Genomic DNA, 51,303 nt, shown 5'->3' with positions numbered 1-51,303 from the left:
GTTTTTGTCCTCTCTTATACATCGTTATATACGATATATTAACAAAACGGATACTAATAAAGCAAATAACACAGACATATTAACCCTTGTTTATTTGGTCATAATAAGAGCTCTAATAATCTCATTCAAGTAGTACCAAAAATTCTTTTTTATCTCAGAGTCCTTTTTCTTATTTTCCTTCACGTAATATCCTCCTTAGTATATCGTTACGTACGATATATTGATGATTAATAGGCATAAAAACAAGAGAAATATATATACTAACGCTTATTTTATTAAAGCACGATATCCCCCCTTATTATATCGTCATATGCGATATAATAACAAAAGAAATCAAAGTACACAAGCCTTATATCACATAAAACATTTATCTGTATATGATATACAAAGGTAGTTAACATAATCACTCTTCTAGGCACAAAGATAAGTAACACCTTACTATAAGGCGTTACTTATGGTAAGTGACAATAAAATCGTTTAAAAAATAATAAAGTTGTTAAAAAATGCGGGTTATTCTATTCAACAATCGGGCCATATAATGAAATAAAGATTATTGAACTGACTGGCAGGGTAATAAAATGCTTTTGGAGAAATATGGTTTAGTAAAGTATTACTAAAAAGGAAGGATGATTCCACATGATAGGAATAGAGAGTAAAAAACAGGAAATTTTAAAAGCTTACCAGTTCAGACATGCTTGCAAGGAATTTGATACCAACAAAAAGATTTCGGATGAAGATTTTCGCTTTATTTTAGAGACAGGTAGATTGTCTCCAAGTTCAGTTGGTTTGGAGCCGTGGAAGTTTGTTGTTATCCAGGATGCAGCGCTTCGCGAAAAATTAAAACCTGTATCCGGCGGTGCCCAGGGACAACTTCCTACTGCCAGCCATTTTGTAGTTATATTGGCCAGAGGAAAAGAAGGCTTAAGACATGATTCCGTTCACGTAATCAAAATGATGAAAGACATTCATCATATGCCTGAAGAAGTTGTACAAAATCTTTCCGGTTTCTACAAATCCTTCGTCGAGACAGAACTCGAAGATAACGACCGTCTCATTTTTGAATGGGCAAGCAAACAAACATATATAGCACTAGGAAACATGATGACAGCTGCGGCTCAGATCGGTATTGATTCCTGTCCAATAGAAGGTTTTGATAAAAAGCAGGTAACCACTATTTTGCAAAATGAGGGTATCATTGAAGGCAACGATTTCGGTGTAGCCTGTATGGTCGCTTTCGGATATCGGAAAGAGAATCCCAAACGTCCAAAAACAAGACAAAATCTTAATGAAATTGTTGAGTGGCGATAAAACTGTATATGATGCTTCTCAACATCAGGGGACATGTCCAGAAGGCATGTCTCTTTTAATGTCATTTTAAAATAAGTTGAAAAATATTCAAAAAAATGAAAAATGGAACGGAGAGCGAAAATATCCTACGCATTTTAAAGATACACATCTTAATCGTGTTTAATAAATTGTTCCATATTATATATATGCCTTAAAGGCTATAAGAGCAGGCTTAAGCCTGCTCTTTCTTTTATTCATGAAACAAAATGTTTCAAATTTTAAACATAAACGTTTCATAAGCTATGAAATATTAGAGAACACCATGTTCATTTTTTTGAACCTAATGTTCTCTAAATATGAATGCAATTAGAATGCCTTCCGACCTTTGGTATTCGAAACCTATTTTTGGGGTTAGAAACGAATTTCAAATTTGAATCTACTCCCTTTTTTTCAGACTGCATATCGTATCCTCTTATTAGGTAGGGGATCACTAAATTTAAACTATTAGTCTCTTTTAATTTAAAGAAAGGGCTAGGTGTTATCTTGAAGGATAAGTTTTTATCCTTTCAGATAGCCTTTCCCAAACTATGCAACCAGCCTTAAAGGATTTGTTAATATTTAATTGATATTTACCCTTAAATCGATACATAATATCTCCTAATGGCCCTTTTACTTTTGCAAAAACAATGCGTTTATGAGGTCTTATTCTAGTGCCAATTCGTCCATCGACAATTCCTTTTAAATATCTCTGGTTTTCAATCTCATCTAGATTTCTTTCCAAAATGATAATTCCATCTTCAGAAATGGAATTATCCCAAGTGCCATTAGGGAATAACTTTGGAAACCATAACTCCGTATCTTTCTCATAGACATGGGATGCAGCTCCTTTTTGCCAGACTTTATAACGATGCCCAAAGCAGTTACATGCGTCAGCAATTGTACGAAAAGCAACATTGTCATGTAACGAAATAAAACCTCTTTCAATGTATGTTTGGGGGCTTAGCTCTTTTTCTATATCCCAAGGTACAAACTTATCTTTCTCTTTTAATAATCTTTCTTTAATTTCCTGTACAATACCTTCTATTTGCTGATGAATACTAATTAACCCTTTTGTGACATCTATTCTTTTAACTTCGTGGTCAGTTACTCTGACTATATCTTCTTCTCTTGCTTTATCTGATTCGATATTTGTTTTGTGATGCCCCTCATCAATTTCTATATGTATACCTAACTGTGGAAAGTACATGTCGGTCAAAGCATATTTACCATCAGGTCGAATCACATATTGTTGTGTAATAAATTTAATATCTAAATTATCAAGACGATTCCAAATACGTGTAATAACATAATTTTCGTCGTTTTTTTTGTTTGTTTTCGCCAACTGTGCTTTTATAAATCGATATTTATCCATCTTTTTTATCCTTATAATTTAATATTCCCTCTATAATGGAGAAAATCTTCTATACAAATATTTTTTATTTGGTTCTGATGATTGATCCTTAGATTCATTCTGACCGTCTTTTATTTATCTTCCATTTGAAAAAGCATAGGGTTTACTGTCCTACTGTATTCGGTAAAGAATTCATTCTTGAATTGTTCCCAACTTTCCCCAATACTTTCATAATACTTCTTCATAGTGTTATGTACACTAGTATCGGCCCCCATAACACGAAATGTTAAAGGGTTAGAAGGGTACATGTAAACACATCCCCCTGAACGAAGTTCAAGAGGCATTTCTAAAGAGAAAGTTATGTCTAGATATTTGTCAATCACAATAAACTTCTTATTCGCTTTTTTTCCACTCTTTTTAAGTAAAGTCGTATAAGATAAAGCACGTTCATTTTCAAAGACAATGTTATTAGAATGGCAACTAATATTTTTGTAAAAAGTGTTACTCATTGGTGATTATTCCTCCATATGTATAGTTAAGTTGATACTAGTCTATTTTAACTGAAAATAATACCTTATATATATTTGAAAAATTTTACATACCTTACACACTAAAGTCGGTTCTTCTATAAAAAATAAAATTAGCTTGCAACTAACTTCTAAATCGAATACATACTGATACTATTATTCTAAAAGGCAGGGTAATAAGTGTAATAGATAGAAACCCCCAAGGTTTACAAACTATAATATCTTAAATTTACTTTCCACCTTATAATTCGGTGATTTTAGACTTAATAAATAAGAGTATTAAAGACTTTAGAATTAAACATAAAATCCTCATTTTGGTAATTTATAGCCATTTAAATTCAAATTTTAAAAGATACAACTCAAGGGTGTTAATAGTTGGTAAAATAAAACATATAGGGTAACATTTTTTGTAATATAAGGATGTTTATAGGGGGATTTCGAGTGATAATATGTATATTTATTAACCAAATGGAGGTCCAATTTTGAGGATTTTACAAGGCACCACCACTCATTTTTCAGATCTATTAAAAAATGGTATTACAATTGTTCATTTCTTTTTACCTAATACACCGCATAGAAGAATTATGAAACAATTCTTTCATCAAGCGAGTAAAGAGTTTGAGCAAGAAGTAACTTTAATAGAAGTAGATGGAGAAAAAAATAAAGAAGATATTCTTCAGTTCAGTGTTGTTATTGCTCCTACTATTCTAGTATTCAAAGATGGAGAGGAAAGAGAACGATTAGTAGGTATTCACATGCCTTTTGAACTAATTAATTCGATTAATAAATACTGTTTATAATTTGATATTAAAAAAATTCCTTCTGAATACATTTAGAAAAAACCACTTCCTATAATTCTAATTATAGGAAATAAAGCCTTTGGAATCACTAATTCCAAAGGCTTTTAAATGTATATATATTTAAAATTGTTCTTAAATGTTATTACAAATCAATCAAAATATACAGATTCTTTAGGATTATACAAATGTTTAAAAGCCATCTCAATTTGTGTTTGTGTATTTCGAGCTATTGATAATGGCGGCAGTTTATTTTCAGCAAAGAATTCCACAGCACTCGTTTCTACACCCTTCATCGGTTGCCCCCCAATGATTTCACATTGAATGAACATTTTATAAATATGAAAAGGTGAAGGAGGATGTGGATGACATTTCATATCCATTACAGCTAACAATTTGACAGCTTTCACATCAAATCCTGATTCTTCTTTTACCTCTTTAACTGCTACTTCACTTGGAGTTAACCCAATGTCAGCCCAGCCACCAGGTAACGACCAACTACCATCTGAATTCTCTTTGACCATTAATATTCTGTTATCCTTAAAGATCACAGCCCTAATATCTACTTTAGGTGTTGCGTAACCAGTTTCATTTGCAAATAAATCTTTTATGACTGTCATTTCCATACCTGTTTGTTGTGATAACATTTCAACGCTTATGTCTCTTATTAGTTCAAATCTCTCTACATCATAAATATCTTTTGAATAAGCTAATCCTGCCTGTGCAATAGATTGAAGTTGCTTCGCCCAATCAAGCCACTTATGTTCTATGATTATCACCGCCATCTTAGTAATAACCTAATATTACCACAAAGAAAGAATTAAGTGACTTTGTTGTCATTTAATATGTTTATGCCATACAAAGTTAGTTAACATAATTTTGATAATATCAACTTAGTTATATAGATAATAATTAATGTATTTTCATTAAAAAGTGTAATATAACACATCTAGTATAGAAAAAGTTCATATTTGTCGTCACTAAGAGTAAAGTATAAAACTTTAATTTTTATAACAGAGTTTATTCATTTACTCCTTTATGTAAAATACGGTTATTTTACATCTTTAATAAAGATTACATTATTAAAGATGCATTTATATTAAATACTTATAAACTTTATGTTAAATCATTATAAATATAAAAATTTCTTAAAAGATAAATAGAAGATAGAGTGGTATATGATAAAAGGTGAAAATTTCTATTTGTTGCCACTTTATTTGAATAATGAAACTAATCAATTTAATGAGATACTTTATTATTTACTTAACGTAATGTGATTTATATGCAGTGACGTTTATGAGAGGTTATATCTACTATCTCATCAATTCATCTTATTTTTTATTACGCATATCTTTTTTTATTTGTTTCATAATAAAGAGGAATGAATGAAGAAAGGAAGCGAAATCAATATGCAAAACTTGACGGAGCTAGAAGTAGAGAATTTGCGTCATCTTATCGGAGCACATGGGACACTGATTAATAAATTAGAACAATACGCACAAGAATGCAATGATCCACAGCTTACAGCAATGCTACAAAAAGATGTACGTGACGCTAGAAATACAAAACAACAGCTCATTTCATTTTTAGGATAGGAGACAGATAAAGATGAATGAAAAGGATATCGTAAATGATTATTTAGCAGGTCTCAATGCAAGTTTAACAGGTTATGCCAATATTATTAGCCAAACAAATAACCAACAATTATATGAGACACTTATTCAAATACGTAATCAGGACGAGACACGCCAACGTAGTGTGTATGAGTATGCAAAACAAAAAAATTATTACCAACCAGCTGCTCCAGCAAATTCTACTATTGTACAACAACTTAAAAATCAATTACAACAAGGATAGAAGAAACTACCTAAGCATTAGGTAGTTTCTTCACTTTTAATCTGTATATGTCATTTCTAGTTACCATAATTCAGAATAGGAACACATAAAAAAAGAGAAGAGTACTTAAAGTATCTCTTCTCTTTTTATTTATTATCTATAAAGGTTAAGATTTGTTGCCTTTTTAATTGAGCCAATCCTTGAAAAGTTTCATTTATTACACGATTTGTTAACTGATTATATAAATGATATTCTAAACTTTGTTAAGAATATCATTTAGTATATCCTCAATAGAGGAAAAACTACTCTTTCGTATCCCTTTCATATAAATATAAAACATAATCAGTCATAACACCAGGATGGCCCAATTGCCGCAACATAGCTGTGATATTGCCACGATGATATGTTCCATGATTGACAACATGTTGTACTAAGTCAGATAAACGAGTTTCGAGTCGTCCAGCAAATGAAGTTTCAAGCACAAAGGCCGTTTCCATATCTTCTTGACGATCGAGAAACGCTTTGTACCGGTCAGATAAATCGAAAAACATCGTTTCTACTTCCTCGATTCTTTTCGTTTCCATCTGTTCTCTCAATTGATCAGCCGACGCATATACTTCATCAAATTTTTCACCAGAAATAAAATCTAACCATATGTTATCAGAGACATAAATGTGCGCCATCACCTTTGATATAGAAGGAAAAACGCTCTGAATTTCTTTTTCGTAAATGTCCTCAGAAAGTTCTTTTAATCGGTCGAAAATTTTTTGGTTTGCCCATACATGGTAGTCGTACAATTTTAATGAGTGATGTGACATTTGCAATTCCCCCTATTTCACTATTCATTATCGACATTACACAAGGTATCAGTAGTCAACTTAACTATACTTCTATAAAAATATCCTCCAGACCTTTTGCCTAAAGGAGTTTCTTGTTTACGTAATGGATTTTCTAGGTAGCAAAACAAAAGCTCACAAGTCTTAAGATTCTTGTGAGCCTTTGTTTAATTGTTGAATATTAGTTTCCAATCCCAACACTCATTAAAATACGTGATTCGTTTGTTGAAAATCCATTTCTTTTAAAGAATAACTCAGGTTTAGCATTACCTCTTTCAGTTGAAAGATATGCTTCGTTAACATTTCTAGACTCAAGAATATGTTTTAAGTAATCTAACAAGTTTGTACCAATCCCACTATGTTGAATATTATTTAGAACACAAATTTCATTTATGTAAAAGTTCCTAATATCTGCCCATTGTTCTTCATTTCCCACTAAAAAGCCCAATAACCCACCATTATTAGAATCGAAATAGCCTATGCCTATGTAACCAGGTGTTAGACTAATGTCTAAAAGACGTTTATAAGATGTTTCATAGCTCCAGGGCTCATTCCATGGCACATCATTGAATACACTGGTAAATATATTTGCTGCCTCTTCTAGATCTTTCTCTGATAACAATTGAACTTTACCTACCATTCATAATTTCTCCTTAAAGTTTTTATTTTAATTTTACAGTAATTTGGATATTATTTCTTAATTTTCAAGATGAATATGATATACAAAGTTAGTTAACATAATCACAATTATCGGCAGTAAAAAAGGCCATAGAAGATTATAAATCTCTATGGCTTTAGTATTGTAACTAAACAATGTGCTGCTTATTATAATTTTCTCGCAACAACCTTATTAACTGCATGACAGTGTCTAATATTATTTTCATGTTCATCTTCAAACTGATAAGATTGATACATTTCTACGGACCAATCAGAATAAATTTCTTTTAATTCACCTTCATTAAAAATTCCTTTAACATAACTCTTTAAATCCTCTGGTATTTCAACTTCATTAGTAAAAACCGCAATAATGTTGTATCCATTCTTTCGTGTTCCTAATTTCATACGTTCAATTACATTAGACCAGTGGTTACGTTCCATAAAATGAAATAGCCCATGTGAAATAACTAAATCGTATGTATCAATAAATTTATAGTTAACTACATTCTCTACAGATGCAGTTAAGTTAGTTAGGTTCAACTTTCCCTTAGCCCTATTGATTTTAGCTATACCTGCCTCTGATATATCTACTGCATCAACTTCGTGTCCTAAATTCGCTAGAAAGATAGCATGCCGTCCATCTCCACAGCCTAGATCTAGAACTTTCGAATTTTCTTTTAACCTTTTACTAACATCAACTACTTCAATACTTGGCTTGCCGAATGTTTCAACCTCATCGTTTAGATAAAATTTTTCCCAAAATGGTTCCATTAAATATCCTCCAAATACTTACTTTTATACCTTAAATTATATCATCTCTTATTAATTAGAATTGCTCATTTTATAAGTAATGGAGGTGTATATCATATACAAAGCTCCCTCTATAAATTGAGTAATATCAAGGGTTTATAGGGGGGAAATAAAATATAAAAAATTTTTTTATGTCCATTTCTAACCTTATATTTTCATTTTTATAAGAAACTGGTACTAAGGGGAATAGCTTCGCTATTCTTTTTCCATTATTTTAAAAAAAGATGGAGACATACATATAGTCGCACAATGGATCTCTATGTGCCTCATAGCGATGAAACCTCCCATGTCTCTCAGCGTCTTAGCGCCTACATTCCTTCGTTCAATCTGTCTATGAGATAGAGTTTGGTAATGCTAGTTTGCAAGGTCGAATGCCTGGAAAAATGCTTTATCCCAAATACTCCGTGCTTCATTTCTAATGGACAAAGGTTAAGCTCCTAGAGCTAAAGAAAGATGGGGAATATCTCGTATCATTCGCTCTTCATCAAATGGACATTGTTTCTGACCTACAGTATGTAGAACACGAACTAACTTCCCACAAAGTACAATCAGTGATTGTTTCTTACATAAAGGGTTTTCTTGTCTCGTTGTATAGTACTGATGCAGAGCCTTAAAGGCTCGATTATGTCGAACAAGGGGCATAACAGTCCGAAAGAGCAAAGCCCTCAATTTAGCCCTTCCTCGTTTGGTAATTCGTGTTTGTCCTTTATGCTTTCCTGAGCTGGATTCTCGCAAATTTAATCCCGCGTATTTTAAGATTTGGCGTGGATTTTCAAAGTTTTTAATATCACCTAACTCAGAATAAAGTTCAATAACAGTTACCATCCCAACACCAGGTACAGTCAGCATTTCAGCAATACCCGGCAGGGTCAGCACAAGGTCTTCCAATTGTTTTTCTAATGCATGTAGTTCTTCTTTAAGCATCTTATATCGTTTGATATTTGTGGCTATTTCTCGTTGTGCCATCTGTAGTCCAACCGTTAATCCTACTGAACGTCCAGCAGCCTCTTGAAGTCGCTGTATTCGTTTATGGCTTGGGCGTTGTACGCCTCCGTACGTGGACCATATTTCTGCCACCCTTTCGGGTGTTGTTTGATTAAGTTGAACTGGAAGAGGAATATGTTCTAGCGTGGCCAACGCCATCTTTCCACTCCAGTCTTTAAAACGGTTAAAACTCTGGAAAATACTTATCTAGCCAATTATGAATCCGTCCTTGTAGAGCCTGTAAATCACCTACAATTTGGTTTCTAATTGTAATTCCTGCCTTTACTTCTGCATCTTGATCCATTGGTAAGCGAGGATAAGAAAATCGACCATCTTTTATCAGTTGAGCGATAACTCTAGCATCCTTGATATCATTTTTCGTTGGAGAGTTATCGTCAAGTTCTTTACTTCGCTTAACGTGCAGAGGATTAACGACTCCGAAGGAGACAAGTCTCTCCTTTAGTGTATAGGCTAGATTTAACCAGTAATGACCGGTAGGTTCCATACCAACTAGAACATCGGCTTTCTCATGTTTGTGTTGCATCTCTTCCAACCAGGCAAAGAACGCATCAAATCCTTCTTTTGTATTCGTGAAGGTTAGAGCTTTTCCAAGGATCTTTCCACGATCATCTTGTGCCCGAGCAACATGCTTAAATTTAGCAATATCTACCCCGACAATCAGTGTATGGGGTGTAACTTGATTTAACTTTTCGTTTTGAGTACAATTCATAAGAGTCCTCCTTGAATGATGAATTGAAGTCATGGCCATGACCTTCTGCATCATATCAAGGGGACTTTTTTATTTCAAGACACCAAGTAATTTCAAACAGGAATGCTAGTTTATTCGGGTAGGCGGGCACTCTCACGAGCGCCCGCCCCCCTAAGAACCGTACGTGACAGATTTCCCGTCATACGGCTCAAGCCTTCTTTTTATCCAAACAACTTCTTTATTTAATACACGGTACATGTACTAATTTAGCAACTTTGCCTGTAGAAACTTCTAAGTGTTGTACAGTAACTTTTTCGCCATTTTGTAGAGTGTGTTTACATAATGTGCAACAGTAACCTTGTTTCCTTGCAAGTTTTATCCTATCTAGCGTATTTTCGCTATTGAAGACCTTACGGTCTCGCTTTTCCCAATATCCTTTTAGGTTCGGATCATCTGGACTGTTTTTATAGGCTACCATCACATGTCGTTCTATTTTAATCCAGGCCATCTTCAACAATTGAATATTAGTAAGTGGACAGGTGAGAGTCCATTTATCATTTCCACCGTGGTTGGGCTTCTTAAAATAACGCCTGGTAATCCATTTCCACGATTTTTTTGGATGTAATTGTTTAAGATGTTTGATTAATTTAGAGAAAACATAATAGTCCATATAACTAAACGTCTTTTTGGAAACGACATGTTTCCAATACTGTCCGTAACCTCTAATAATAGGGTTTAAGACACGTATAATTTCTTTTACTGGTCGTCCTCTCATTACTGTGAACGTATCTTTTATCTTGTTTTTAGCTTTTTTTTGATACTGTCTTTGCTAGGTTTGATCAATAACTTCTTTCCTTGTCCTGTGTTGTATTGACGCAGCGAGAAGCCAAGAAAATCGAACCCATTCTCGATATGTGTAACCCTAGTTTTATCCGTGCTGAGTGTAATTCCTCGTTTTTGTAAATAAGGAATTAGGTTTTGATACATACTTTCAGCTTGTTCCTTCGTTTCTGTTACGATGACGAAGTCATCTGCGTAGAGAACACGTCCTATCTTACACTTGGGGTCGATTTTATATCCTCCGTTTGGTTTGTATGTCTTTTTATAGATAATACCAATCTCTTTTTCCATACCGCATAAGGCGATATTGGCTAGGAGGGGGGACACAATGCCTCCTTGCGGAGTTCCTTCCTTTGTTGGACGGAGCATATCCTGCTCTATGTATCCCATCTTGAGCCACCTTTTGATAAGAGGGGTTCCTGGAAACGTAGATATTTGTTCTACTATCCAATCATGTTTGAGGTGGTCAAAACATCCTAAGAAATCCCCCTCAAAAACCCACTTTTTCTTACTGTTGGTGTTAAGCTTGTTAAAGAGATTACTTATAGCATCGTGTGTGCTTCGTTTAGGACGAAAACCATAGGCGGTAGACTCGAATCTGCCTTCCCATTGCGGTTCGAGTGCATTCTTCACGACATTTTGGTACACTCGATCTCGCATTGTCGGAATACCGAGAGGTCTTAGTTTTCCATTTTTCTTAGGAATAAACATTCGCTTCGCTGGCTTTGGGCGATGCTGAAAGACATTACATTTAACTAATTGTTGATAAAGTTTGATACGTTCGTTTGGATTTGAGGCCGTGTAGCCGTCTACTCCAGGTGTTCGCTTACCGTTATTTTGTTGTGTCACTCTGCGAATAGAAAGTAGTAGATTTGCTTTACTCCGAAGGAGTAAGCGTTGAAGCTTCCTTACTTTCCTTTGTTGATTCTGTTGTTCGGCACGATAAATTCTTTGTCGTAACTTCGTTACATATTTTTGTACAGTATTCCAATCAATAGAGTACCAACCTTTATGCGAGACGTGCGCCGACGCTCGTGGAGAGGTATTCATAACAGCACGCTCCTTGTCGTTAAAAGATAGCCACAAATTTATTTTCGTGTTGAAGACCCATGAGAAGTAGGCGCTCTTTCGGGCCTGTCATTGTCTATAAAGACGACAGTATCCGTCCAGTTATACAACGTTTCTGCTTTCCTGTCCCTTTTCAGGGTAACGGCTTTCGCTTTTTCTCATATCCCATACCCTCTGCCACATCGTTTGACTTTGCAGTCATCCTACTGCTTATGCAGATGACATAGGGCTTACCAAGTTCCACATTCTACAGATGCGATAGGGGGAGGTAGGTTCTTTACTCCGGGTAAGATGCGGGACGCATCAGAGTAGCCTTATGATTCTACTTTTCCTCTTACCAAGACCCAAGCCAATCTATGCATTATCTTGGGCTAAGAGTAACGAAGCTTACAAACCTTCACTTTCGTTTACCATACCTATCTTCTCCTAGCAGTATTCTGGACCATGCATTTGTCCTCTGTTTCCGCATTTCCTCATGCAACTGACAGACTCGTTACCAAGAATGCCGTTTTGGATGGAGATCATCTCCGCGTCTAGATGAGTAGCGTTAGCTACACTGTAAGAAAGCGACTTCTTGTCGCACCATAAACACTCTTTCCGGTACACACCACAAAAAAGAACCCTTCTGGGAGTAAGGGTTCCAAATGGGTAGTTTTTATAGAGTATGCAGCTTTTTATACATTGTTGATCTGACAGCATTTACTCGATACCCAAGTGGAAGGTAAATGCATAAAAAGCATACCTTTTATACATATGTCTTTTCGGAAAAATATAGTCTATATGGCAAAAATATGATATTATTTAATTGTCGGAAATTTCAAAACCCTTGGTTCGAATGGCTACCTCCATTTGTATTGGGGTAGCTATTTATTTTGCTTACCTTTTGACTGGACAAATTATAACCTAATACTATATTTTATATATGTACATGTATATATTTCACTTTTATCAACTATTAAATGCAACTATGATCAACCACACATGTAAGAAAAGCCCTCAATTAATTTTGAGGGCTTTTCTTACATGCGTGGTTATAAAGTGTAAATAATGAAACTTAAGTAAAAGAAAAAGTTAGATTTCTATCTAAGTAGAGTCGATTACAAAATTTATTTTTAACTTTGTATGTATATGAATCTACAAAACTGGTCAGACTAATAATGTATCCCCCCTATTCCAATAAATTTGAAAATCCTTTGCTACGCTGAGCAAAGGATTCTTTTTACGTCTAAACTTAATTTACATGTTAGAGAATTCTTTCTTTTCCTCATTGAGAAATGAAAAGAGAGGTAAAGTAAGAGCAAATAAAGCAGGAATGATAATTAAACTTCCAATTATCATATATAAGAGCCGGATTCCAGATAGATCAACTACCTGACCAGCAAATAAAACGCCTAGTGGCATAGTTACTCGTATCAAAAAAGTCGAACAGAGAAAATTTGTCCCATTAACTCTGTAGGAATGATTTTCTGATAAAGAGTAGTTTGATGAACATTAAAAAATGGGAAACATACACCTCCAAGAAATTCACATAGAATAGCCAAAGGTATAAATTCCACAAACCCCAACAGAAGAAAAGATAATCCACCCATCAATAGTCCTGAGAGCATTATATACCTTCGTTCTCCTCTACTTCCCCACATACCAACTAAGAAAGAACCCACTACGTATCCTAATGGAAAGCCTCCCATAAACAACCCATACGTAAGCTAAGTTCCTTTCAGCTCTTCTAAAACATAAGGAACATTAATAACCATGGTTACCTCAACACTAAATTGAACAAGAGAAGTAAAAAAACCTAGCCATATCAGTTGTTTTTGCTTAAAAAAATAGCGATAACCAATTAGCACTTGTTTTAACCAAGGAATCTTTTGTTCTTGCTGTTTTAACATAGGTTCTTTTAAATAAAACAAGCTAATGGTACTAAGTAGAAAAAGTATCCCTACGACTATATAAGTAGATGAAGTTCCTAAATAAGCTGCTAAAATTCCTCCTATTGTTGGTGCCAAAAAACGGTTCTGGTGCAAAAACCTATTCCTAGAAACACAGAGAAACAGTTTCCTTTAAGTTGCTAGCTTATGAAGCTAATCCAAACAGTCTATGGATGAATTCTTTTTGATTTTGGGCAGAAGCCACCCTTTGGTGAGTCTGTTTCTTTTTAATCATATGCATGGCTTCTATGCCACACAATATGTAAGTAGCCGTATGGAATGACTTCAATCCTAGCATAGAACGAACTCGCTTCTTAATAAAACGGTGATCTTGCTCAACTATATTATTGAGATATCTAACTTGCCTTACTTGCATACCTTCAGGCATCTGTTCCTCTTCTTTTAATTCTTGAATCGCTATAGGGTAGGCAGGATTCTTATCTACTGTTATAACACGAGGTTTAGAAACATAGGAAAAAGCCAAGGCTTTCTTAAAAAAGCGCTTGGCTGCTTGTTTATCTTTTGATTCACTTAGATAAAAATCAATGGTATTCCCTTCTGAATCGACTGCACGATACAGGTACATCCATTGACCTTTGACTTTCACATACGTCTCATCGACTCGCCAAGAATCGTTGGTTGACTTAAGATGACGGCGTACTCGCTCATCTAATTCAGGACCATATTGATGAACCCAACGCATGATGGTTGTATGAGCAATAGATAGTCCGCGTTCTTCCATCATTTCGACTAAATCACGAAAACTCAGGTTGTACCGTAGGTACCATCTCATGGTTAATAAAATAATGTCAGGTTGATAATGTTTCCACTTGAATAAATGTTGCTTTTCCATACTAATCACGTCCTTTTTTAAAGTACTAGTATCCGTATGTCTAAGTTTGGGAGATTACTTGCAGTTATTTTGAAATTTTTGCACCAGAACCGTTAAATCTAATACAGTAATTTAATCAAACTTTATTTTAAATTATCAAACTTTATTCCAAAGCTACAGTAATTCTAGTTGTTCAATTTTGCTAAAAAGGCAGCCAAATATTATTTTGGCTGCCTTTTTAAATGAGATGGTAAATTTCAAGACCTAGGTACATGACGGATGTAAATACCCACACAATACCAAACACATACATCGTACTATATTTTAAACAAGAGCATTAGAATGACTATACTTTTTTTCATCTATCTTCATTTGATTTACATCTTGTAAATTAAATATTTCTTCTACCTTACTAATTTCCTCTTCTACCTTTAAGCTGGAACCTTGTTCAATAATGTTACCTAAGACATAATCCATCATTTTTACTGAAGCACGTAATGATTGATTAGCGTATACTACAGCCTTTACTCCCATTTCCTCTATATCTTTTGTCTTTATATTCGGGTACGTTGTTGGAACAATAAATAAAGGTACTTGACCTGACCATTTTTTGGAAAACTCTTCTATTTGATCTGATGTCTTAGACTTGGAATGAATTAATATTGCATCTGCGCCAGCTTCGGCATAACAAGTAGCACGGTACAAAGCATCTTCCATACTTTCTCCAGCAATAAGTGATTCTACCCTTGCTATAACTAAGAAATCAGGGTCAATTTGAGTATCTTTTGCTGCCATAATCTTACTAGCAAACTCTTCTGCACTTACAAGACGCTGTTGATTACCTGACAAAAAACTATTCAACTTTGGAAAAACTTTATCTTCAATGCATACTCCTGCGATACCCGCATATTCATATTTTTTCACCATATGAATCACATTGTGTATATTTCCAAATCCTGAATCACAATCAGCTATAACCGGTATATTAGTAGCTTGATTCATAGATATAGCTGCGTTGAGAAATTCCTGCATTGATAAAATACTTGCATCAGGTACAGTTTCTACAGCGGAGATGCCTAATCCACTCGCCCAAATAGCATCAAAACCCTTTTTTTCGGCAATTTTTGCACTCAATGCATCATGGGCACCTGCAAGTTTAATAACTTTATTTCCTGTAAGTAACTCTTTAATCATTGTTGATTTTTTCATTATTTTCTTCTCTCCTCTAGCTCAATATTTATTAATTTATAAATTTCAGATATAAACGTTCCCATCTTTTGAATAATTTACTTCTTTTTTAATTCTAGGTAAGATTTCTTTTCCTATTTCAGATACCGTCTCTAAATGGGGATAAGATGAAAAAATGAACTCTGTAATTCCTACATTAATATATTTAATTAAACTTTCAGCTACCTGTTTGTATGATCCAACGAGAGCTGTTGAATTTCCGGATCTATAGCTAGTCATACCAGTCCAAAAACACGGGTCTTCAAATTCTCTTCCTCTTAAACTTTGAATTCTCTTTAATGAAATTGAATCACTATTATCCATATATTCTTTTAACATAGAGACTTTATCTTTGTTTACTTGACTAATTATTTTTTCTGCTTTTTCCCACGCAACTTTTTCGCTCGAAGCCGTTATAATATTTATTCTAATGCCGAACTTCACATGTCTGTTGTATATATTAGCCATTTCCTTTACCTTTTGAATCTGTGCCTTAACATCTTCAACAGGCTCTCCCCACATTAAATAAGTATCGAATAATTCTGAAGCAACGGTAACTGCAGGATCAGAAGTGCCACCTAAATACAGTTTTGGATAAGGCTTTTGTAAAGGGGCAGGAGTAAATTTTGCATTGTCTATTTTGTAAAATCTTCCGGTATAATTGAAAGGGTCGTCTTCCCACACCCCTCTTAGTATCTCTGTAAACTCTTTTGTTCGCTCATATCTTTTATCATGGTTAGTAAAGTCTCCATCCATAGCTAGCTCCTTAGGAGACCCACCGGATACAACGTTTAATGATACCCTTCCATTACTTAAAACATCTAATGTAGAAACCATCTTTGATGCAACTGTAGGCGAAATAAATCCAGGTCTTATAGCAATTAAAGGCCTTAAGTTTTCAGTATTGATTACAATATTGGTAGCTGTAATAAAGGCATCAGCGCAATTAGGACCCGTTGGTATTAAAATCCCATCAAATCCACCTTTTTCAGCAGCTTTGGCTATTTTTACAATATGTTCAGGGGTTCCCTTAATCTCAGGCCGAGATTGACCTATATATTTACTATCTCCATGAGTAGGAGCATAAAAATGAAATAATACTTCAGACATTTTAATTTCTCCTTTACGGCTTTATTATATTAGCGCAATTGATTGTTGTTTTAACCAGTGCTTCCACTCCCACCGATAGTACATCTTCATTGATATCGAAATGAGGGCTATGTAAAGGATACGGCGTTTTTGGTTTTGCTCCAATCCACCAAAGACAACCTTTAAATTTAGATAAATAATATCCGAAATCTTCTGAACTCATGACAGGGTCTAATACCTCTAAATGCTGTATTCTGTTCATATTAGCAAATGATTCTCTAAGAACATTCAAAGCATCTTTATCATTTATTAGTGGATCATAGCCAAACTCATAGTCTAACTGATGTTTCGTACCATAGGCACTGCTTATATTTTCTACAATCTTGATAACATTCTGATGTATTTCTTTTCGTATATCAGGAGAAAAAGTCCTTATTGTCCCTCCTAAATTAACCTCTTCTGCAATTACATTTCTTTTGGAGCCCCCATTAATGGTGCCAATAGTTAGAACCCCCTGCTCCATTGGATTAATCATACGACTAATAACTGCCTGAAATGCCATAATAGTTTGGGAAGCAACAACTATTGGATCTACTGTTTGATGAGGGTAAGCACCATGGCCACCTTTTCCACTAAATTTCAAATTAAATTTATCAATAGCTGCCATAGCTTTATCGTTTTGAATCCCTATGGTACCTACATCAAGAAATGGTTCTACATGTTGGGCAAAAATGATGTCTAAATCATCTACATGTCCTGTTTTAATTAGAGGTTTTGCTCCTCCAGGTCCTTCTTCAGCTGGTTGAAAAATCAACTTTATTTTAGCCTTAATTTTATCTTTATACTTTGATAAGATGTAAGCGGTTCCTAATAACATCGTTACATGTGCATCATGGCCACAGGCATGCATAACGTTAGAAATTTTACTCTTATACTCTACAGTTTTCTGGTCTTGGATGGGTAAAGCATCCATGTCCGCTCTTAATCCTATTACAGGCTTTTGTATTTCACTATTGATAATGCCTATTACACCTGTGCCAGCAACATTAGGAATAGTTTCTATATCAAATTTTTCTAAATATTCAGAAATCAATTCTGATGTTTTGAACTCATTAAAAGCAATCTCAGGTTTTTGATGTAACCTCCGTCTAGTTGAAATTAACCATTCATTTAATTCATTGATATCTTTGTCTATATCATTAAATATGATAAAAAACCACTCCTAAATCCTTAATTATATTTTATAGCTAATGTATCTTTTGCTAAATTAGCTTGCTGTATGGCTTTAGCTGGAGTTTCACCACTTGCAATTACATACCCAATAGGTGACTTATAATCTTTAATTTGTTTAAACACTTGATCCCCAATCTTTGCAGAGATAACTATTTCATTAATACATTCCGTTTCTCTAGCTTTGTCTACATTTAATATATCACTAACTGTTCCAGTTTCTTCAGGGAAAATTAAAGACATTGCTCCAGATATATTCTTTCTAGGTGAAATATTTACTTGTTGACCACAAAATAATTTAACTGCTTCTACGTAATAGTTAATACCTGTTGTAAGTTCAATTACTTCAGGTATGTGACCCCCACCATGTCTTGCAGCAATTTCTATCACTACTGGACCATTAGCAGTTAGTTTAACTTCACAGTGAGATACACCATTTTTAATGTCTACTGCTCTAATTGCTTCCTTAGCAGCAGCTTTTATTTGATCTTGTAACTCACCTGATAGCTGTGATGGAGTAGTATAAGCCATCTCTACAAAATAAGGACCATTGGTTGTTTGATAATCACAAATTGCTAGAATTTCTGTTTTTCCATTTATTGTAATAGAGTCTAGACTAAATTCATTACCTTCGATATATTCTTCCACTAAAACTATACATTTTAACTCTTGTTCCCTTGAATTCCGCTTTACAGCTTGGATATCTTCAAAAGCTCTAAATATTTCAGTCTGATTATTTACTTTTACAACATTAGAACTTCCTGTACCATCAATAGGTTTAATAATACACGGATAACCCCCTACATAATCAACAGCATCTTCTAATTCCATTTTATTTTTACATAATTTGAATAAAGGTATAGGAACTCCTTGTTTCTCTAAAGCTAATCTCATAGCATGCTTATTTCTACAATTTTCTGCAGTTTTTTTTGAAATTCCTAAAAGTCCTAATACCTCACAAATTTCTGCGGTGATAGGAACATACCATTCTAAAAGAGTTATTACACAATCTATTTGTTGTTTTTGTTCAGTATATTGTTTTAGTGTCTTTAATAAATCTTCAGTAGAATTTGTATCAATATGCAAAATTTCATCAATATATTTAGATGGTTTTACTTTAGTTCTTGTTACAAAAAGGATGTAATACCCTTCTTTATGTAACGATACAAAAGCGTTCTCTCTTCCGTGGCCAGCTTCTATAATTGCAATTACTTTTTTATTCAAAGATTTTCACCCTTATACTGAAATTTTGTTTTGATGCACTATTTCCTTTACAACAGAATGTACATCCTGAATTTTCGTAGAATCATATGAATCAATGTTCAAATATTTTTGCAGCCTTCTTTGACTAGCTAAATTATTTTTAAATGGTGAGTTAAATACATAAGTATCTTTATTAAAGCCCCATTCTTCTAATAACTTGTAGGCAGCTATTGTACTAATAGCATCACTAGATACCAAGAGAAGAGAAGAAGTAAATTCCATAATATCACTCATTTTGAATAAAGTGGGAATATTGGCCCAAATGATGTCCCCTCCTAATTCTGCAACTATAAAGTCTGGTTTTTTATTAGCTAAATTCTGAAGTAAAAGTCTAATTCCTGGTTGGTAATTTGATTCTGAGGTGTATGTAGAGGGTAAACCTGCATCTGGGAAATCCATTACGTATGTTGCTCCGGCATCTTTATGTGCCAAAACATCTTCTAAGCAACCTGTACCAGCCAGCTTAGTTCCAGCTACGGTATACCCTTGATTAGCCAAATACGATATTACCTTGGACGCAATTGTAGTCTTGCCGGCATCCGTTGCTGTACCAGCTACTAAGATAATTGGTGGTATTTTTTCTACCTGTGTAGGCGCATCCTTTAGTTTATCTAATGTATTAATTGTTTTATTTTCTTTCTTTAATAGACCTATGCATTTTAACTTCATAGCATCTCCCATGTATGTTGGAGAATCATAACATGTTCCTACTATTCCACCATTAGTAAGGAGGCTTATTATTGCTGTTTCATCGATTTTTATACCACCTTCGTCTATACCACCTACAATATTTTTACTTGATTCTCTATTTCCTAATACTCCGACAAACCTTTGTCCTTTAAATATTCTCATAGACCTGCCTTGCATATTCTCAACTTCGCAATAGGCACCAGCATCTTCTAAAGCTTCAACTAAAACTAAATCTCCCTCTTTTCCAATACCTTCAGCTACGTATATATCGATCAAGTCTTCTTCAGAAAGTCTTGTATCAGATGCCGTACATTTTATAGGCAAAAAATTCGAAATATTAAGCATATACTTCCTCCTTCAGGAACTTTTTGAATCTTGTTTTTATATCAACTGAGCTTATATCGATTCTAGGTGTGTTACCTTTTTGATTATTTATTTTAAATGCTCTAAGCTTAGTGCCACTTTTAAATAAATCTCCTAAGATAAAATCTAAGTCACTATAATCGCTTATCTCCATTGAATCTTTAATTCCGCAACCTTTGGCTACTTCAGACAGATTAGTGTTAGTGGCTGTAGCCGACAGCTGCCCTCCTGTAGAGCTATAACTTTCATTGTCCATGATTAAAATTTTTAAATTTTTTGGTAGTAGCTTTCCTACTGTAGAAAGAGCGCCTAAATTCATTAAACATGAACCATCCCCTTCCAATACAATCACATTTCTGTCAGTTGATAGAGCTACACCTAAACCGAAAGAAATTGGCATTCCCATGGAACCTAAAAAATAAAAATTTTCTTTTCTGTCATTAATTCCATACCATTCTCTAGATGTATAACCTAATGGGCTAATTACAATATCTCTATTGTCTACTAATTTTTTTGAGAGCTCACTTAATAAATCGAATCTATTCATCATTGCAAGTGCTCCTTTCTTGGCAATAGTACAAATACAGGACGTTCATTGAGGTGTACTTCTCTAAAAGCTTTATCAATTGTAGCCGTTAAATCATTATCTTGATTAATTTCATAATATTTACAACCAATTGATTTAATTAATGCTTTTGTAGCGTTACCCATAGGGATCTGAACTGGATTGTCCTCTAACTCATCGCCCCTCATTGACACTATTACAACAAATCCAATATTATAAGGTATTGTTAAAGATGCAAAAGCATTAATGCAATTACCAAGTCCAGAGTTTTGCATCATCAAAATAGCATTTTGATTGGACACTGTTAGTCCTGATGCTAGCCCAACTCCCTCTTCTTCTCTACTTAAATAAATTGTTTGAGTTATACTCTCGTCATAATATTTACTTAAAATTGTGCATGGCACTGTTAATACGTATTTTACTTCTTGTTTTTTAATTGAAGTAGCAAGCTGTAAATTTAAATCATCCATTTTTTCACTTCACCTTTTATATCTTTTATATTGATATCTAGAGCATTTAAATAGTTCTTACAATTGGACATAGCTTGTTCAGGGTTATTTCCCGTACACATAATATAGCCCAAGTAATCATGAGATGATTTTAGCTCCTTTATAATATCTCCTTTTTTAACATATAGTTCACTACGATGTACGTTTTCTTCATCTATAAGCCGGTCTGCCATTGATATAATTTCACCAGGGAAAGGTGTTAAAAATCTAACAGCTGCTCCCCCAAATTTTTTCTCATTTATTGTGTAAGTTTTATCTTTAATATACTCTAAGGTAGCTTTAACCACATCTATTCCATAAACTAACTTAACCAGATGTACAATACCTCCCCCGCCAGGACGATTGTGAGATTCTACAATCTTTGGTCCTTCCTGAGTAAATATTAATTCTGTATGGGAAGGACCAAATTTTAACTCAATAACATCTAAAAATTCTTTTACATAATCCTCTATTATTTTTTCTTTAAGACTAGTGACTTTAGCAGGTACAATATGAGCCAGTTCCACAAAATTTTGATCGACCACTTTATCCGTTATAGCTAAGATTTGATGCTCTCCATTGATAGTTAAAGCTTCGACACTGTATTCATTGCCACTTAAGTACTCTTCTATCAACATTGGTTTAAATGTTATGTCATTTTGTTTCAAGAAGCAGTTTAATTCTTCTTCATTTTGTAGCCTATAGATGTTCTCACTTGCACTTCCATCTATAGGCTTTAAGATCACTGGATAATTAAATTCTTTAATAAATTCTTTAATATCTTTTGTGCTTCTAACAATTTTGGCGTTAACGCTGCTAAAGTTTTTCTCAGCTAAATATGTTCTCATTTTAAATTTATCTTTAAGTAATTCTACAGTTTCCAATGAATTTAATGCTACGCCTAATTTTTCTGCTACATAGGCAGTGGGTATTAATGCATTTTCTGAAAATGTAAGGATACCTGTTATCGGAAAGTGTTTAGAAAAATTAACTAGTGTATCTGTTAGCAGTGCGAGATTCGTATAGTCTATACCAAATATGGTGTCAGAAAGTAAAATGTCTTTTTCTTTTATTTTTCTTTTCTCTTGAACTAATACAATCTCAAATCCCAAATCTTTTGCTCGCTCAAGTACACTAGTGTTGCTCCCAATAATAACCAGACGTTGCTTCAACTTAATCATTCCTAACTATTTAATAGATAATTTATTAGAGCTTTTTCCACGTGCATTCGATTTTCAGCTTGTTGATATATAATGGAACTTTCAGACTCAACGATATCTTCTGAAATTTCATAACCTGGATGAATTGGCATGTCATGCATTATCAAGGTTTTATGATCTTTCAGAACCTCTTTATTGATTTGGAATTTCATCATTTTTTCTATTCTTTTGTCTTTTTCAGCACTAAACTCCTTACTATTAAAATGTTCCATATCAACCCAAGTATCTGTGTAAATAAAGTCAGTATCCCCAATAATCTCTTCTATACTATCAAATGATTCTACTAGATTACTTTGTTTTACTTCCCCCATTAATTCCTCATCCCATGAATCATTGTTTATTATTGGAGTAACCAAATTAAGTTTAAATCCTAATTTTAAAGCTGCTATGATTAACGAATTAACTACATTATTATGTACTCCTACAAATGTTACAGTGACACCTTCAAAAGTTTTTTTATGTTCGTAAATAGTCATTACATCAGCTAATGTCTGCGTAGGATGATATTTTTCACAACATCCATTTATAACTGGAACGCTAGAATATTTAGCTAACTCCTTTAAATTATCATGTTTCTTCAATCTAGCCATAATTAAATCACAGTTTCTAGAAACATAACGAGCTTCATATTGAATAGGTGAAATTGAAAAATTACTACTATTCCAATTTAAATCTACTGAATATCCACCAAGCTGATTGATTGCAGATTGAAAAGATAAATTTGTTCTAGTTGAAGTCTTTTGAAATAATAATAATAATCCTTTCTTTTCGCAAGAATTAAAAAAATCTTCTTTATTTTCTTTCATTTCAATTCCTTGCTGTATAATACCTGTAATCTCTTCTTTACTAAGTTCTTTAAGTGATAGCAAATGTTTCAATGAAAAACACACCTTCCAGTTTTTGCTTTATTTATGATTATACATTATGATTTATATAAATTCAATAAAGTTATTTAATAAAGGAGGAATATTGGTGAAAGTACTTTTAAAAAATAAGTCATTCATGTTTATATGGATAGCTTATATTACATCAGGACTAGGAAGCACTTTTTCAATTTTTATTATGGGGTGGGTTGCATACCACCTGAAAGGTTCTGCGGTAACCGTAGGAAACTTATGGTTTTTTTATTTTTTATCTAGTATTATTAGTCAAATTATCTGTGGGCCTTACATAGATCGTGTAAATAAGAAAAACATAATGATTTTTTCAGAACTAGTAAGAGCTATTGTCTATTTCTTTTTTGCACTGTCAATGTATCAAGATTCTTTAACTACAAATATAATTTATACGTTTGCTATAATAGTAGGTTTAGTAGAACCATTATTTAGTCCTTCAAGCAATTCATATATCGCAGAAACTATTCAAGAAAAAGATCTCCAAAAGGCAAATTCCATACTTCAAACAACTAAGCAATCAACAAGAATGTTAGGTCCTTTATTAGCTGGGCTGATAGTCAGTATGACGGAACCGTTGTATGTTTTAATCTTTTTGATAGTTATATTAGGACTATCTTCAATTAACTTATTGTTTCTCCCTAATTTAAATCTTAATAAAAGTCACAAAGCCGGCTGGGGAAAGGAATTTATTGAAGGATTAATGTTTTACAAAAAAAATCCGTTTTTTCTTACAATGGGAATATTATTGTTTATTATTAATTTTAGTGCAGGAGCAGTACAGCCAATGTTATTACCTTATGTTTTTGATTACCTCAAAGGTACATCATTTCATTATGGGCTTATAAATTCTGGTACCGCATTTGGGATGTTAATTGGAGCATTTTTCATGACCATTTCCAATGAAAGTAAAAAGCTAAAGCTCATTATGTTTTCATCCATCATTATAGGTGGGTTATCTCTAAGCTTATTAGGAATTTCTTTTAATATTTTTAGTTCTTTTTTATTTATTACTATCTATGGTCTTTGCGCTTCTATTTTCAATATTAATAATACTATTCTTTATCAAAAAAGAGTTCCGACCAATTTACGTGGTAGAGTATTTACCGTAAGAGGCCTTCTAGCCAATGCAGGGGTTCCTTTAGGAGCACTAGTAATTGGCCATGTAGTAGGCTATATTAAGATTAATCATGTATTTCTTTTATTAGGGTTGGCTATTGTAATCCCTTGCTGTATTGCGTTATTCTTGCCATCTTTGAATTATAGGGAAGATAAAGAAATGGGTAATTCAAATACTATGTAAATTTAAGCATTTTGAATATAAATGCTAAATAAATATAATTTAAAAGGTTTAATCTCGTTTAACTATAATAATGAATACTATATACATATATAGTATTCATTATTATAAAGATATACTATATTAACTTAGGTGATATCTTTCTAAAGGGACTTATGCAAATATCTACATGAGTAGTCAGTAGTAGAAGAGATTCTAGACTGAAACAAATAAAAAACACCTTTAGGGTACCTAAACGTTATGTAATATCTAGTCATAACCTAAGATCTTTTTTTCATAGAGCCAAAGTAAAGGTCTGTTATCCAGTAGAAGCGTAATTAAAGACGATTGAAGTAAGATTTGTATCTGGAAAGGTATTCCTACCTCTCAAAAGAAGCAACAAAAAAATTAAGTAGGGGTAATTGTATATAATTAAAAACATGTATGAAGTAGCATAGAGATAGTGAAATCCAGCCACATAAAAAAAAACTAAACAACCAATCGGCGGTCTAATACCGTCAACTGATTGTTTAAAAGGTGTTTTACTCTTTCTTTTGACATTACCACTAATTACCATAATGGAATTCATAGATATTTAATTTTAAGTGTTAATTTTTAAAACAAAAGAGAAATTATGCTTATTATGGCTTGATAACCAAAAGTCAATCCGAAGCCGATTAAAAATATCCCTGCTAATATGGAGACCCATTTTAATACATTACTTTTTAATCTTTTTCTACCAAAATGCACAAGTGTAGCCATAAACAAATCCCAGCATGTTATTCCTACAAAAATGGCGATACTGTAAATAAGAGCTTCTTTTTTCCCTATTTTATCTATAGCACTTGTTAGAACTGATCCATAAATCCCAACCCAAAAAATAATATTCAATGGATTAGAAATTGCAATTAAGAAGCCTGATATAAACGATTTGAAAGGTGTTTCTTTATCTTGAGAGTGTATATTCTCCTCAACTGTAGCAGATGCGCTCTTTATACTATCGTAACCTAGATAACATAGGATAATAAATCCAAAAATCCACATTATAAGTTTTACACTAGGAATAGTGAAAACACTTGCTAGTCCTAGATAAATTAATAACATCATGATGACGTCAGCCATCATAGCCCCTACACCTACAAGCCATGCATTCAAAAATCCATTTTTAATTCCTTTATTTATTTGTGCAGCGTTAATTGGTCCAACAGGGGCTGATAATGAAATCCCTAAAATAAAATAACTAAAAATAGTACTAATCATTTAGTTTTGCCCCTGTAATTGGACATCTCATCACACTTTCCTCGTTCCTTTCCGGAAGAACATACTGTTTCCATTCATATGCCCCTTCTACTCCGTAGTCGCCTATATCTGGATGGATTTCAACATCATCGTAGACCTCTAGCCTTTCTCGAATAACTTTTCGTACTTGTTGCCCTTTTTTTGTATCTCCTGTTATATCATCCAGGGTTCCTCTAGGCTGTAAAGTGATTTCTAAACCACCACTTGTGTATCTGCTCTTTCTAGCATTATAAATAGGCATTCTAGAAACCACAAAAATGGGTTCTCCACCAAAGCAAAACTCCCATTTTGAATTGTATGGATCTTGTGGAATTGATTCAACCCAAGGCTCTGGATCATTTTCCCTTAAAAAGTTAAGAACATGCCAGAATTGTTCCTTATATTCTTCCGATGTCAAAATTGATTCAGAAGGCTTAAAAAAGATTACCAGAGTTGTTCTTTTCGCTATGGTTTTATATGTTTTTATATATTCATATATTCCATCCCTTACTTTCAATAATTCATCTTTGTTATAAGCAGATTCTGAAAAGATATAACGTGAATGCCCTCTTTTCTCCGCCTCTACTGCAAAGTAGCAAGGAAATGGTCGACTATCGTCTAATATATTTTCTCTAAAATCATAATAACTCTTAATTTTCCATTGAGATAATGCGTTATGTTTAATACTATTTTGAATTTCATCTCTTGTAAATAAAACTTGTTGTATTGCATTTAAAGACAATTTCTATTCCACCTTGATAGTTATTTTTATACATATGTATGAAATTACCTAGGATATGTAAAAGATTATATATCCTTTAATTACCAGAGTCAACGATTAAAATGGTATTATTTTCATAAACATTATTATACAAAAAAGAGAATTATTATTCTTTTATAGTTATCTAATAAAAGGTTCTGGTGCAAAAACTTCAAGATACTTGTATGCACTCTCTAAATCTTGTACATACTGATACTATTATTCTAAAAGAAGGGCGTGATCAGTATGGAAAAGCAAAACTTATTTAAGTGGAAACACTATCAATCTGATATTATTTTGTTAACCGTGAGATGGTACCTACGGTACAACCTCAGCTTTCGTGATTTGGTTGAAATGATGGAAGAACGAGGCTTATCGATGGCTCACACCACGATTATGCGCTGGGTTCATCAGTATGGTCCAGAATTAGATGAGCGAGTACGGCGCCATCTTAAGCCAACGAACGATTCTTGGCGAGTAGATGAGACTTACGTGAAAGTGAAAGGTCAATGGATGTATCTGTATCGTGCCGTTGATTCAGAAGGCGATACGATTGATTTTTATCTAAGTAAAGCAAGAAATAAACAAGCAGCCAAGCGCTTTTTTAAGAAAGCCTTGGCTTTTTCGCATGTTTCTATGCCTCGTGTGATAACTGTAGACAAGAACCCTGCTTATCCTATTGCTATTCAAGATTTAAAAGAAGAAAAGCAGATGCCTGAAGGCATCCAACTAAGGCAAGTTAAATATCTCAACAATATCATAGAGCAAGATCATCGCTTTATTAAAAAAACGAATCCGCCCAATGCTTGGATTAAAGTCTTTCCGAACGGCCAAACGAATCATTGCAGGAATAGAGGCTATGCACATGATCAAAAAAGGACAAACTCTCCAACGGGAGAAGTCTGACCAAAATCTAAAAGATTTCATTCATAAATTATTTGGAGTAGCTCAATAAGCTAGTCATTTAAAGAAAATTGATATTCTATGTTCTATTAAGTATTTTTTGCACCAGAACCAGTACGAGCGTCATATAAACCATTTTCTTGGAGCCAAGGATTATGAAATGTAATGACATCTTGCCACATGATACTGTTATTTTTCTGAGCTTTTTCGAACAACTTTTTTAATTGCTTTTTCTCCGACTCATTTAATTGATCGGATTGTTGAGTAAACAGAGAAGACGTTTTATCAGGGTTATCCATATAATCTTGATAAAGAGTGAACAGTTTTTCATGTGCTCCCTTTTCTTTTTTCGCCTCATCACGATCTACATAATCAACATAATCTTGAAAAGCTTTTTTATCAGATGTGATAAATTTTGTTTTTAATACTACCCCCGGTGTAATCGTAGATTGATTCATTCTTTATCGTCCCTTTGATAAAAATACTCGCGCATCTCCATTAAATTTTTAGTAAGTGAATACTGAATATTTCTTTCTGAACGATTTACTTCATCTCTTATATCTTTTAGCTCTTCTTTTAAAAGAGACTCTATATTCTTCGAAACAGATTCTTTAATGGAGATGGAATGAGTCTCTTCCTTGTTTTTAAATTCTTCATGTTCCTTACATATTCGAGCAATGGCATCGCCAGGAAAACGAAAATGATGTTCCTTCATATAATCACTAAGGTACTGATCGGTTTCTGGATCAAAAGAAACCATACGTCTTTGTTTTATCATTCTTCATCCTCTCCCATCATTTCTTGAATAAATCCATTGATTGTTTCCATTGCAATTGCACACTTTTCCATCATCTTTATATTTCGATCAATGAGATTTTCTAACTCTACTTCACGATCTTTTTGTTCTTGAAAAACAGCCAGCGTTTCAATCTGACCTTTTAAGAATTCTTGCCGAGAAATCTTTTTTCTTTTGCGATTTCATCTATTTTTTTTACTGCGATTGGATCAATATTTCGTAAAAACATATCCATAACATTCGTTCCTTTCCTGTAAATTGTGGTTCCCCACTAAAAAAGAGAGAAGAGCATAAGGGGTTTTTGCCCCCACAGGCTGTGTGGGGCTAGGCAAAGCCTAGCAAAACGATGGGGTCAAAGAAAAGCTCTTCATGTCCCTTTTACGTCCCCTTTTTAGTCTTAAACATCGTTTTTTAAGTTAAATATTTTCCTTTTAATTCTATATTCTTGTCCTTGGTCCCCTTTGAGTCCCCCTTCTTTTTTTCATTACATGACCAAATCCTGTTTTTTTCCGTTCAACTTTTTCATCTTTTCTTGCAAACTTTTTTGTTCATCTTCATAGGACCGAATGCTTTCATCACTGTATTGAATCGCATCTTTTTTTATTGCAATTTTTGATTCTGTATCAGCTTTTCCATAGTTTTTCATTTTCTTTTTTACAACATCTTTTTCTAATTCATGTGAACCTGCTGTGGCCATGAAAAGGATAAATGTTGATGGTCTGTGAACCTGCATTTTTTTGGAACAGTCATCGTTTATAGAATAAAAATCGATTCATACATGATAAAAAAGTACGTGTAAATCACTTGTATTGTAAGTAAAAACAGATGGCCATTTTGACCATGAACGTGTGAACAAAAATAAAAAAAGATCGCTTGCTTCTGTCTTATTTTTTTCAAAACACACTTCAAAATGAAGTGACTCTCGAGGGGACATTTATCAACTATGAAGGGTCGGCGAAGGGGTTTCTGACAGAAATGTTGTGATTACTGAAGGTGCGGTGAAGGGACTGTCCCTTAATTTGAGGGTGCGCTGAGAGGGTTCCTTGAAGATCTTGCATGATATCATGGTTTTGCTAGGCTCTGCCTAGCCTATCACACTTTGTGATAGCAAAAACCCCTTATGCTCTTCTCCCTATTTTTTAAAAGGCACCTGTATTTTAAGAATTTCAAACAAAATATAGAACTTCAAATAATAAATGTTAGTCCTATTGCCGTTAAAAAATTTAATGAGTTGGCAAAGAAATATGATCAATCTCGATAGCAATTTTCAAAGAATGAGATTCTCACATTAGCTATTTTTATCCAACAACCTGACCGAGAAGGACATCTTGAAAATTTAATTAAAGCCAACATCAAGATGATGGAATGCTGTGTAATTTCAATGAAAAACTTGAATGATATGTTGAAGAATTGATTAGAGAAGATGAAAATGATGAATAAAACGCGACAAATGATTTCACTCGTCGAAAACACCTACCAATACATTTAGAATGACATCATTGAACACAAAATGAGATGCCTTGGTAATACTATACCTGACATTTGTATCAGATTCGATTACAAGTAAAGTAAAGGAAAGAATAGAATGTAACAACCATTACAGAAACTGTTTCCATTGAGTTGAAAAACAAATTAAAAAAGCAACTTAAAAAGTTACAACCTGGCGTTAACAATACCCAAAAGCATGTACAAATTGCCGACGATATAGGTCAATTTCCACCCTCACAGTTCAACGAAAAAGCAGCTTCTACATGAAGTAGAAACTGCTCCTATCATATTTTTAACATGCTGCATGGGGTGATTTTTTCTCACCCTCTTTACAAAAAAGGACTACAAAAAATCACCCTACCCAGGAGAACCATTTGCGATTATCATTGAAAGTGTACTAATAAAAAAATCTTCAACCTTATCAAAAATGTAGCATTATAACATACTTTAAAACACTTGAGGAGAGGAATCTTTTTTCCTCTCCCCTATTCTAAAAAAATCATATATGATAAATGTGATTCCTACAGCAGTACAGGATCAATCGTAGTTAAAAATACTTCTTTTGATATATTTTGCTATTTTTTTATTGAATTATAAGACTACTTAACGCTATAATTGAATTAACAAAAATGTGCGGAATAGAAAAAAGACTTCAACTGTTTAAGTAGTGCAGCTAACACTCTTAAACCGTTCCCCCTAATGCGACTAGGGAAAACACTTGTCGAAGTCTCTTGTTAATAGAGTTAGTTTTGTACAAAATAAAACTTATGGTTTTATTTTATACGAAATTGACATCTATTTCAAGGGCTTAGTTCATCAAAATCCAGACATTGTTTTCCTTTCTTCAGGGAAACAGTGTCTTTTTTGTGTTCCTTAAAGGAGAAGATGAACAAATGACAAAGATTTTTACCTGCTATTTACAAGATGTAAATACCTTCAATGGACGATTCACATGGTTATGGAAAGAAAAACCTACCCTTCGTAAAAAGAAAGAAGCGTTTTTAGAAACACTTCGTACTTACTTTAAACAACAACAAGTAGCCCTACATAAAGTATTCCCTAAAAAACGTATGGAAATGTTAGATTACGTGATTTATAACCTTGTTGCTACAGGCATTCAAGCGATTCACTCAAAAACACTCATGCAAAAATTTGAGGTATCTCAAAGCACCGTTTCTCGTTTTGTGAAGTCTTTAAAGGCAACACCGTTTATGCTTGTGGCACGTTATATCAAAGAAGATACAACAGGTGCTCATCCTGATAGCTATGTGTTTATCCTTAAAAGCCATAAGAATTTTGATCAAATTTGTGAGGAAATCTTTTTTGCACACGATACAACAGGTATTCAAACGCTTCAAAAAGAAGAAATGACAACTCCTGTGACAACTCCTGTGACAAGTCCAGAAAGTGCTGAAAACGTTGATACACCAAGCTTTGAGGACGAAAAAACATCGTCCCCCTTTATTAACCTTGATTTACCTAAAAAGCATTTAAATAATCATTTAATATCTGCTTCACAGTCATTTGCTTATATCAAAGGTGTTCCTAAAAAAGTAAATAATGTGTACGCAGGGAAATATGGTCATCAACTAAAAGACTTTTATGCTCGTATTCAAAATGCTGCAAAAGCAGTAAAACGAGATACAAAGATTGAGATTGTGAAAGAGCAAGTACATGAAGTCGCTTATACAGCCATTGTAGGCTTAGATAAATATGTTCATGAGGCTAATCATAAGGGTACTACCCTCTCACTGGATGAAATGTGCCGTCTTGTTTATCAAATTGCTTACAATCAATTTTCCAATCTACTAAAAGGGAATACAGAAGAACAAACATCTGAGTCAGACATACATACTGAAGCTAAAACAGCAGCATTATTTACGCCTAAACATATCATCCGTAAGGAATTGGTTCCTGCTTGGTTAAAAGCTGAACAGGAGCAAAAAAAGTGTACACAAGAAGCAGCTATTTCTCTGGATCAACAGCTTGAAATGATTCAATTAAAGCAAGACTTAGGGCAAGAACTAACACCAGAAGAAGAAACCTTACTCCAAGAGCACAGTACTACGTACAGTTCGTTAGAAATGGCGCAGCTGAAACAGGATCTAGGACAAGCCTTAACACCAGAAGAACAAGCTTTACTGCACCAACATGACAAGATAAAAGGATCAGTTTCTTAATTTTTTAATATAGAACCCCCTTAGAAGCTGATATTTTAATAGATTATGTTTATTTAGATATATGTTCTAAATAAACAATGACTATGCATCTACGTAGGAGAAAATTACGATGCCACATAAAATGACCCTAACAGGCTCTGCGACAGGACCGTTACGAGAATACGATCGCTACGTTGCCTTTGATATGCGTGAAAAAGGTTCACCGTCTGACCTAAAGGATTGAAGAAAAGTACGTTTATTTCGTATACCGTGTTTATTGCCAAAAAAGCCTTTAATAAAACCGGACTCACTAAGAAAAGTATTATGCATGAAAAAATCTTAATTCAAGGAGAGCCTACGTTAGATATTTCCATTGACGAGTGTCCTGGGAAAATTGGTATTATCTTCTTTCAAATTACCGTTCTTCCGAATAAAAACGATAAAGAAACAAATGAGTCAAAAGATAAAAAAGAAGCAAAACAAGAGGCTTCTGCGCTTTCTGAGGCACAAAAGAGCAGTGAATCTGCCAAACAAGTAGAAAAACAAGATCCTGTCTCTCAACCCATAGCAAAAGAAGAGCAAAAGGCTGCGCCACAAAAGAAGCAGCTACCTACTCAGCCAAAATGGCCACAGGATGTTGTGAGCTTTGATGAAATTATCGTTCCCGAAGTATTTTTAAGGACGCGACAAAACCCCGAAAAAACGCAAAAGGTCGTTGATTTCGTGAAGCGTACTGGACACTTAGATAAGCCATTAACCATCGAGAAAGGCTCTAAGGTCTTAAAAGATGGCTATCGTCGCTACGTTGTGGCCAAAACCGTTAAAATGGAGAAAGTTCCTGTTGTATATAATTATCAAAAATAACACCTTAATAGGACCCAAGTATTCTTTTGGGGTTAGTTAAGTAACAGACTAAAATTCTTAAGCTACTATTAAATAGATAGGTAGATCTTATAGAATATAGGTAATTACTATATAAACACTTCTTTTAAGAAAATACTTAATTATATTAGAATTTTAGGTGGAGCTTATATGATCCCTCCCCTTAACATTGTTTATGAGACTTAAAGGGATAAAATACACAGAATAGAAACACGGAGTTTCTCTTATAATACACGCCTAAACTCTTTGATAAGCGAATTTTAAAAAACAGATCAAAAAATCTGTTTTTTTACTTATTTAGAGGCAGTCTAATATGAAGCTTTAAATTTTTTCTTTATTTAATACTAAGAGAAATCCAAGTAAATTCTTATATCAGTTGAATTCAGTTACTTAGTTAACCTTAAGTTAAACTAAAATAATTCTTTTCTTATATGTTTATTATTATAAAGTTAACAAGTTCAACTAAAGGATAACTCGTTAACTTTATAATTGTTTATATAAGTTCATTGGAACGCAATATTATCGCGTCCTTATTTGTTCAAAATTTGGTAGAACGGGAATCGTTCCATATTTAAATTACAACTTATCTTAGCTTTAATATATAGGAATAGATTTCAGTTAAAAAGGAACGCTTCTTTCTTTTGGATACCGCACTTGATCTGATAAATGGATTACTGGAACGGGAACCGTTCTTGCCTATAAATCAATGGTTGGGTATATTTAAATAACTCATCACTTATAAAAATGATTACCAGCTTAGAACGTTAAGAGAACATGAAAAATATTTTTATACAACAGGTCCTCTTTTATCGAAGAAAGAAAGGATATTACTTTAGAGCTCATTATTCCTCTGGCTAACGATGAATCCTCTTAGGAAAATAAAAAGTATCTACTATATAAATAAATATATATGGTAAATAAATTACTAAATCAATTAGATACACTATGCATATTAGACAAACTCATTAGAACGCAGTATTCTCGTGTTCTTATGTGTTATAACTTTATAAGAACGTCAGAACGGGAACCGTTCCATGATAAAAATTAAAACTTCCCTAAACCTTGATATATAGAGTTGGTTTTTACTAAATAAGACACTTTTTTTCCTTTATATACTGCATTTAATTTTTAAAATGGATCAATGGAACGGATAGTGTTCCTGTTTATAAACCAATGTTTTTTCATGCTTAAATAACTTGTCGTTTGTAAAAGAATGTATGTATAGAACGTTTAGAAAACATGATAAGTATTTTTTATAAAGGATAGTTTCTTTTATTGAAGAAAGAAAGGACACTAATTTTAAAGGCAGAATAGTGGAACGGATGTTGTTCCTTTATAATAATGTTGTAAATTTAATAATAAAAAGATATACAAATAGTAAGTGCTTAATTTGGAACGCTTTAATATTACTTTAATTTTAAATCTCTCTACAATTTCTTTCTATCGTAGTGTATTCAAGCTAGGAAAATAATTTCACGATAAAAATTCAACTTTTTAAGTATGCTCCTTTTATTTAAAATATAAAATACTTTCTAGATCAGAAGAAATACAGGGGAATTATATAAGTTAATAGAGCCAAAAGAGTTAGTCGAATTACATAAAATGATTTATCAAAATGTATTTTTAATATAAAATTTAATTTATAATATAAAAGATATAGTAGATTTAGCTACGTTTTTATCCTTTGTATTAGGAAGCTGTCAATAGAATATTGGAACGGGAATAGTTCCAACTTTTCTAAATTTGGACATATAGATAGGATTCCATCGAATTGGAACGCATTTTTCTCTTATGTTTTATTTCATATCTATACAATGGAACGGAAGAATGGGAATCGTTCTTTCTTTTAACAAAGGTTTTTACATATTTGAATATTCATCGATGGTCAAAATAATATTCAGTGCATAACGTTTAAAGAACATAATAAGTGTTTTCATAAAGGCTATATTATTTTAGCAAAAAAGGAGAGGAAACTAATTATGAATGAAGAACAGTGGAACGGGATTAGTGACAAAATACCAAAAGCATATTGGACAAGGGAAGTTGCTGAATCATTAGGGATTAGTGATAGTTATCTAAGAAAATGGTGCTTAGAACTAGAAAAAAACGGATACAAATTTCTAAAGGTCAAGGATGGAAAAAATCGCGATAATCGGGCGTTCACGGAACACGATGTAATTGCATTACGTAAATTTCAATCCCTTTTAAGTCAACCAAATATTACAAAGTCTCAAGTAGCAGAAATAATTGCAAATGACTATGCTCCCATAGATAGAGACACTAAAGAAATATCTTCTTATTTACGAGACAATGATCGTGATAAAGCCCAACAAGAAGTTCACGATCTTATCCTAAAAGATGTAATCCATGAATTGAGACATGAACTTGGCAACGTAGAAAATCGAATAATTGCCAGTCTAGGGGAACGAATAGAGGAACGACTAAGTAAAAAAATAGAGGAACGGATAGATGATTTTCTTGCAAGACACTTACTCTTACAAGAGGAACGGATAGAAGAACGAATAAGAACTATAATGTCTCAGTACTTGGAACGCCAGGAAATAACCATGAAAAACACACTTGGCCAAATACAGACTTTACAACTACAAGATAAGTCTTTAAAAGAGGATAACGAAAAAACGCTTTCTGAAATAAAAAATTCTTATGTAGAACAACAGAAGAAAAATGAAGCTCGTGAAAAAGAGCTTCAAAAGGAATTAAATGAAAGAGAGGAACAATTGAAGGAAGTACTTACAGAACTTAAGACAATTAAAGAGCAAATAGCTATTACAAATGAAAAGAAGGGCTTTATTTCTAGATTGTTCGGTAAGTAAATAGAGAAGCTAGTATTTATTTAAAGAAACTCAGCTGCTAAAAGCTTAGTTTCTTTAGATTATAAATGATTTACACCTTATTTTATCCCACGTTAAAAAATCAAAATTATCTAAGAAAGCTTCAAGTTAATGTCAGAAGCGAAAGAAGCGCCTGTTCCAGGGAAAAAGGTTGGGCCACAAAAGAAACAGCTACCCACTCAGCCAAAAGGGACACAGGATGTGGCGGGTTTCGATAAAATTGTGGTGCCTGAAGAGTTCCTAAAAACACGATCAAACCCCGAAAAAATGCAAAAAGTTATTGAATTTGTGAAGCGTACTGGTTATCTAGATGAACCCTTAACGATTGATAAAGAATCTAAGGTCTTAAAAGACGGCTATCGTCGTTATGTGGTGGCTAAGATTATTAAAATGGACCAAGTTCCGGTTGTCTATGAATATTAAAAATAAGGGTATAGGAGTCTACTAGATGAATAATAAACAAAAAGCGATTGAATACATTCAAAAGGCGTGTGATGAATTGGAAAAGCATCGAGGGTTTCTTGCAAATTCAGGCCTGAATGTATCCTTTTTAAATACGGCTGATAGAAAGTTAGATCAAGCCGTCCATTGTCTCGTTCATTCAATCGAAGAGCCCGAAGATGACAATGAAAAAGAGATTAAAGAAGTGTCCTTTCATGGAGATGAAAAGATTATTGTGTTTAAAAATGGGGATATCAAAACGATTAAATATTTTAATCAAGCAGGGAATGCAGGTAAAAATTAGATTATTTTAAGAAAGATTTAGATGGAAAGGTTAATTGGTGTAGCTACGTCCAAAGATTGCGTTACAAAGACATGACCAAGCCTTGAGAAAGCTTAAAAGGTCATTAATTTTGTGAGGCGTACAGGACACCTAATGGATGAGGAGTTTGTTAAACATTACAAAAGAGCAAGTAGCAACCAATAAAAAAAGAATTCTCACAAAAATTTTCTCCAAATAATAAAACGTTACACTGAAAGTATATAATCTTTTATTCTAAAAGAACACGTTTTCCATAAAAAAAATAGGCTTATTGATTATAAGAACTTTTATTTTGAAATTCTGGTTTACTATTCAATAAATAATATTAATTGTAACTAATTTCCTCAATATGTACCATTTGCATCCAATAAATTGATGTTATCGCCATATTCAATGGCAAGTATTCCTTTGATAAAATAATGGTGCAATCCTTTTTCATAGGTTTTTTCTTCATAGGTAATATCCCTATTATCTAATATTCAAGATTCTTTGTTAGTGTGCACGCATTTTTATAATGCGTGCCTTTTTTTATGATAATTATATATATCTATGAATATTCACAACAAAGACCGCCCAATATGTATCAGTGTATAAGGCGGTCTTAACTGTATTCATGCTATATGATTATGACAAAAATATCGACATTATTCTAAAAAATTTTAATAACCTCTGCTTATTTTCCTTATTATGTTTTATTTTGATGTCTTAATAAAGGATATGGTACTGACTTGTCCACTATGACTCATTTTTAACGTTTTATTTTTAGCGAAATTTGGACATAACTAGAGTAATAACAAGTAAAGGGGTATCTATCATGTTCGGGTTAGGAAAAAGGCGAACTAGACTTGGTAAATGGATTGATAAAAGAAACATTAATCAAGAATGGCTTGTAAGAAAGTCAGGATTAGGTAGAAGTACGATTGGTGATTTAGTAAACAACTCCGAAAGGTTGCCTACACAAAGAACAATGAAAAAGATATTACAAGCATTAAGACGGATCGATCCTAATATTAAGAGCGAAGATTTCTGGGATATTTAAATATGCTTATTACAATTCTTTTTTATTCCTTTAGAGGCTTTGTTTCTCCAAGTATATAAAAACAGGCTTTAGTAATAGCTTAAAAGCCTGTTTTTAATTCGCGGTTAAAATGTTCCTGCTTATCAAATCGCTCATCTTGCTTTTTTATGTATTCAATCAATGAATTAATCTTATCTTCGTAACGCTTCAAAACGTCTGCTTTTACGGGGGCCTCCTACGTAGCTTCCTCCGAATCCCTACCTCGTCCTGGCACCCTTGAGACATGTCACAAACACTTTTAATGGATATTTTTGACAATTAATCAGTGTGTAAACAAAAAAGCGACCTCACTAGCCGCCGTGATACTACTCGTTATCGCCGAATAAATTAAAAGAAAGTTGCTCAGATCTTTTCCTATGGTAATAAGCGTTTTTAACTTGTTTTACTCGCTCTCTATTTTTAACGTAATAATCCCGGTCGCGAACAGAAACGCAAGCTCTGCAGTATGGTCCAAGTTGACCGAATCCATCGCTTTTATAATGATAGTTCTTTGCGTGTTTTAATTCGCGGCATTTACGGCAAGTCTTAGCGACAACTTGGCCATCAGCGTCTGTGAAGTATACGAATCCTCTCGGCTTTGTTCTTTCGTCATATTCCTGTGCCAGTAGTTCTTCTCGTAGACTCATATTCGCTCACCTCCTCGGTCGCCATGGTATTGCTACTGATTCCCTTTTATTATACGAATTAATCCTTCTCAATACCAGTCCGCAAATCCATCGCCTTCTTCGCGTATGACAGTTTCATCTCCTGCAGACGCTTGGATTTATTCGACTTTATCTAAGCCTAGCGATTTTATCTAAATCGGTTTCCTTTCATTCTTCTGAGGTAGCCCATTTTGGTGTGATTACAAACACTTTTCTAGCACTCTATGTTAAGTTAATTTTAATTCCACCAGAAGAAGCTGATGTTCTTGGTTTTCTATCTCTTTGCTGTTTAGCTGAACTTCTGTATTTCTCCATCAATTCATGAATACTTGCTACCTGTATAATACGGATATGGTCTGAAGATACAGCATACCGAACAGGCGTAATCAGAATGACCGAAGGGAAGATAGGTGGTCGACCTTCTGGTTGCCAGTGCAAGTCATTCCACTCATCCGAAAAGAGAAACTCCTCATAGAGGTTGACCTTCGCCTGCATCTTCTGCTCAGAATACTGATTTCTCTGAATTTCAATCCAAAACGGCGATCCTTTAAAGATACAAAAGAGATCGGGTTCAATGCCTCCTTTTCGTCCAGTGGGCTTATCTTCGACAATAACCTGTTTAGGTGCACTATACGTACACATTTGCTTATAGACATCTAAGATGGACAGGAAATGTAATATTTTTTGAGAGTTCTTTTTGATCTTCGCATCTATGGGCAAATAGACCGTCGGAGAATACTGCTGTGTGCGTTCAATGAGCCCTAATCGATATAAACGTACCATCACGCTATTACACGCGTTTATGGGTGATTTCAGTTGTTTAAAGAACAGTTCCACTAATGAGTCTCGATCTACAGCCCGAAATTGATTGATAAACCCAATGATGTCTTTATCACGCTGAGATAGACGAAAACTCATCGCTGTTCCTCCTTCTCTAATAATCCAAAGAGGGGCGGTGATACAACTTCTAGTTTAGATTCAGGGTCTTTCACACGCGTTTTATAAGGTGAAAGCATTTCCTTACAAGCTTCTTCATCTAAGAAAAAGGCTTGAAACTCTTTGACCTCATCAATTTTGATTTTCATGCGGCCTCTGGCTGCTGCATCGATTTCTTCTGCCCCTAGTACCCCGGCTACTTTTGCATTTGTGGCATCGGCCTGCCTTCCAGAGATTCGTACCCGTAAGTTAGCCTTTAACGCTGAATTTAATAAATCCGCATCCGGGCGCTGCATGGCAATAATCGTATGAACGCCTAACGCACGGCCTTGACTCGCAAACTGTTGGATCATCTCTACGAGATCTGTTTCTCGCTTGATTATGCTCATTTCGTCTACAACCACGACAATCCGAGGCAGCTTAAAAGGAAGCCTGCTGATATGAGTCACACCATGCTCTAACAGTAAATCGCCCCGTCGATACATTTCAGTTCGTAACAAGGCAAAAGGTCTTCTCATATCTTTCGCTTCAAAACAAAGCGCGTCTACATGATCGATTCCATGAAATAACCCTAAGTCTGCCCGTTTGAGATCTACTAAGACTAAGCGTAAGTCTTCAGGAGAGGCATATTTCACCCACGTTGTTAGAATGACACGCATGAGACTGCTTTTTCCAGCGCCGATTTCGCCAGAAATCAGTAACGTTTCTAAATCCGCAAAGTCCCACGAAACGGGGCTTCCATAGATATCTTGACCAATGCATACTGGGAGCTCCATTTTCTCAATATGAGGATGAATGACCTCATACCTATAATTGAGCATTTTAGGTAGGCTTTTGTGATGAACGGTGATGCTAAAATTCTTTAGGCTGCCATTTATCTCGATGTTGCTGCCTAATACTTGTCGTAATGCCCATCTTTTTTTATTTAAAAGTTCAGGATCAATGCCATTTAGTAAGGAAAAGGCGTACCGAGTGTACGTATGATGGTTATCAATTTGATGAATTTTTGGAAACAGATAGGAGGTACGGTCTCCTCGTCTAATCACTCGGTAAATCTCTGCCGTACGAAACGCTTTAATAAGCTTTCCACGCAATTTTAGTTTCTCAAACATCTAAAACCCTCCTCAAAACATAAATGTCGCAAAGAAGTAAGATAAGCCCCCATAAAAGGCGACAGGCAAGATAAACCGCATCACTTTTTTAAACTGATCGGCAAGGTCTATTACACCCCATCGATTTAATATCTGTTCAATGAAGGCAATTCCTAAAACAATTCCTCCTACGGTAAGAATAGTGGGGTCTAGCAGAGCAACTGGACTAAAAGGAACAAACGAATAAGCGTTAAAAGGACGAGGTTTTGTTGAGGGTTTAAAGGATGGTTTATGGAAGAAGTTTCGAAAAGTAATATAATGAGATTTTCTCATGTTGATACCAACTTTCATTCGTTTAATTTTTTGCCTTTGGTTTATGCATTATTTCAGCTCAACGCATCCGGTCGCCCCCTTCGCCTCTTCGGCTCAGCTCCCTTACAGATTTGATGAAGGGCTTCACGAAGCGTATACAGCTTGTATTAACGCGGTATCGATACTGAACTAGCTACTGATTACGTAATGAAGTCGTAATTATTTAGATACTATGTAGCTACTGCAGTAAGTTTGCCTGTCCACTCGAAAAATAACAAAGAACCCTTACTGCAGTAGGTGAGGAGTAGGTATTGATGTAAGCTAAGCTCGATTTTTATATGCTGGGGGTTGTCCTAGTGGCTTATATTTTTCATAAAATGGACGAGAGATCGAAAGATGTCCCAACGTCTAAAGTAGAACGTAAGGAGAATCAGCGAGAGGTTGGTAAATCAGATGCCTCAAGTTTTAAAAAGAGTGAAAACAAGATTGAATTAAAAAAAGAGAAGGGAAATCCTTCTCTTTTTCAACTGAATTCTTCAGGTAATGCGTTAATACATTAATTAAGACTTTGAATAAGCTTCCACTTGTTAACTCATCTTAACAATGTAACTAAATTTGAAGGGAGATCTAAAAATGAGTCAGAAACGCGATAAAGGCAATAGTCAGAAGGGCAAACCAAATAGCAATACAGTAGATCCAGTAATCGCAGCAGAAGACGTGGAAAAAGCAATTTTTCCAACCAATAAGCCTCCTGGCAACGCAAAACCTTGAAAGAGAATTAGAGCTGGATTGTTAGCTGCCTGCTTGGCAGCTTTTTCATTAAGAAAAGACCTTGATTATATTACCACTCATCTTCTGAAAAAGTGTTGATTATGGTATGTTCAGTTTCATCTACTTCTGATTTTTTTATCAACTGAATTTGATTTCTGTCAGGAAATGACTCTAATTTTAAATAGTAGGTCTCTTCACTACTATACACTCTGCCATGCACATGTTCTGTTAGTTGCCCACTATAAATATAAGAGCTATCTTTCCAACGATAAATATCTACAATAAAACTTGCATCACTAGTTCTTTTGGAATCTTTTTCATCAGCGTCACCTGGGTTTAATTCTGATGGAACAGTAACATTAGATTGATCTATATCCCCTTTCCACTCTAACTTCAATTTTCTATCAGTGTCATTTATTAGTTTTAAATAATGTTGCGGACGTGGTACATCGTTTTTACTTTCTTCAGATGTTAACATTTGATCACCCCTGTTAAAGCTTTATAGTTATATACTTTCCATTAAGAAAAAAATTACTTTACTTTTTGGTGCTTATAAAATTTTATTAGTGGGAAAAGAAAATTGGAATATTATCCATAAGGAATATCTATAACAGGAAAATCATTTTGTCTTATACTACCTCTTATATTTTTTTACTCAAATCAAACAATATATTTGGGAGGTTTTTTTTATGCGAGAATCTGGTGTCAATGAACCATTAGATAGTAAAAAACATTATTTAGGAAGGTTCGACAATGATTATGCAAAGCATTTACACTTAAATAATCCAACCTCTACTAACATGCACGAGTTAGAACGTTTAAACGAAATAACTAATACGAAAAACATATTAAGTAATATACAAGAAAATATAGACAATGATCGTGAATAACAGAGGTGTATATGATGTCAGATGTAAGAAGTGACCTAACAGAGTATATGTATGACCCTTTCACTATACAAGGACTTGAACTTAGTATACCTAAAGAAGACGAAAGCACTGAGCGACTTATAAGTCGTGCAGGGTTAAGTGCCTCTAGTTTCAAAATAAATATGAGTAGAGAAAATTTTGACCAGTATATTTATTGATAAGAAGCTTCCACGGCTTCTTACCTCATAAAAAGAACCTTCTGTTTAATATAGCAGAAGGTTCTCTCTAATTATTTTTTCTACATATACTATCCATATACCAATCATAGAAGGGCCTTAAAGAAATGCAGAGACAAACACTAATTTTTAATGTAGATGATACGCTTGTTCACTGTAATAAATTAGAGATACAATAAAAAACTTTGTTGCCCAATTACAGGAATGGTTCCGTACACTTAAATTTCAAGAACTAAGCAAAACGAACATTAATTAGTTCACTTAACCTCATTTTGTTCTTTAATTCAAATACTTCATCGATAAAAACAAACAAATTCCCCAGGGAATCAACAAATTGTATGAATCCTGTTTCGGTTATACGTTGCCCGTTCTTATAATATGTAAGGTATACTTGTTGATTTGTATGTAAGGCTTCAATCAAGGTGAAATTGATTTGTTCCATTTCCTCTTCTGTTAAAAGAGGTTGAGGTACTTCTAGTTGCTTGTTTATGACTTCCTGTAATCCTATGTATTGCTCTGGCATGCTTGCGAAAGCTCTCCATTTTTTCATCCTTCTATCGTGATGCATGATATTTCCTCCTTTAAGCTCTATGGCCTCCTATAAGGCCGTTTCGATAACGAGCTGTTGAATGATCCAGATAGCTTGAAGCCCGTAGCACACTATTTTTTCCATAACGCAGCCGAATGTCATCAATCGTTTTCGCAAGAGCATAGGCTCTTTCACGTTGATCGATATCCTCAAATAAGCTCATTTGCTCCTCTTCTTGAATGCTTGTGTTTGATAAGGAAATCCCAATGGAGCGAATCGGCATTCCGTTATCGTAGGTATGTAAGACGGTTAAGCAATAAGGAAAAATATCTTGGCTTAAGTTCGAAGCTCTCCCCATTTTCTTTTGTCTTGAGAAGCCTCCACCTGTTTGTTTGCTGTAGCCAATAGATAAATGAACCGTTTGAGCCACCACTTGATGCATCCGTAATCGGAAACATACATCATCTAAGAGTTCCAATAGTAATATCTCCACTTCTTTTCGGCTCGTATAATCTCGAAATAGAATCTGACTTTTCCCAAAGGAACGAGAACTAGGTATGTACACATCGGAAATGCGACTAAAATCAATCCCATTGGCATGTTGGTGCAAATCTTCTCCCATGATGCCAAATTCTTTTTGTAACATCTCCTTCGAAGAAAGAGCCAGTTCTTTTATGGTATAGATGCCTAAACGGTGTAAGCGTCTTTCCGTAGCTGACGAGATCCCCCAGAAATCCTTCATTGGATGAATCGACCATAACTTAAAGGGAATATCCTCATATCGCCAATAAGCAACCCCTGTTGAGCTATGCTTCGCTTCATGATCTAAGCTGACTTTAGCCAGTAAGAGATTAGGACCGATTCCTGCGGTAGCTGTGAGTCTTGTTTTGCGATAGATCTCATTACGTATTCGATGAGCTAGCTCCTCTGGTGTTCGAGCAAATAAATGCAAAGAAGCTGTAGCATCAATAAACAACTCATCAATGCTATACGCATGGAAATCTTCAGGAGCCACATACTGTAACACCAAACTAGAAATATAGTTCGATGCTTTGATGTATCTCTCCATTGATGGATTCACCACATGGATATCTTTCCTTTTAGGAATGTCGAAAAGACGGCTGCCGGTTTTGATTCCTTCTTTCTTTAATAAAGGTGTGGCAGCTAACACAACAGATCCCGACCGTTTGATATCTCCTACAACCGCAAGCTTTGTTTTCAACGGATCTAGCCCCCGTATGACAGAGGAAACCGAAGCAAAAAAGCTCTTCATGTCTATGCAAATAATGACTCTGTTTGGTAGATGCCCATCATCCATTGAAAGTACTCCTCAATAAAGAACGTTTGTTCTTCATTATATACGAACAAACGTTCTTTATTCAATGGAATCTTTTCCCGATTATTGGTACAATAAGAAGAACAAATACTCTACATGAATAAGGGTGAAGGGGAATCTATGATTAAAGCTTTCAGCGCATTTTTACTGACTACTATTATTTCTTTTGTTGTAATGGTTGGTGCCTTACTAATTTGGGTTACTATACAAGCAAATCACATAACTGACGATCCATCAGTTGCAGACGGTTTAGGGTTTGCGGTTGCTTATGGGGGAATAGCTGCTGTTCCTATTTCACTTGCAATAGGAGTCTTTGGTGGCATTATTGGTTATTTGAGAAATTAAATCTAAAAATCCTATTTATTATTCAGGAATAAGTTACAAAGTGTGTAAAAATAGGTTTTTATATTAAGAGACGTTACGAAAAGGAAAAAATAAAGGAGGGGGATAAATTCAAATGAATTTTGAACAACAGTTAAATACTATCTATCAACAAATTGGACAAAAAGTAAATGATATAATTCCAGTTGATTGGGAAGAGTTCTATTTTAATGGTGAAGTTGAGAATGGAGAAGGAGGGGTTTTCTTCTTTTTTAAAGAAAAAGGTAAAGCAAACGAATATATATATTCCCATGACATACCGGATTTATACAATTTTGTAGAAGAAAGAGAATATGATCAAGAAATTCACGAATTATTTAAACTTATTAATGACCTGCAAGAAGTGTTTATTAAAAATAATCAAGAAAAATGGTTTTCAATAAATATGATTGTAAATGCTCAAGGACAGTTAAAAATTGATTTTTGCTATAACAATTGGAATTCATCTGATTTTGGACCTTCTAGTCGTATTGATTATTTTGAACATAAATACTTAAATAAGAAACCAACGAATAATGAAGAGAAAAAATTAATGGAACAGATGAAGAATTTCGAAAAGACAACTTCCTATTTTGACCCCTTCTTTCTTTAATAAGGGTGTGTCGGCTCGCAAAACAGATTCTGACTGTTTGATATCTCCTACCACAGTAAGCCTTGTCTTCAACGAATTTAATCCCCGTATGACAGGTGAAATCGAAACGAAAAAGCTTTTCATGTCTATACAAGTAACGACTCTGTTTGGTAGCTGCCTATCATCCATTGAAAGTTCTCCTCAATAAAAACTCTAAAGTTTTTCTGGTTATTGCTATTTGTGACTCTTAAATAAAGATTGGTTGAAATGGAGTTAATTCTTTTAAGTAAGTTTGTAGTTTTTATCACTGTTATTAAAGAAAAGTCCCTGTGAAGAGAAATAAATCACAGGTTATAAATGTTATTATTAGTTGAAATTAGGTTTCTATGGGGAGGTTTTAGCAGACTTATGAGAGATATTATGAACATAACTATTAATAGCAGGGTAGCAATATGTTTAGCATATGCTGAACAGACATTAAATTATTTTGAGAATGAATTCAAAGGTGGAAATTATAATCAAGCCTTTGAACAATTTAGAAGTATCATAAATATGGGTTACGATTGGATATCAGGAAGTGTGATAGATTGGGAAGAACTGTACACTTTATGTAATGATGAGGAGAGGGATTATGGTTGTTTTAATTTTGTAGCCATGTTCGAATGCTCAGATAAATACGAAACACCGATCAGCGTGCTAATATGGACTATTTATTATTTCATTTATCAGTGTGCTCATCATTCTAACGAGATATATTTTCCCCAAGACTTATGGGATGGACATTTACCACAAGAGGAAGAAAAAAATATAATTGAAGCTTTACATATTGAAGTTAATGAATACCTTTCTACAGAGACTTGTGAAAAACTTAAATTAATGGAGGAAAAGTATAGAAGCTGTTGACTGGAATAAAGCTTAATTAAGAGCAATTAGCAAGCCCTTATTTAGTGAGAACCAAAAAACTATAATAATATATATTTTCTTAATGACCAAAGGAGAAACAACTAAATGAGTTACATTAGAATCTATACATTAAGAGACGGTACGAAAAGGAAAATAAAAATTGATGAGGGAATGACCCTACAAGATGAATTACAAAAGTTAGGTATTTCAGAATCAGACATATTCCAAATGCAATTAGTAATTCAGGATGAGGAAATGTAATTCTAGTGGTGTAATTTTGCTAAAAAAATCAGCCAAATATATTATTTGGCTGATTTTTTATTTTAAGACAGAAAATAATTTCAAAAATTAGTATAGTTATTCCAGACTAAACAATAGCAAACAGAAGGTACTCAGTTTATAAGTTTAGGAGCTTAGAGATATTCCCACCTAACACTCTGTCTGCAACTTCTTGACTGGATGTATGACGTTTAACAGCCTGTAGATTTAAATATGGATCTCCGTATGGAAAATCTGAACTAAATAACGTTCTCTGGGGTATTTCCTTTATAGCCAAGGACAATGCATAGGTTGTATAAAATGCAGATATATCTAAGTAAGCATTTTTAATTTCTTTAATCATCTCTATCGTTTGCAACCAATAAATCCCGCCCATATGCCCGTATATAACCGGTACATTTTCATATTTTTGTGTCAGAAGAAATAATTCCTGAATATCCTTTAAATTTAAAGGATGAAAGGTATGTACCCAGATAGGTAAAGACTTATAGTCACTTGCTGCTTTAAATATAGGTTCTAACAGATTAATTTGACCTGTACCAAGAGTAAATTCTCCAAGACCTTTCATATTTTGTTCTTTAACGAGTTTCTCTACCCATTCATTTAGGATGGGATCATCGGGAGAAGAAAGGGGAACCGAACCAAACCCAACAAATCGATCCGGGTGTTGCTTAATAGCAACATTTAACTCTTCAAGGGCATTTAGGCGTGCTTCTAGGGGATTCACCTCATTATTGAGAATTTGATTTAATTTGTTCATTTCCGTTGTGAATTCTTTATAATTGTTGCTTTTTTCTGGATGGACAAGGGTAGAAAACAATACTGTTTTATCTATCCCACTCGTATCCATTATTTCAATATGCTTCTCTATAGGTAAAACTACGTGTGCATGGCTATCAATAATCATTTTGTTTCTCCTTTTCATTTAGAAAAATTCTTTTCTGTTCTTTCGGAAAACACTTCATTGGCTACTGTTAAAATAGTATTTAAGGCTACAGGGAATCCTGCATAAATGACCATCTGTAACATTGCTTCTAAAATTTCTTCCTCTGTCCAACCAACGTTCAAAGCCCCGTTAATATAAAATTTTAACTGTTCCGTATTGCCTAATGCAGTTAGACCAGCCACTGTAGCAAGAAGACGTGACTTTAAGTCTAACCCTGGTCTAGAGAAAATTTGCCCGTAATTAAACTCTACAGCTAAAGTTCCTAAATCAGGAAGAACTGAATGTTCAAAGCCAGCTATTATATCCTTGTAGTTCTCTGGATCAATCTTAGCTAATATATCTAATCCTCGTTGAAAGCTATCTGTATAGGTTCCCATTAAATATTACTTCCTTTCTTATTCGTTAAATTTCCTATCGTTTTTTTAGGAATTTTTATTGGGATTAAAGAACAAAAACTGATTGTTATCATCAGTATTGCTATTGCACATACTCCGTGCCACTGCCATTTACTCCATGCAAGTAAACCCATATAAGATCCTAGGGAACCCCCTAAAAATGTGGAGACCATGTATAACCCATTTAATCGACTTCTTTTTTCTTGTCCTAATTGGAAAATAGTAAACTGACAGGCAACTTGGTTAGCTTGAGTTCCTATCGTTATTAGGAGGGCTCCTAAAATTAATCCGGGTAACCAGTATCCTCCCCGCACAAGACCTATAAAAGCAATTAAGGAAATAGATATACACAAAAGGCTTGCAAACTTTGCTCCTTTTGTATCAATTAGACGCCCGATAATAGGCGTAGCAAAAGCTCCAGCTATTCCTACTAAACCTATTATCCCTGCCATGTCACTTCCATACGAATAGGGGTGTGTATGTAATAAAAAGACAAGGGCGGTCCAAAATGCACTAAAGGAAGCAAACATCATTCCCTGGCTCAAACATGCTTTTTGTAGAGTTCTTTCTTTTATAAATAACGGACCTAACGACATGAGTAAGTGTTTATAATTGGTTACATTCGTTCCTTTACTTCTTGGAAAGTAGGCGTAAACTAAAAAAATCATAAAAAGTGTAGTCACAGCAGATGCCCAATACACCATTCGCCATCCGAAATGAACATCAATAAAACCACTAACAAGTCGAGCGCCTAAAATGCCACAAACTAACCCAATAGCTACATTCCCTAAAACTTTTCCTCTATTATTATCTGAAGCTATATTAGCAGCCAAAGGAACAATAATTTGAGGAACAACGGTTACAATCCCTAATGCTAAACTTGTAACCATCATCCATGTTCTGTTAGTGGATAAAGCATTTAAAGTCAGAATGATACATATAAGAAATAATAAAATCAAAATCAATTTTTTTCGTTCGAAGATGTCTCCTAATGGTACTAACAAGAGATTTCCTAGTGCATATCCAATTTGGGCTAAGGTAGCTATAATGCCTATACTGGCCGCAGAGACATGAAAAGTGGAAGACATGCTAACTAAAAGAGTTTGATTTAAATAGACATTTGCTACTGTAAATCCACAAACTGTAGCCATTAGAAGAACTAAACCTTTGGGTATATCAGATGTCTTTTCGCTATCTTTTACTATCATCTGTTTCACCTCCCTTACCTAGATAATAAAATAAGGATTATAATGGTAATAGGAGTCTAGTTATACTAGTATTAAAAGTACTATCTATAAGAAGGAGTCACATCATGTTAAGCGATAAAGAAAGAAGACGAGAATTAGGGGATTTTCTTAAAATAAGAAGAGAACGCTTGTCTCCAAAAGATTTTAATTTACCTATTGGACCGAGGAGACGAGCCAAAGGACTACGTAGAGAAGAGGTTTCGCAGCTAGCAGGCATCGGAATAACCTGGTATACGTGGCTAGAACAAGGGCGAGATATACAAGTATCTTCTGAGGTATTAGAAGCAATATCACGTATTTTCAAATTAAATAAAGAGGAGATGGAGCACTTATTTTTATTAGGTAATCACCCACTTCCATCTACAACCGTACAGAATGAAAGGAAAAATATAGATCGTGTTGTAAAAAATCTTTTAAGCCAATTAGGTCATTGCCCTGCCTATGTAACAGATGAAAAACTTAATATTGTAGACTGGAATAAGGCTGCTGTGATGGTTTTTGGGGACTTTAATGAGATGGATGAGCGAAATCGGAATGCGGTGTGGCGCTGCTTTACCTCCAAAGAATATCAAAATCTTTTTCAAAATTGGGAAGATCATGCTCAACGACTGATTGCTCAATTTCGTCTAGCTTATACACGTTTCGTTGGGGATGAGTGGTTTAAAACCATTATCAGTGAGCTTAGCGAGGAAAGTCCTCATTTTTACGAGTGGTGGTCTAATCATGAAGTTTTAGGTACGCCTTGTGGAAAGAAAACAATTATTCATCCTGTGGTAGGAGAAATGATTATGGATCATATTACGCTCCAAGTATATGATGCACCTGAATTAAAAGTAACCGTTTATCAACCTCGTCAAGAAAACGAAACAGAAGAAAAGATGGAGCGCTTATTAAGATAATATGACTGGAACGATACATATCATTAATGTTAATTACTCGAAGCCTATATAATCTTGTTAAGTATGTAGGCTTCTTTGCACTTTTTAGTCTAACTTATTACGAATTAAGCCTTGTTTCTCACTATAAAAATAATCTTTTTTCTTATTCTCTGCTACAACAAAATAAGGGGAATTTATAGCCAATGAAATATAAAAATAAAAAGAATATATTAAAAGTGTTAGCTATTATCTTACTTGCCATAGATTTATTCTTTTATCTTTTAGTATTAAATAATCTATACGTTTTCTCCTCAAGTGTTTCGATATATTTTTTGATATTTGTATTACACTTTATCTATTTATACATAGTCCTTATAGCTATTAGCAAAACAAAAGAGTCTAAAGTTTTTTGGGGAGTAATTGGGCCATTCTTTATTGCACCCATAGCAACCGTTGGGTGGCTCCTATTCTTTTATAATAATAAAGTTGACTATTATTATCTAAGTTCGCCTAATACTACACAAAAACTTGTTATTGGCTATTCTAATTGGAGTCTGGGCGAAACTAACCATTATTATGACTTTTATAAACAAACCGGATTCCCCTTGGTAAAAAAGCGACTAAATCAAGAATCTCTTCATGTTATGACACGAGGTACAGATACGAGCGATTTAAATGTTTTAGGAGCCTATGATGCACAATGGGAAAATGAACAAACAGTAACTTTTATATCTCCATATCTAGATAAGGAAGTAACCTTAAATTTAAAATAAGTAACTATCTCTCTCCTCAAACGCTGTTTTTTAAGTGAATAATCATTTAAAAGTGGGTTGGGAAAAAGCCTGTATCTAAGGAGATACAGGCTTTTTCTTTTCGATTTTGGTTACCATGAGTTTGATTCTAGAACTAATTAAAACCTTTTCTATAAAAAATGAATTGTGTTTATTTTAGGGTTAATCCCATATAAAAAAACATATTATTACAGTTAACTTAAAATAGATTTGATATTTTTAATAGCATTATAATGCATTCCTTCGTGATATAGACAAAAACTCAGAAACTCATCTATATACGTTAGCTTTAGACCCGTAGAGGTTATGTATGGCTGTAAGCTCTTTTCGCCTAATCTTTTTGGTAGTACAAGATTCAAACGCTGATTTTGTAGTGTTAATAAGTTTAACAGTTCAATTAAACTTGGTCGTTCTATGGACC

General features: G+C 34.0%; 53 protein-coding genes and 3 pseudogenes (1 of these 56 cut by a window edge). 21 read left to right on the top strand and 35 right to left on the bottom strand.

Features of this window, described 5'->3' with window-relative positions; genetic code table 11:
- Positions 1-636 precede the first annotated feature (636 nt).
- Positions 637-1,308: an NAD(P)H-dependent oxidoreductase gene (locus tag LIS78_RS29675; RefSeq protein ID WP_252285608.1), complete on the top strand. Its 672-nt coding sequence runs from the start codon at positions 637-639 to the stop codon at positions 1,306-1,308.
- Positions 1,309-1,825: 517 nt separating this feature from the next.
- Here the strand turns inward: LIS78_RS29675 and LIS78_RS29670 are convergent.
- Together LIS78_RS29670 and LIS78_RS29665 are read right to left on the bottom strand one after the other, a co-directional pair.
- The gene (locus LIS78_RS29670) at positions 1,826-2,698 is read right to left on the bottom strand and encodes an AbaSI family restriction endonuclease (protein ID WP_252285607.1); all 873 of its coding nucleotides are present in this window, start codon (positions 2,696-2,698) and stop codon (positions 1,826-1,828) included.
- A gap of 110 nt (positions 2,699-2,808) precedes the next feature.
- Positions 2,809-3,186 carry a hypothetical protein gene (locus tag LIS78_RS29665; protein WP_252285606.1) on the bottom strand — a complete coding sequence of 126 codons (378 nt, stop codon included), beginning with the start codon at positions 3,184-3,186 and terminating at the stop codon, positions 2,809-2,811.
- Between the two features lie 500 nt (positions 3,187-3,686).
- On the opposite strand from LIS78_RS29665, the gene LIS78_RS29660 reads away from it, so the two are divergent.
- A complete protein-coding gene (locus LIS78_RS29660) occupies positions 3,687-4,004 on the top strand; it encodes a thioredoxin family protein (protein WP_055990308.1) in 318 nt (105 codons plus the stop codon).
- Between the two features lie 149 nt (positions 4,005-4,153).
- On the opposite strand, the gene LIS78_RS29655 is transcribed toward LIS78_RS29660, so the two are convergent.
- The gene (locus tag LIS78_RS29655) at positions 4,154-4,771 is read right to left on the bottom strand and encodes an NUDIX hydrolase (protein ID WP_252285651.1); all 618 of its coding nucleotides are present in this window, start codon (positions 4,769-4,771) and stop codon (positions 4,154-4,156) included.
- Between the two features lie 639 nt (positions 4,772-5,410).
- Here LIS78_RS29655 and LIS78_RS29650 point away from each other — a divergent pair.
- Together LIS78_RS29650 and LIS78_RS29645 are read left to right on the top strand one after the other, a co-directional pair.
- Positions 5,411-5,596 carry a hypothetical protein gene (locus LIS78_RS29650; RefSeq protein ID WP_061860450.1) on the top strand — a complete coding sequence of 62 codons (186 nt, stop codon included), beginning with the start codon at positions 5,411-5,413 and terminating at the stop codon, positions 5,594-5,596.
- Positions 5,597-5,609: 13 nt separating this feature from the next.
- The gene (locus tag LIS78_RS29645; protein ID WP_013060045.1) at positions 5,610-5,858 is read left to right on the top strand and encodes a spore coat protein; all 249 of its coding nucleotides are present in this window, start codon (positions 5,610-5,612) and stop codon (positions 5,856-5,858) included.
- A gap of 281 nt (positions 5,859-6,139) precedes the next feature.
- Here LIS78_RS29645 and LIS78_RS29640 read toward each other — a convergent pair whose 3' ends face one another.
- From LIS78_RS29640 to LIS78_RS29560, 16 genes and pseudogenes are all read right to left on the bottom strand, one after another.
- Entirely contained in the window at positions 6,140-6,655 is a 516-nt protein-coding gene (locus LIS78_RS29640; RefSeq protein ID WP_061860442.1) for a DinB family protein, read from the bottom strand.
- Between the two features lie 199 nt (positions 6,656-6,854).
- Positions 6,855-7,313 (bottom strand): GNAT family N-acetyltransferase, encoded by a 459-nt coding sequence (locus LIS78_RS29635; protein ID WP_061860443.1) that lies wholly within the window; start codon positions 7,311-7,313, stop codon positions 6,855-6,857.
- A 185-nt stretch (positions 7,314-7,498) separates the two neighbouring features.
- Entirely contained in the window at positions 7,499-8,101 is a 603-nt protein-coding gene (locus tag LIS78_RS29630; RefSeq protein WP_252285604.1) for a methyltransferase domain-containing protein, read from the bottom strand.
- Positions 8,102-8,569: 468 nt separating this feature from the next.
- Positions 8,570-9,854, bottom strand: a pseudogene (locus LIS78_RS29625) (IS110 family RNA-guided transposase).
- Between the two features lie 217 nt (positions 9,855-10,071).
- Positions 10,072-11,723: pseudogene (ltrA, locus tag LIS78_RS29615) on the bottom strand (group II intron reverse transcriptase/maturase).
- A 1,724-nt stretch (positions 11,724-13,447) separates the two neighbouring features.
- Positions 13,448-13,765, bottom strand: coding sequence for an MFS transporter (locus LIS78_RS29610; protein WP_252285601.1), 318 nt, complete (start codon positions 13,763-13,765; stop codon positions 13,448-13,450).
- A gap of 49 nt (positions 13,766-13,814) precedes the next feature.
- Positions 13,815-14,522, bottom strand: a complete 708-nt coding sequence (locus tag LIS78_RS29605) for an IS6 family transposase (protein ID WP_252285599.1) — start codon at positions 14,520-14,522, stop codon at positions 13,815-13,817.
- A gap of 303 nt (positions 14,523-14,825) precedes the next feature.
- Complete coding sequence (locus tag LIS78_RS29600) at positions 14,826-15,710, bottom strand: isocitrate lyase/phosphoenolpyruvate mutase family protein (protein ID WP_252285597.1); 885 nt, start codon at positions 15,708-15,710, stop codon at positions 14,826-14,828.
- A gap of 45 nt (positions 15,711-15,755) precedes the next feature.
- Positions 15,756-16,838, bottom strand: coding sequence for an LLM class flavin-dependent oxidoreductase (locus tag LIS78_RS29595; protein WP_252285596.1), 1,083 nt, complete (start codon positions 16,836-16,838; stop codon positions 15,756-15,758).
- 13 nt (positions 16,839-16,851) lie between these two features.
- Complete coding sequence (locus LIS78_RS29590; protein ID WP_286676983.1) at positions 16,852-17,976, bottom strand: M20 metallopeptidase family protein; 1,125 nt, start codon at positions 17,974-17,976, stop codon at positions 16,852-16,854.
- Positions 17,977-18,047: 71 nt separating this feature from the next.
- Complete coding sequence (locus LIS78_RS29585; RefSeq protein ID WP_252285594.1) at positions 18,048-19,271, bottom strand: ATP-grasp domain-containing protein; 1,224 nt, start codon at positions 19,269-19,271, stop codon at positions 18,048-18,050.
- A gap of 12 nt (positions 19,272-19,283) precedes the next feature.
- The gene (locus LIS78_RS29580; RefSeq protein ID WP_252285593.1) at positions 19,284-20,345 is read right to left on the bottom strand and encodes a nucleotide-binding protein; all 1,062 of its coding nucleotides are present in this window, start codon (positions 20,343-20,345) and stop codon (positions 19,284-19,286) included.
- Complete coding sequence (locus LIS78_RS29575; RefSeq protein WP_252285592.1) at positions 20,338-20,913, bottom strand: thiamine pyrophosphate-dependent enzyme; 576 nt, start codon at positions 20,911-20,913, stop codon at positions 20,338-20,340. The genes LIS78_RS29580 and LIS78_RS29575 overlap by 8 nt, the downstream gene beginning before the upstream one ends.
- A complete protein-coding gene (locus tag LIS78_RS29570; RefSeq protein WP_252285591.1) occupies positions 20,910-21,398 on the bottom strand; it encodes a thiamine pyrophosphate-binding protein in 489 nt (162 codons plus the stop codon). The genes LIS78_RS29575 and LIS78_RS29570 overlap by 4 nt, the downstream gene beginning before the upstream one ends.
- On the bottom strand, positions 21,386-22,588 hold the full coding sequence (locus LIS78_RS29565; protein WP_252285589.1) for an ATP-grasp domain-containing protein: 1,203 nt from the start codon (positions 22,586-22,588) through the stop codon (positions 21,386-21,388). Before LIS78_RS29565 ends, LIS78_RS29570 begins: the two co-directional genes overlap by 13 nt.
- An 11-nt stretch (positions 22,589-22,599) precedes the next feature.
- Entirely contained in the window at positions 22,600-23,514 is a 915-nt protein-coding gene (locus tag LIS78_RS29560) for an ornithine carbamoyltransferase (protein WP_252285588.1), read from the bottom strand.
- A 94-nt stretch (positions 23,515-23,608) separates the two neighbouring features.
- On the opposite strand from LIS78_RS29560, the gene LIS78_RS29555 reads away from it, so the two are divergent.
- On the top strand, positions 23,609-24,832 hold the full coding sequence (locus LIS78_RS29555; RefSeq protein ID WP_252285586.1) for an MFS transporter: 1,224 nt from the start codon (positions 23,609-23,611) through the stop codon (positions 24,830-24,832).
- A gap of 591 nt (positions 24,833-25,423) precedes the next feature.
- Here the strand turns inward: LIS78_RS29555 and LIS78_RS29550 are convergent.
- On the bottom strand, positions 25,424-26,068 hold the full coding sequence (locus LIS78_RS29550; protein WP_252285585.1) for a LysE family transporter: 645 nt from the start codon (positions 26,066-26,068) through the stop codon (positions 25,424-25,426).
- Positions 26,061-26,771 (bottom strand): YqcI/YcgG family protein, encoded by a 711-nt coding sequence (locus tag LIS78_RS29545; protein WP_434092400.1) that lies wholly within the window; start codon positions 26,769-26,771, stop codon positions 26,061-26,063. The genes LIS78_RS29550 and LIS78_RS29545 overlap by 8 nt, the downstream gene beginning before the upstream one ends.
- Before the next feature lie 321 nt (positions 26,772-27,092).
- Between LIS78_RS29545 and LIS78_RS29540 the strand changes: the two genes are divergently transcribed.
- Positions 27,093-27,801, top strand: a protein-coding gene (locus LIS78_RS29540) for an IS6 family transposase (protein ID WP_286676981.1) whose coding sequence is annotated in 2 segments (ribosomal slippage) — positions 27,093-27,629 and positions 27,631-27,801 — 708 coding nt in all. Because the reading frame shifts where the segments join, the coding sequence is not laid out codon by codon here.
- A gap of 61 nt (positions 27,802-27,862) precedes the next feature.
- Here LIS78_RS29540 and mobL read toward each other — a convergent pair.
- The 3 genes and pseudogenes from mobL to LIS78_RS29520 form a co-directional block, all read right to left on the bottom strand.
- Positions 27,863-28,207 (bottom strand): annotated as a pseudogene (gene mobL, locus LIS78_RS29535) (relaxase MobL); the annotation flags it as partial.
- Positions 28,204-28,527 (bottom strand): hypothetical protein, encoded by a 324-nt coding sequence (locus LIS78_RS29530; RefSeq protein ID WP_252285582.1) that lies wholly within the window; start codon positions 28,525-28,527, stop codon positions 28,204-28,206. The pseudogene mobL and the gene LIS78_RS29530, both read right to left, overlap by 4 nt.
- Positions 28,528-29,029: 502 nt before the next feature.
- Entirely contained in the window at positions 29,030-29,278 is a 249-nt protein-coding gene (locus LIS78_RS29520) for a hypothetical protein (protein ID WP_252285580.1), read from the bottom strand.
- A gap of 1,648 nt (positions 29,279-30,926) precedes the next feature.
- On the opposite strand from LIS78_RS29520, the gene LIS78_RS29515 reads away from it, so the two are divergent.
- The 6 genes from LIS78_RS29515 (at position 30,927) to LIS78_RS29490 (ending at position 37,728) form a co-directional block, all read left to right on the top strand.
- Positions 30,927-32,213: a replication protein gene (locus LIS78_RS29515; protein WP_252285579.1), complete on the top strand. Its 1,287-nt coding sequence runs from the start codon at positions 30,927-30,929 to the stop codon at positions 32,211-32,213.
- Positions 32,214-32,516: 303 nt separating this feature from the next.
- Complete coding sequence (locus LIS78_RS29510) at positions 32,517-33,056, top strand: ParB N-terminal domain-containing protein (protein WP_252285578.1); 540 nt, start codon at positions 32,517-32,519, stop codon at positions 33,054-33,056.
- A 1,997-nt stretch (positions 33,057-35,053) separates the two neighbouring features.
- Positions 35,054-35,908 carry a coiled-coil domain-containing protein gene (locus LIS78_RS29505; RefSeq protein ID WP_252285577.1) on the top strand — a complete coding sequence of 285 codons (855 nt, stop codon included), beginning with the start codon at positions 35,054-35,056 and terminating at the stop codon, positions 35,906-35,908.
- A gap of 129 nt (positions 35,909-36,037) precedes the next feature.
- Positions 36,038-36,349 carry a ParB N-terminal domain-containing protein gene (locus tag LIS78_RS29500; RefSeq protein WP_252285576.1) on the top strand — a complete coding sequence of 104 codons (312 nt, stop codon included), beginning with the start codon at positions 36,038-36,040 and terminating at the stop codon, positions 36,347-36,349.
- Between the two features lie 25 nt (positions 36,350-36,374).
- Entirely contained in the window at positions 36,375-36,671 is a 297-nt protein-coding gene (locus LIS78_RS29495) for a hypothetical protein (RefSeq protein WP_252285575.1), read from the top strand.
- A gap of 832 nt (positions 36,672-37,503) precedes the next feature.
- Positions 37,504-37,728 carry a helix-turn-helix domain-containing protein gene (locus LIS78_RS29490; RefSeq protein ID WP_095380539.1) on the top strand — a complete coding sequence of 75 codons (225 nt, stop codon included), beginning with the start codon at positions 37,504-37,506 and terminating at the stop codon, positions 37,726-37,728.
- Between the two features lie 344 nt (positions 37,729-38,072).
- Here the strand turns inward: LIS78_RS29490 and LIS78_RS29485 are convergent, their stop codons facing one another.
- The 4 genes from LIS78_RS29485 to LIS78_RS29470 form a co-directional block, all read right to left on the bottom strand.
- Positions 38,073-38,393 (bottom strand): hypothetical protein, encoded by a 321-nt coding sequence (locus LIS78_RS29485; protein ID WP_252285574.1) that lies wholly within the window; start codon positions 38,391-38,393, stop codon positions 38,073-38,075.
- Between the two features lie 240 nt (positions 38,394-38,633).
- The gene (locus LIS78_RS29480) at positions 38,634-39,329 is read right to left on the bottom strand and encodes a hypothetical protein (RefSeq protein ID WP_252285573.1); all 696 of its coding nucleotides are present in this window, start codon (positions 39,327-39,329) and stop codon (positions 38,634-38,636) included.
- Positions 39,326-40,459 carry an FtsK/SpoIIIE domain-containing protein gene (locus LIS78_RS29475; protein WP_252285572.1) on the bottom strand — a complete coding sequence of 378 codons (1,134 nt, stop codon included), beginning with the start codon at positions 40,457-40,459 and terminating at the stop codon, positions 39,326-39,328. The genes LIS78_RS29480 and LIS78_RS29475 overlap by 4 nt, the downstream gene beginning before the upstream one ends.
- 12 nt (positions 40,460-40,471) lie before the next feature.
- Positions 40,472-40,771: a hypothetical protein gene (locus LIS78_RS29470; protein ID WP_252285571.1), complete on the bottom strand. Its 300-nt coding sequence runs from the start codon at positions 40,769-40,771 to the stop codon at positions 40,472-40,474.
- A 335-nt stretch (positions 40,772-41,106) separates the two neighbouring features.
- Between LIS78_RS29470 and LIS78_RS29465 the strand changes: the two genes are divergently transcribed.
- Both LIS78_RS29465 and LIS78_RS29460 read left to right on the top strand, forming a co-directional pair.
- Complete coding sequence (locus tag LIS78_RS29465) at positions 41,107-41,310, top strand: hypothetical protein (protein WP_162245039.1); 204 nt, start codon at positions 41,107-41,109, stop codon at positions 41,308-41,310.
- Positions 41,311-41,383: 73 nt separating this feature from the next.
- On the top strand, positions 41,384-41,521 hold the full coding sequence (locus LIS78_RS29460) for a hypothetical protein (RefSeq protein ID WP_165351633.1): 138 nt from the start codon (positions 41,384-41,386) through the stop codon (positions 41,519-41,521).
- A gap of 70 nt (positions 41,522-41,591) precedes the next feature.
- Here LIS78_RS29460 and LIS78_RS29455 read toward each other — a convergent pair whose 3' ends face one another.
- Positions 41,592-41,999, bottom strand: a complete 408-nt coding sequence (locus tag LIS78_RS29455; protein ID WP_075422737.1) for a hypothetical protein — start codon at positions 41,997-41,999, stop codon at positions 41,592-41,594.
- Between the two features lie 211 nt (positions 42,000-42,210).
- Here LIS78_RS29455 and LIS78_RS29450 point away from each other — a divergent pair, with 211 nt between their 5' ends.
- Positions 42,211-42,411: a hypothetical protein gene (locus LIS78_RS29450; RefSeq protein WP_075422738.1), complete on the top strand. Its 201-nt coding sequence runs from the start codon at positions 42,211-42,213 to the stop codon at positions 42,409-42,411.
- Between the two features lie 447 nt (positions 42,412-42,858).
- On the opposite strand, the gene LIS78_RS29445 is transcribed toward LIS78_RS29450, so the two are convergent.
- Together LIS78_RS29445 and LIS78_RS29440 are read right to left on the bottom strand one after the other, a co-directional pair.
- Entirely contained in the window at positions 42,859-43,194 is a 336-nt protein-coding gene (locus tag LIS78_RS29445; protein ID WP_252285570.1) for a YolD-like family protein, read from the bottom strand.
- Positions 43,195-43,207: 13 nt separating this feature from the next.
- Positions 43,208-44,473, bottom strand: coding sequence for a Y-family DNA polymerase (locus LIS78_RS29440; protein WP_252285569.1), 1,266 nt, complete (start codon positions 44,471-44,473; stop codon positions 43,208-43,210).
- Between the two features lie 138 nt (positions 44,474-44,611).
- Between LIS78_RS29440 and LIS78_RS29435 the strand changes: the two genes are divergently transcribed.
- The 4 genes from LIS78_RS29435 to LIS78_RS29420 all read left to right on the top strand — a co-directional run bounded on the left by LIS78_RS29435 (position 44,612) and on the right by LIS78_RS29420 (position 46,607).
- Positions 44,612-44,836, top strand: coding sequence for a hypothetical protein (locus LIS78_RS29435; RefSeq protein ID WP_252285568.1), 225 nt, complete (start codon positions 44,612-44,614; stop codon positions 44,834-44,836).
- A 112-nt stretch (positions 44,837-44,948) separates the two neighbouring features.
- Positions 44,949-45,464, top strand: coding sequence for an immunity protein YezG family protein (locus LIS78_RS29430; RefSeq protein ID WP_252285567.1), 516 nt, complete (start codon positions 44,949-44,951; stop codon positions 45,462-45,464).
- 387 nt (positions 45,465-45,851) lie between these two features.
- A complete protein-coding gene (locus LIS78_RS29425) occupies positions 45,852-46,346 on the top strand; it encodes an Imm6 family immunity protein (protein WP_252285566.1) in 495 nt (164 codons plus the stop codon).
- A 105-nt stretch (positions 46,347-46,451) separates the two neighbouring features.
- The gene (locus LIS78_RS29420; protein ID WP_252285565.1) at positions 46,452-46,607 is read left to right on the top strand and encodes a hypothetical protein; all 156 of its coding nucleotides are present in this window, start codon (positions 46,452-46,454) and stop codon (positions 46,605-46,607) included.
- A 136-nt stretch (positions 46,608-46,743) separates the two neighbouring features.
- On the opposite strand, the gene LIS78_RS29415 is transcribed toward LIS78_RS29420, so the two are convergent.
- From LIS78_RS29415 to LIS78_RS29405, 3 genes are read right to left on the bottom strand one after another with little or no spacing between them, the layout of a single operon-like run.
- Positions 46,744-47,532: an amidohydrolase family protein gene (locus tag LIS78_RS29415; protein ID WP_252285564.1), complete on the bottom strand. Its 789-nt coding sequence runs from the start codon at positions 47,530-47,532 to the stop codon at positions 46,744-46,746.
- Between the two features lie 14 nt (positions 47,533-47,546).
- Positions 47,547-47,948, bottom strand: a complete 402-nt coding sequence (locus LIS78_RS29410) for a carboxymuconolactone decarboxylase family protein (protein WP_252285563.1) — start codon at positions 47,946-47,948, stop codon at positions 47,547-47,549.
- On the bottom strand, positions 47,948-49,174 hold the full coding sequence (locus LIS78_RS29405; protein ID WP_252285562.1) for an MFS transporter: 1,227 nt from the start codon (positions 49,172-49,174) through the stop codon (positions 47,948-47,950). The genes LIS78_RS29410 and LIS78_RS29405 overlap by 1 nt, the downstream gene beginning before the upstream one ends.
- A gap of 104 nt (positions 49,175-49,278) precedes the next feature.
- On the opposite strand from LIS78_RS29405, the gene LIS78_RS29400 reads away from it, so the two are divergent.
- Both LIS78_RS29400 and LIS78_RS29395 read left to right on the top strand, forming a co-directional pair.
- Complete coding sequence (locus tag LIS78_RS29400) at positions 49,279-50,112, top strand: helix-turn-helix transcriptional regulator (RefSeq protein WP_252285561.1); 834 nt, start codon at positions 49,279-49,281, stop codon at positions 50,110-50,112.
- A 182-nt stretch (positions 50,113-50,294) separates the two neighbouring features.
- Complete coding sequence (locus tag LIS78_RS29395; protein ID WP_252285560.1) at positions 50,295-50,864, top strand: hypothetical protein; 570 nt, start codon at positions 50,295-50,297, stop codon at positions 50,862-50,864.
- Positions 50,865-51,076: 212 nt separating this feature from the next.
- Here LIS78_RS29395 and LIS78_RS29390 read toward each other — a convergent pair whose 3' ends face one another.
- On the bottom strand, positions 51,077-51,303 hold the final stretch of the coding sequence (locus LIS78_RS29390; protein ID WP_252285559.1) for a DinB family protein. 241 nt of this gene lie beyond the right edge of the window; the window shows 227 of its 468 coding nt (coding positions 242-468); its start codon lies beyond the right edge, outside the window — the gene reads right to left on this strand; its stop codon occupies positions 51,077-51,079.

This window comes from Priestia megaterium (assembly GCF_023824195.1).
Lineage (GTDB): Bacteria > Bacillota > Bacilli > Bacillales > Bacillaceae_H > Priestia > Priestia megaterium_D.
Note: the sequence above shows the minus strand (reverse complement) of the source record. Positions and strands in the feature narration are given on the sequence as shown.

Coding starts and splice junctions, on each gene's coding strand:
- LIS78_RS29675 (WP_252285608.1), top strand. CDS start 637: ATGATAGGAATAGAGAGTAAAAAACAGGAAATTTTAAAAGCTTACCAG.
- LIS78_RS29670 (WP_252285607.1), bottom strand. CDS start 2,698: ATGGATAAATATCGATTTATAAAAGCACAGTTGGCGAAAACAAACAAA.
- LIS78_RS29665 (WP_252285606.1), bottom strand. CDS start 3,186: ATGAGTAACACTTTTTACAAAAATATTAGTTGCCATTCTAATAACATT.
- LIS78_RS29650 (WP_061860450.1), top strand. CDS start 5,411: ATGCAAAACTTGACGGAGCTAGAAGTAGAGAATTTGCGTCATCTTATC.
- LIS78_RS29645 (WP_013060045.1), top strand. CDS start 5,610: ATGAATGAAAAGGATATCGTAAATGATTATTTAGCAGGTCTCAATGCA.
- LIS78_RS29640 (WP_061860442.1), bottom strand. CDS start 6,655: ATGTCACATCACTCATTAAAATTGTACGACTACCATGTATGGGCAAAC.
- LIS78_RS29635 (WP_061860443.1), bottom strand. CDS start 7,313: ATGGTAGGTAAAGTTCAATTGTTATCAGAGAAAGATCTAGAAGAGGCA.
- LIS78_RS29630 (WP_252285604.1), bottom strand. CDS start 8,101: ATGGAACCATTTTGGGAAAAATTTTATCTAAACGATGAGGTTGAAACA.
- LIS78_RS29605 (WP_252285599.1), bottom strand. CDS start 14,522: ATGGAAAAGCAACATTTATTCAAGTGGAAACATTATCAACCTGACATT.
- LIS78_RS29600 (WP_252285597.1), bottom strand. CDS start 15,710: ATGAAAAAATCAACAATGATTAAAGAGTTACTTACAGGAAATAAAGTT.
- LIS78_RS29595 (WP_252285596.1), bottom strand. CDS start 16,838: ATGTCTGAAGTATTATTTCATTTTTATGCTCCTACTCATGGAGATAGT.
- LIS78_RS29580 (WP_252285593.1), bottom strand. CDS start 20,345: ATGCTTAATATTTCGAATTTTTTGCCTATAAAATGTACGGCATCTGAT.
- LIS78_RS29575 (WP_252285592.1), bottom strand. CDS start 20,913: ATGATGAATAGATTCGATTTATTAAGTGAGCTCTCAAAAAAATTAGTA.
- LIS78_RS29570 (WP_252285591.1), bottom strand. CDS start 21,398: ATGGATGATTTAAATTTACAGCTTGCTACTTCAATTAAAAAACAAGAA.
- LIS78_RS29550 (WP_252285585.1), bottom strand. CDS start 26,068: ATGATTAGTACTATTTTTAGTTATTTTATTTTAGGGATTTCATTATCA.
- LIS78_RS29530 (WP_252285582.1), bottom strand. CDS start 28,527: ATGATAAAACAAAGACGTATGGTTTCTTTTGATCCAGAAACCGATCAG.
- LIS78_RS29520 (WP_252285580.1), bottom strand. CDS start 29,278: ATGCAGGTTCACAGACCATCAACATTTATCCTTTTCATGGCCACAGCA.
- LIS78_RS29515 (WP_252285579.1), top strand. CDS start 30,927: ATGACAAAGATTTTTACCTGCTATTTACAAGATGTAAATACCTTCAAT.
- LIS78_RS29510 (WP_252285578.1), top strand. CDS start 32,517: ATGCATGAAAAAATCTTAATTCAAGGAGAGCCTACGTTAGATATTTCC.
- LIS78_RS29505 (WP_252285577.1), top strand. CDS start 35,054: ATGAATGAAGAACAGTGGAACGGGATTAGTGACAAAATACCAAAAGCA.
- LIS78_RS29500 (WP_252285576.1), top strand. CDS start 36,038: ATGTCAGAAGCGAAAGAAGCGCCTGTTCCAGGGAAAAAGGTTGGGCCA.
- LIS78_RS29495 (WP_252285575.1), top strand. CDS start 36,375: ATGAATAATAAACAAAAAGCGATTGAATACATTCAAAAGGCGTGTGAT.
- LIS78_RS29490 (WP_095380539.1), top strand. CDS start 37,504: ATGTTCGGGTTAGGAAAAAGGCGAACTAGACTTGGTAAATGGATTGAT.
- LIS78_RS29485 (WP_252285574.1), bottom strand. CDS start 38,393: ATGAGTCTACGAGAAGAACTACTGGCACAGGAATATGACGAAAGAACA.
- LIS78_RS29480 (WP_252285573.1), bottom strand. CDS start 39,329: ATGAGTTTTCGTCTATCTCAGCGTGATAAAGACATCATTGGGTTTATC.
- LIS78_RS29475 (WP_252285572.1), bottom strand. CDS start 40,459: ATGTTTGAGAAACTAAAATTGCGTGGAAAGCTTATTAAAGCGTTTCGT.
- LIS78_RS29470 (WP_252285571.1), bottom strand. CDS start 40,771: ATGAGAAAATCTCATTATATTACTTTTCGAAACTTCTTCCATAAACCA.
- LIS78_RS29460 (WP_165351633.1), top strand. CDS start 41,384: ATGAGTCAGAAACGCGATAAAGGCAATAGTCAGAAGGGCAAACCAAAT.
- LIS78_RS29455 (WP_075422737.1), bottom strand. CDS start 41,999: ATGTTAACATCTGAAGAAAGTAAAAACGATGTACCACGTCCGCAACAT.
- LIS78_RS29450 (WP_075422738.1), top strand. CDS start 42,211: ATGCGAGAATCTGGTGTCAATGAACCATTAGATAGTAAAAAACATTAT.
- LIS78_RS29445 (WP_252285570.1), bottom strand. CDS start 43,194: ATGCATCACGATAGAAGGATGAAAAAATGGAGAGCTTTCGCAAGCATG.
- LIS78_RS29440 (WP_252285569.1), bottom strand. CDS start 44,473: ATGGATGATGGGCATCTACCAAACAGAGTCATTATTTGCATAGACATG.
- LIS78_RS29435 (WP_252285568.1), top strand. CDS start 44,612: ATGATTAAAGCTTTCAGCGCATTTTTACTGACTACTATTATTTCTTTT.
- LIS78_RS29430 (WP_252285567.1), top strand. CDS start 44,949: ATGAATTTTGAACAACAGTTAAATACTATCTATCAACAAATTGGACAA.
- LIS78_RS29425 (WP_252285566.1), top strand. CDS start 45,852: ATGAGAGATATTATGAACATAACTATTAATAGCAGGGTAGCAATATGT.
- LIS78_RS29420 (WP_252285565.1), top strand. CDS start 46,452: ATGAGTTACATTAGAATCTATACATTAAGAGACGGTACGAAAAGGAAA.
- LIS78_RS29415 (WP_252285564.1), bottom strand. CDS start 47,532: ATGATTATTGATAGCCATGCACACGTAGTTTTACCTATAGAGAAGCAT.
- LIS78_RS29410 (WP_252285563.1), bottom strand. CDS start 47,948: ATGGGAACCTATACAGATAGCTTTCAACGAGGATTAGATATATTAGCT.
- LIS78_RS29405 (WP_252285562.1), bottom strand. CDS start 49,174: ATGATAGTAAAAGATAGCGAAAAGACATCTGATATACCCAAAGGTTTA.
- LIS78_RS29400 (WP_252285561.1), top strand. CDS start 49,279: ATGTTAAGCGATAAAGAAAGAAGACGAGAATTAGGGGATTTTCTTAAA.
- LIS78_RS29395 (WP_252285560.1), top strand. CDS start 50,295: ATGAAATATAAAAATAAAAAGAATATATTAAAAGTGTTAGCTATTATC.